Here is a 54,280-nt window from a genome sequence, read left to right as displayed (position 1 = left end):
GTCGCGCCAGGCCGTGTGCAGGGCGGCGAACCGGCCCCGCTCACCGATCAGCTCCTCGGGGGAGCCGTCCTCCACCACAATGCCACCATCCAGCACCAGTACGCGGTCCGCGATCAGGACCGTGGACAGGCGGTGGGCGATGATGAACGCCGTCCGGTCGGCCAGCACCGTCTCCAGTGCTGCCTGCACGGCGCGTTCGGTGGGTACGTCCAAGGACGATGTTGCCTCATCCAGGACGAGCACCGCCGGGTCGGCCAGGAAGGCCCGCGCGAACGCGACCATCTGGCGCTGGCCCGCGGACAGCCGGCCGCCCCGCTTGCGGACGTCCGTGTCGTAGCCGTCGGGCAGGGCCGCGATGAACTCGTGCGCGCCCACCTCGGCCGCCGCCGCCTCGACCTCCGCCCTCGTGGCCGACGGACGGCCCAGTGCGATGTTGTCGGCGACCGAGCCGGAGAACAGGAAGTTCTCCTGGGTCACCATCACCACCGCGCGGCGCAGGTCCGTGTCCGCCACCGTGCGCAGGTCGTGGCCGTCCAGCCGCACCGAGCCCGCCGACGGGTCGTAGAACCGCGCGACGAGCTTGGCCAGGGTGGTCTTGCCCGCGCCGGTCGCGCCGACGAGGGCCACGGTCTGACCCGCCGGCACGTCCAGCGAGAAGCGTGGAAGCACCTGCCGGGACGTGCCGGGGTAGCGGAACTCGACCTCGGCGAACCGGACCGCACCGCGTGCGTGCGGCAGGGCCACCGGGGACTTCGGCTCCGGCACCGACGGCTCCTCCTCCAGGACACCGGAGATCTTCTCCAGGGCGGCCGTGGCGGAGGAGTACGAGTTCGCGAACATCGCCAGCTCGTCGAACGGGTCGTAGAACCGGCGCAGGTACAGCGTGAACGCTGTCAGCACGCCCAGTTCCAGCGAGCCGCCCGCCACCCGGTACGCGCCCCACGCCAGCACGATCGCCAGCGACACGTTGCCGATCGTGCGGATCGTCGCGACGAACGTGGCCATCACGCCCAGCGCGTCCATGTTCGCGTCGCGGAACTGGCCGTTGAAGCCCTTCATGATCTGCTCGTTGCGGGGCTGGCGGCGGAACGCCTGCACCGCGCGGATGCCGTTCATGGACTCGACGAACTGCACGATGATCTTGGCGATGGCGCCGCGCGTGCCGCGGTACGCCTCCATCGAGCGGCGGCGGAACCAGCGCCAGATGAAGTACAGCGGCAGGAAGCCCACGACCACGACCATGGCCAGCGGCGCGTCGAGCCAGAGCAGGATCACCGCGATGCCCGCCACGGACAGCGCCGCGTTGAACAGGCTGTCCAGGCCCTCCTCCAGCAGGTCCTGCAACGCGTCGACGTCGCTGGTCAGCCGTGAGATGACCTTGCCGGACGTGTAGGACTCGTGGAAGCCGACGGACAACCGCTGCGAGTGCCGGAAGATCCGCCCGCGCAGGTCCAGGAGAAGGTCCTGGCCCACGCGGCCGGAGACCCGCAGGAACGCCCAGCGCAGGAACGTCGTCAGGCCCGCGCAGATCGCGTACCCGGCCACGCACCACACCAGGATCGACGCGCCGCCGTCGATCGCGGCCGGGATGCCCTTGTCGATCGCGGCGGCGATCAGCAGCGGCAGCGCGAGGTTCGCGAGGTTGCCACCGACCACCGCGGCTATCGCCAGCGACGTGCGGCCGAGGTGCGGGCGCAGCAACGAGCCCAGCAGCCTGCGCGAGCGGGCCTGCAGCCGCAGTCCCGTGTTGTACGAGATCTCGTCGATCTCCTCGGCGGCGACGCCGCGCCACTCTTCTTCTTTTTGTTGTACCACAACCTGATCGCTCACGACGCCACCTCCTCTTCCACCAGGTCCTCGTCCATGCTGGACAGCAGACGCCGGTACTCCTCGTTGTCCTCCAACAGCTTCCGGTGCGAACCGATCGCGGCGATCTTGCCGTCGACCAGCATCGCGACGCGGTCGGCGAGCTGCACCGTCGACGGCCGGTGTGCCACGACCAACGCCGTGACGTCGCGCAACACCCGGCGCAGCGCCGCTTCCACCTCGGCCTCGGTGTGGACGTCCAACGCCGACAACGGGTCGTCCAGCACCAGCACCGCCGGCTTGCCGACGACCGCGCGGGCCAGCGCCAGGCGTTGCCGCTGACCGCCGGACAGAGACAGGCCCTGCTCGCCGATGCGGGTCGCGAGACCCCACGGCAGCGCGTCCACGAACTCCTCGGCCCTGGCCACCCGCAACGCCTCGCGCACCGCGGCCTCGGAGACGTCCTGCACACCCAGCCCGACGTTCTCGGTGACCGACGCGGAGAACAGCACCGGTTCCTCGAACGCCGTGCCGACCGCGGTCCGCAGGTCCTCGAGCGACAGGTCCCGCACGTCGACGCCGTCGATCGTGATCCGGCCACCCGTCACGTCGGCCAGCCGCGGCACCAGCGCGGTCAGCGTCGTCTTGCCGGAGCCTGTCGCCCCGACCAGCGCCAGCGTCTCGCCGGGCCGCAGGTCGAGGTCGACGCCCGACAGCACCTCGCGGCCGTCGTCGAACTCGAACCGCACGCCCTCGAAACGAACGTGCCCGCGCAGCGGCGAAGGCAGCGGCGCGGGCGAGGCCGGGCTGGTGATCGTCACGGGGGAGTCGATGACCTCCCAGTACCGTTCCAGCGCCGAGGCGGCCTGGTTCGTCTCCGCGAGCAGCCAGCCGATCGAGTCGATCGGCCAGCGCAGGTACCCGCTCACCGCCACGGCCGCGATCAACGTGCCGACTGTCATCCAGCCGTTCACGATGCCGATCGCACCGACGCCGAGCATCCCGGCCATGGACAGCTCCGGCAGGATGATCAGCACCGACCACAGCGCGGACAGGATCGAGATCTTGTTCAGCTCGGTGGCCCTCAGGTCCCGCGCCTGCGCCAGGAACCGTTTCGAGAGCTCGGGCCCGCGCCCGAACGCCTTGAGCACCCGGATGCCGAGCACCGACTCCTCGACCGTCGTGGTCAGGTCGCCCGCCTGGTCCTGCGCCCTGCGCGCGACGACCTTGAACTTCGCCTCGAAGAAGTACGAGATGACGATCAACGGCAGTGCACCGCACAGCGACACGATCACCAACTGCGGCGAGAGCGCCGCGATGATGCCCAGCCCGATCAGCACGACCAGGGTGTTCACGATCAGGAAGATGACCGCGAACGCGACGAACCGCCGCACGGTCGTGAGGTCGTTCGTGGCGCGCGACAGCAGCTGACCGGACTGCCACCGGTCGTGGAACGCCACCGGCAGCCGCTGCAGGCGCTGGTACAGGTCGAACCGCATGCGCGCCTCGACCTCGGCCGCGGGCCTGGCGACGATCTTGCGCCGGATGTAGAACAGCCCCGCCTCGGCAAGCCCGAGCACCAGCACGCCCAGGATCAGCCACGGCAGCACCGCGGTCTGCTTGCTGGCGATCGGACCGTCGACGATGCGCTGCGTGAGCAGCGGGATGCCGAGACCGCACAGCATCGCGAGCATCGTCGCCGCCAGCACGACAGCCATCCGTGCGCGGTGCGGCCGCACGTACGGCCACAGCCTCCGCAAGGTCCGGATTGTCGAGTTACGTTGATCGCTCACGCGATGAGCCCCCTCCAGGTCGTCTCCAAAGTACGAAGGACGACCGACAGTCAGCATCCGGTTTTTCTCCCCACCGGAGCCTGCTGTCTCGACTTAGGTCGAGGTCAAGGGCACGATGACCACCATGACGCGGTTTCTGCGAACCGAGCAGACGATGGCGTTTCCACACGGACGGCTCATCGCCTCACTCGACGGAGTGAACTACGTCCTCGCCCCGGACGGCTGGGACCACCTGGCCGGCCCGCGCCCCCGGCACGCGATGTTCGTGTCCCGCGAGGAGGCCGAGGACTGGTGCGAACGCGAGGGCTGGGACCTGCACCTGCTCGACGAGGTGCCTACGACCTCTTGAAGGTGAAAAGGCCGACCAACCCGTAGGAGACGGCCGCGAGCAACGCCTCGGCGTGGTGCCGGTTCGCGAACCACCCGAGGACGGGTTCGTGCACCTTGAAGTAGAGCCCGAGCCCCAGCACGATCGGCCCGAGCAGGATGATCGGCCACACCGGCCGCACCCCGAAGATCCACAGCACCGGCCCCGCCAGCACCAGCGACGACACCAGCGCGAGCGGCAGCCCGATCAGCACGAGCAGCAGGAACGTCGACATCGACGTGGTGTCGAGCCACGACTTCAGGAACCCCGACTCGTACGCCCACGTCCAGCCGAGCACCAGCCCCGCTCCGACGGCCATCGACAGGACGACCCGGAACAGCAGCCGGCGTCCCGTCCTACCCGTCTTGCCCGCTGTGCTCTGTTCGGTCACGCCGACCACCGTAACCAGCGGTCACCACGGCAGCCAAGGTGTAGCCGCCCGCCGCCGCGAGCGCGACCACGAACACTCCGCTCTCCGCAGGCAGCTGGACCTGCACGAACCTCAGGCTGAACACGCAGATGAGGAGCACCACCACGGAAGCCACCGCCCCCGCCGCGGCCGTCGGCCAGGCGGGGGAGAACCGTGCGAGCCGCAGCAGTCCCCACGCCACGAGCGCCCAGACGACCACCAGCCCCGGCACGATCAGGAAGATCAGCGGGATGAGGCACTCCAGGTCGCTGTCCCTGCACGCGAGCTGCGCGGACGGTTCGAGCGAGACGAACCACCCGGCCCCGCACAACGCCCCCGCCACCGCCGCGATCGCCGCCCTCATGCCTCGATCATGTCGACTCGCGTGCCGCATCGCCATGAGGAGAACTGCGCGACCGCCCGGTGCCCGACGCGGCGACCGCGTAGGCGACACACGCCGTGACCAGGTAGGCGGTCACGAGGAAGTGGCGAACCTCGGCCTGGTACATGCCGTCCAGGACGAAGATCCTGCCGTAGATCACCGCCAGGATCAGCACGAACCACAACGCGCTGCCGATCCCGGCCGCCCACCACCCGCGCCCGGCCCTGACGACCCGGAAACCCGCGCAGACCACAGCGGCGGCGACGACCATCCAGAGCGCGAAGGCCAGCCCGAACGTCGTGAAGAACCCCGTCCCGCACCCGGTGCGGCCGGGCCCGCCGTTGCAGTACCTCGTGAACGTGCCGAGAGTCAGCACGAATCCGGCGCCGGCCACCGCTCCGGCGACGGCTCCGATCAGGGCGCGCACGATCACGCCGTCCTCCTCCGGCCGGTGCTCACCGCGGCGACCGCGTAGGCGACACACGACGTGACCACCGCGCCGTTCAGCGAGAAGAGGCGAACGTCCTTCGGGTACACGTCGAGAAGGAAGGGCCCGAAGCCGACGACGCCCACGGCCAGCAGGACCCACAGCGCGCTGCCGATCCCCGTCACCTGCCACCCGCGCGTCACGTGTGCCAACCGGAATCCGGCGTGGATCAGCGCCCCCGCGACCAGCATCCAGCACGCGAAGAACAGCAGGAGGACCAGGAGGAACGAGCGGCCACATCCGCTCGTGCTGGGATACAGCTCGCAGTACTCGTCGAACCCGCTGAGGGTGAGGGCGAATCCGACGCCGACGAGAAACCCGACGCTCGCCCCCACAAGACCGCGCAGCAACATGCGCCAAGAGCTACCTGATCTTCGAAGCGATCAGGCCGATCTGCACCAATCCTCCACAGCACCTTCACCGCGTGAGCACGGCGATCAACGCGTACAACCCCGCGAAGACCAGGAAGCCCAGGAACGGCACCGCGAGCAGGAACACCATCGCCACCACGGCCATGAGGGTCGCGGGCACGGCCACCAGCCATGCCCGCGACACCTTCAGAGAGCTCAGGGCGAACCCACCCAGGACTGCCGCCACCACCGCGAAGACCGGCACGGTCATCACGAAGGTGCCGAGGCAGCCCCAGTCCTCGAACGAGCAGACCGCTCCCGAGGCGATGAGCTCGAACACTCCCCACCAGGCCAGACCGAGGAGTGCACCCACTCCGGCAGCCAGCGCGACACGACGTCCCACGGCGTCAGCGGCTCACTCAGCGGTTCGACCGCACGCCCAGTAAAACGTCCTCCCACGAAGGGACGATGGGGTGGTTCTTCTTCCCCCGCTTCGGAGGAGGGTCCTTGCGCACCGGCTTCTCCGCCGCCGGCTCCTGCTCCTTCTTCACCGGTGGTGGAGGCGGGGCAGGCGCGGGCTCCGGCTCGGGCAGCTTCTCCTGAACCGGCTTCTCCGCCACGACCGGAGCAGGCGCCGGGGCGGGTGGGGGAGCCTGCGCCGGCACGGGCACCGGCTCCTCCGCGACGACGGGCGGCAGCACCGGAGTCGCCTCCAGGGCCTGCCGCGCCAGCTGCGTCACCGGCCGCACCGTGCGCAGCGTCCGGTTCGGGTTCGGGTCCATGAGGTCGACCGCGGCGTCGTCCAGCGCCGTGACCGTGCCGCCCTGCGCACCGGGGTGGAACGCCCAGTGCGCCCGGTTGTCCGAGCGCCCGGTCTTCCAGTGCAGCTGCACGATCCAGCGGCCGTCGTCACCGCGCCACGAGTCCCACGACGTGTCGGACAGGTCGTGTCCGCGCAGGCCGAACGAGTGCGCGACGACCTCGCCGAGCGTCTGCACGTCGGGACCGTCCTCGCGGACCGGGTGCGCGCGCTGGGCCAGGTCGGCCGTGCGCGACCGCTCCAGGAGCACGGGGTAGGCGAAGCGCTCGATGCGGTGCGTCGGCATGCCCGCGGCGGCCGCGACCTGCTCGATCGACTCACCGGCGCGGATGCGGGCCTGGATCTCCCGCGGCCGCATCTGGGCCTCGCCGGACTCGATCTGCATCTGGCCGAGACGGGCCAGGTCACCGCGCAGTGCCGCCCGGAGGCGCTCGTCAGCGGGGAGCGTGAAGCGCTCGCCGCGGTTTTCGGGGTCCTCGAGGATGACGGACTTGCCGTCCTCGTCGAGCCCGATGACTCGCAGCGCTCGCATCGTGGCCTCCCTGAATTCGCACCTCGCCAGCAGACAACGTTAGGACAACGAGCCCGCCAGGGGTGGGAGACTCGCCGATATCTCAACGTGATCTTGCCAGTTCACGAGGGCTGCCGCACGCCGGTTTCCGGAAGGTTCACCTGGACCACCAGGCCGCCTCCTCCGTTCGGGCGAGCCTTCGCTGAACCCTGGTGCGCCTTCGCGACGGACCTCACGATCGACAGACCGAGGCCGGATCCGGCCGTTCCGGTGCGGTCGCGGAGCCTGCGGAACGGCTCGAAGAGCCCCGGCACCGCCTCCGCCGGCACGGTCGGACCGGTGTTCGTGACGACGAGTTCCCGATCAAGGCGGACCGTCACCGTTCCGCCAGGTTTGTTGTAGAGCACGGCGTTGCGCAGCAGGTTCCCGACGAGCTGCGCGAGCAGGACCGGGTCGCCCTCGACCAGGTACGGCCGGACCGACACCTCGAACGAGACCTCCTTCGAGGCCGCCAGCGCCGCGCACGACTCGACCTCGTCATCGATCACCTCGTCCAGCCACACCAGCTCCCGCGCGGCCAGACCGCGGTCACTCCGTGCGAGCAGCAGCAACCCGTCGATGAGCTTCTCGCTGCGCTCGTTCGTGTCGAGCAGATGCGCTCCGAGACGGCGGATCTCGTCCGTCGCGTCCGGCGCGGTCAAAGCCACCTCGATCAACGTCCGTTGCACGGCCAACGGCGTGCGCAGCTCGTGCGAGGCGTTCGCGACGAACCGCTTCTGGCTGTCGAACGACGACGCGAGCCGGTCGAGCATCCCGTCGAACGTGTCCGCGAGCTCCTTGAGCTCGTCCGGCGGCCCCTCCAGCTCGATCCGCTGGTCCAGCCGTTCCGCCTCCAGCCGGTGCGCGGTCGTGGTGATCTCGTGCAACGGCGCCAGCACCCGCCCGGCCACGACCCAGCCGAGCCACACGGCGAGGATTCCCGCGACCACCAGTGCGATGCCCGACTGCCAGAGCAGCCTGCCCAGCACGTCCGACTCGATCTGCTCGCCGGAGACGACCATGGTGTCTTCCGGCAGCTGCGTCACCAGCAACGCGTCCATCGTCTCGACCGGCAGAGCGCGCGCCACGGCCACTCCGCTCGTGGCCGGCCGGAGCCACTCGGCGAGCAGGAAGTAGTTGAGCCCGATCAGCGCGATGCCCGCGATCAGGAACACCCCGGCGTACCAGGCCGTCAGCCTGGTCCGCAGCCTCACGAGCCGAACCGGTAGCCGGCACCGGGCACGGTCTCGATGACCTGCGGCGAGCCCAGCTTGCGGCGCAGCGTCATCACCGCCACCCGCACGGCGTTGGTGAACGGGTCGGCGTGCTCGTCCCACGCCTTCTCCAGCAGCTCCTCGGCGCTCACGACGTTGCCCTCCGCCCTCATCAAGACCTCCAGCACGGCGAACTCCTTCGGTGAGAGCGCCAGGAACCTGCCGTTGCGCGACGCCTGGTGCCGCGGCAGGTCCAGCGTCACGCCCGCGCGTTCGAGCACCGGCGGCAAGGCGGGGCGAGCCCGCCGGCCCAGCGCCTGCACGCGGGCCACGAGCTCGGCGAACGCGAACGGCTTGGTCAGGTAGTCGTCGGCACCGAGTCCCAGCCCGGCCACGCGGTCGTCGACCTCGGCCGCCGCGGTCAGCATCAGCACCCGCGCCTCGCCACCGGTCGCGTGCACCGCCTTGCACACCTCGTCGCCGTGCACGAGCGGCAGGTCGCGGTCGAGCACCACCACGTCGTACGCGTGCACCCCCACTCGTTCCAACGCCGCTTCGCCGTCGTAACAGACGTCGACCGCCATCGAGAACCTGCGCAGTCCCTCGGCGATCGTGTCCGCGAGCAGCCGTTCGTCCTCGACCACCAGCACGCGCATGACGCCTATTTTCCGCCCGTCACGGATAAGCGCCGGATAAAGGCTTTCGCTTAACGCCGCCGAATGACGGCCTCCGTAGACCTGTCGTCGTGAAATCCACCATCGCAGTGCTGCTGGCCCTGCTCATGGCGCTCACCGCGTGCGGGGCGAAAGAGCAGTCGAACGCCGGCAAGGAGAACAAGGAAGACCCGATCAAGTTCGCCCAGTGCATGCGGGAGAACGGGGTCAACATGCCGGACCCGAAGGAGGGTGAGGGCGGAGGTGTGGTCATCGAGGCCTCACCCGGTGACAGCGGTCCGATGGACGAGGACAAGTTCAAGAACGCGCACGAGGCCTGCAAGCAGTACCTGAAGGACGGCGGCGAGTTCAAGCCGCCGTCGCCGGAGGAGCAGGACAAGATGCGCCAGCAGGCGAAGTGCATGCGGGACAAGGGGTACAACTGGCCGGACCCGAAGTTCGAGGGTGGCGGCACGGCGGAGGCCATGGAACTGCCGAACCTGGACGACGACAAGGTCAAGCAGGACATGAAGGACTGCGGCCTGCCCGAGATGCAGATGGGCCGGGCCGTCGGATGAAGCGCAGGAAGATCCTCATCGCCACCCTCGTAGCCGCGGTGGTGCTCGGCACCGGTTCGGTCGTGGTGCTCACGAGAGTCGCGGCCAACCAGGCCAACGCCGAGCCGTTGCAGAACGACCCGTCGAAGACCGCGCCGGTCAAGAAGACGAACCTGGCCGACCAGCAGTCGGTGAACGGCCAGCTCGGCTTCGGCGCGGAACGCGGTGTGGCAGGCCGGAAAAGCGGCACCATCACCGGCCTGCCGAACCAGGGTTCCGTCATCGAGCAGGGCAAACCCGTGTACTGGGCGGACGCCAAACCCGTGCCGCTGTTCTACGGCACGATGCCGCTCTACCGCGACCTGGAGCAGGGCATGTCGAACGGCCCCGACGTCAAGGTGGTGGAGGAGAACCTCGCCGCCCTGGGGTTCAAGGACTTCGGCACCCCCGACGAGAAGTTCACCTACTACACCGCCACCGCGCTGAAGAAGTGGCAGAAGGCGAACGGCCTGGAGCAGAACGGAAAACTCGGTCAGGGCGATGTCGTCGTCCAGCCGGGTGCCGTCCGCGTCGCGTCGCTGACGGGCCAGCTCGGCGCACCGGCCGGGGGCGACCTGATGAAGGTCACCGGCACCGAACGAGCGGTGACCGTCGAGCTGGACCAGGCCAAGCAGCGCCTCGCCAAGCAGGGCGAGAAGGTGGAGCTGTCGATCGTCGGCGGCAAGCCCACCACCGGCACGATCACCGGCATCACCCGCACCGCCGGCGACCCGAACCAGGGCCAGAAGCCGAAGATCGTCCTCACGATCTCCGTCGACGACCCGAAGGCCGCGGAAGGGCTGGAGAGCGCGAACGTCACGGCGCTCTTCACGGTGGCCAAGAAGCAGAACGTGCTCGCCGTCCCGATCGGCGCGCTGCTCGCGTTGAACGAGGGCGGCTACGGCCTGGTCACCGAGGACGGCAAGACCATCCCGGTCACCGTGGGCATCTTCGCCAAGGGACAGGTCGAGGTGCAGGGCGAGGGCCTGCGCGAGGGCATGAAGGTGGTGACCACCGAGTGATCACCGTCGACCACGCGAGCCGCACGTATCCCGGTGGTGTGCAGGCGTTGCGCGACGTCTCCCTGACCGTCGGGGGCGGCGAGATGCTCGCGATCGTGGGCCCGTCCGGCTCGGGGAAGTCGACGCTGCTGCACCTGATGGGCACGCTCGACAAGCCGACCTCCGGCAAGGTCGAGATCGACGGCCACGACGTGTCCTCGTTGTCGGACAACGCCTTGTCGGCCCTGCGCGCCCGCACGATCGGGTTCGTGTTCCAGCAGTTCTTCCTCACGGACGGACTGTCGGCGATCGAGAACGTGGCGTCCGGACTCGTGTACGCCGGCGTGCCGCGGCCGAAGCGACGAGCGCTCGCGATGTCCGCTTTGGACAGAGTGGGATTGATCCACCGCGCGCTGCACCGGCCGCACGAGCTCTCCGGCGGTGAACGTCAGCGCGTCGCGATCGCGCGTGCCGTCGTGAACACGCCGGGGATTCTGCTGGCCGACGAGCCGACCGGGAACCTCGACACGCAGAACGGCGCGGGGGTGCTGGAGTTGCTGGAGAAGCTGAACTCCGACGGCACCACGGTCGTGCTGATCACGCACGACCGGGACATCGCGGCGTGGGCGCCGCGTCGCATCGAGGTGCGCGACGGGGTGATCGTGTGATCGACCTGCTGCGCCTCGGCTTCTTCGGCATGCGCACCCGCCCGATGCGCGCGATCCTCTCCGCGCTGGGCATCGCGATCGGCATCGCCGCGGTCGTCGCCGTCGTCGGCATTCCCTCCTCCAGCGCCGCAGCGTTGCGGGAGAAGATGTCCAAGCTGGGCACGAACCTGCTGACCGCCGCGCCGGGTCAGGACTTCTTCGGCCAGGACGCGAAGCTGCCCGAGACCGCGGTGCCGATGGCCAAGCGGATCGGCGCGGTGTCGGCGGCCAGCGCCACCGGCAAGATCTCCGCGAACGTCCGCAAGAACGACCTCGTGCCCACGAGCGACACGCTCGGGTTGCAGGTGCAGGCGGCGGAGCAGGACCTGGTGAAGGTGCTGAACGCCGAGGTCCGCGCGGGCCGGTGGTTGTCGCCGGGCGAGAAGTCGGTGGTGCTCGGGGGAACCGCGGCCTCGCGTCTGGGGGTCGACAAGCCCGGGGCGCAGCTGTGGATCGACGGTCAGTGGTTCACCGTGGTCGGCATCCTCGGGCCGTTGCCGCTCTCGCCGGAGATCGACAGGTCCGCGCTGATCGGCTGGGAGGCGGCGAAGGAGGCGTTCGGGTTCGAGGGCAACGCCAACACGGTCTACGTGCGCACCTCGGAGGACCAGGTCGAGAACGTCCGCAAGCTCCTCGGCCCGACGCTGAACCCGCAGAAGTCCAACGAGGTCAAGGTGTCCAGGCCGTCAGAGGCGCTGGAGGCCCAGCAGTTGGCGGAGAGCTCCTTCAACGCGCTGTTCCTGGGACTGGGCGGGGTCGCGTTGTTGGTGGGAGGCGTCGGCGTGGCGAACACGATGGTGATCTCGGTGCTGGAACGGCGCAGGGAGATCGGTCTGCGGCGGGCGCTCGGGGCGACCCGGCGGCAGATCAGGTGGCAGTTCCTCACCGAGTCGGTGTTGCTGTCCGGCCTCGGCGGGCTGGTCGGCGTGATCGTCGGAATCGCGGTCACGGCCGGGTATTCGATCAGCCAGAAGTGGCCGGCGGCACTGCCCTGGCCCGCCCTGCTCGGGGGAGTGGGCGCGGCCGTCGCCATCGGCGCCATCGCCGGCGTCTATCCAGCGGTGCGGGCGGCTCGGCAGTCGCCCACGGAAGCACTCGCCTGAAAGAGGAGGTGCGCCGATCCGCCACGGGCGCACCCCCGGTAAAAACGATGAACGGCGCTTTTGTGCACCTGAGGTGGACAAAAGCGCCGTTCATCACGTGATCAGAGCTGGCCGACTACCCAGTCGATGGCCTGGGTGAGGATGGTGACGTCGTTCGGCTCGATGGCCGGGAACATCGCGACCCGCAGCTGGTTCTTGCCGAGCTTGCGGTACGGCTCGACGTCCACGATCCCGTTGGCGCGCAACACCTTCGCCACGACTGCCGCGTCCACCTCGTCGGAGAAGTTGATCGTGCCGACGACCTGCGAACGGTCAGCGGCCTTCTCCACGTACGGCGTGGTGTACGCGGTCTTCTCGGCCCAGGTGTACAGCCGGTCGCTCGAGTCCTTGGTGCGCGCGACCGACCACTCGAGACCACCGTTGCCGTTGATCCAGTCGATCTGGTGCGCCAGCAGGAAGAGGGTGGCGACCGACGGCGTGTTGTACGTCTGGTCCTTGGTGGAGTTGTCGAGCGCCGTCGGCAGCGACAGGAACTCCGGCACCCAGCGGTCCTTGAGCTCCTCGACGCGAGCCAGCGCGGCGGGCGACATCAGCGCGAGCCACAGACCGCCGTCGCTCGCGAACGACTTCTGCGGTGCGAAGTAGTAGACGTCGAAGTCCTCGGCCTTGACCGGCAGGCCACCCGCGCCGGACGTGGCGTCGATCGCGATGAGCGCGTCCTTCGACCCCTCCGGCCGCAGGACCGGCATCGCCACACCGGTCGAGGTCTCGTTCTGCGCCCAGCCCACCAGGTCGGCGCCCTCGGCGTAGAAGAGCTCGGGCGCGGTGCCCGGCTCGGCCTTGGTGACCAGCGAGTCCTTCAGGAACGGCGCGGTCTGCGTGACCTTGGCGAACTTCGACGAGAACTCGCCGTTGGTGAAGTGCTGAGCGGTCTCCCGCACGAGCCCGAACGACGCCGCGTCCCAGAACGCCGTGGTGCCACCGTTGCCGAGCACGACCTCGTAGCCCTCGGGCAGCTGGAAGAGCTCGCGCAGCCCGGAACGAACCCGGCCGACGAGGTTCTTGACGGGCTTCTGCCGGTGAGACGTGCCGAGCAGGGCCGCACCCTCGGACGCGAGGGCCTGCACGGCCTCGGGGCGCACCTTGGACGGCCCGCAGCCGAAGCGGCCGTCGGACGGCTTGAGCTCGGCGGGAAGCACCAACGTGGTCGGATCGGCGGTCTGGGTCATGTGGTCACGCCTCCGGGGCGATCGACTGTGCTTGGGGGACCTGACCGGCGCCGTTGCCGGAGTTCACAGTGTTGCAGGCGGGTGGCCGGGAGGTGTCAGCCGGGTGTCGTGGGTCACTCGTACCCCTCGTGGCGGCCGGTCGTAGTTGATCAAGTACTCTCCGCCACCTCTGGTCACGTGAAGTCGCGAAAGGACTCTTCGGTGTCGTTCTGGATGTCTGCTTTCGGCGGTAAGACCGGTACGACGGACGAGGACGACGACTGACACATCAGCGTGCCGAAAGCGCGCCGCTCTCCTGTTTCAGCTGCATCCGCACGCCGGCGCAGTGGCGGGCGGGCAGGTCCGCAAGCTCCAGTGTGACCGTTCGCCTGCCGTCGACGTCCTGGCCCTTGCTCAACCGGTAACCGGCGGAGGGTTCGCCGATGGGTTCCGTGTAGGCGTCGGCTCCGGCCGGAAGCACGATCCGGTACACAGCGCGCGTCACCCGCTGGCGGCACATCAGGGAGAATTCGTCAGGCGATCCTTCCGCGAGAGGAAGGCATCGTTTCGGCCATTCGAGGTCGATGGAGAACGAGATCTCCGAATTCTCCGGCGGTGGTGTGTGGAAGTGGATGATCGCTGTCATCGTGCCGTCTTTCGGCCATGACACCGTCTTGTGCAGGGTGGTTCCCGGTGATCCGTCGACGAGCAGGCTGCGAACTGTGAGCTGGACTCCGCGTCGATACCGCGCGGGCTGCGGCCAGCCGCAGCCGAACTTCAGGCGAATGAACATCAGGTCGTTCTGCAGGGGACGAAGCTTGACCGTCACCTTGGCGTGCGTGTCGCCTCGCTCGCGGACTACGAGGGTCTCGTTCCACTCGCAGATCTCGTAGGCGGAACTCGTTCTGTCGATGTGGTTGCAGTAGCGCGACACCAGCATTTTCTGCACTTCGAGGTCGCGCCGCTCGGCTCCGCGGTTCGTCACCAGTGCGATCCCGCCGACGGTGACGAGGAGGATCGCCGCCACCAGTGCGCCCGACTTGACGGCGGTGCTGCCGAGCACGGCGCCGAGCAGCACTGCGAACGACATGAGACCGACCACCGCCTTGGCCACGGCAGGTGGGCCGTGGCCGCGGAGAAATTCCTCGAGAAAAAGAATCATCTCCCGCAGCAGCATCTGTCCCCCCGACTGGCGCTCCGAACAGAGCTGATGACTGCCCGTGAGAGTCGAATGAACAGATTGTTGCGTCGGTTTTCAGTTCGTCAGAGGACGACACTCGAACGGCCGTCTGGTCGGCAGGTCATTTCACTGGTGTGCAGTAGCCGGTCATTCCGGGGCGTTACTGCAGCATGCCGCGATCCATCGCCGTGGTGACCGCCGCCGTCCGATCGGACACCCCGAGCTTGTTGAACACCCTCAACAGGTGGGTCTTCACCGTCGCCTCCGAGATGAACAACGTCCGTCCGATCTCGACGTTCGACATCCCCTTCGCGACCAGCCGCAACACCTCGGCCTCCCGCGCGGACAGCGGCGGCGTCCGCACTTGGCCGACGACCTTCGCCACCATTGACGGCGCGAGCACCGTCTCCCCGCGCGCCGCCGCCCGGATCGCCGCGATCAGGTCCTCGGTCGTCGAGTCCTTCAGCAGGTACCCCGACGCGCCGGCCTCCACCGCGCGAAGGATGTCCGAGTCGGTCTCGTACGTGGTCAGAACGAGCACCCGCGGACCGGTTCCGACGATCCGAGCGGTGGCCGCCACGCCGTCCATCTCCGGCATCCGCAGGTCCATCAGCACGACGTCCGGCTTCAGAGCAGCGGCCAAAGAGATGGCCTCGGAACCTGAACCGGCGTCGCCGACCACGACGAGATCGTCGGCCACGAGCATTCCGCGCAGGCCCTGACGCACCACGGGGTGGTCGTCCACCAGCAGAATCCTGATCACAGCGGTACCTCCACCAGCACCGACGCCCCCTCGTCCGACGACAGGGAGAGCGTCCCGCCCACCTGTTCGAGCCGTGCGCGCATGCCGCGCAGGCCGAAGCCTTCCAGAGCGTCGCCGAACCCGCGGCCGTCGTCCCGCACCTCCAGCGAGACGCCGTCGGAGTCGAACCTCATCACCACGTCGACCCGTGAGGCGCCCGAGTGCCGCGTCACGTTGTTCAGGGCCTCCTGGACGGTTCGCAGCAGCACCACCTCGACCGCCGTCGGCAACGGCACGGGATCGCCGATCACCCGGAACGAGGAGGGCAGGGCCACCCCGGAAACCAAGCGCCGCAACGCGTCTTCCAGCGACGAACCGTCCAGTGGCGACGGTGCGTTCGAGGCCACCAGGGCCCTGGCCTCGCGGAGGTTCTCCCGCGCGGTCTGCAGCGCCAGCCCCACGTTGGGCTGTGCGCCCTGCAGCAGGGTGATGATCGACGTGAAGCCCTGCGCCAGCGTGTCGTGGATGTCCGCCGACCACCGGGCCCGTTCGGCCTCGATGGTCAGCGCCTCGATGCGTTCCAGCAGTTCGCCGCGTTGCTGGTTCTGCTGGGCGATTCTGCTGATCGCCCAGCCGAACGCCTGAGAGAAACCGATGATGAGCAGCGCCGCCGCCCACGGCAGGGCCGCGTCGGATCCGGCGAGCCAGGTCAGGACCTGTGGTGTGAACACGAAGACGGCCATCGGGTAGACCGCCCACGTGAGCGGTAGCACCATGTAGATCTGCGGTACCAGGCCGAACAACGCGAACGTGGCGTTGCCGGTCAGCCAGACCGCCGGGGCCCAGGTTGCCAGCGACCCCGCCACGTAGACGAAGCCGCGCCAGTCGTCTGCGCCGCGTTCGACGAGCTTCTTGCCGTACCCGAGGAACCACAGGGAGTTCAGGACGAGCAACCCCGCCGCAGCCAGTCGCTCGGCGAGGGGGTCGCGGTCCAGCACGATGATCACCAGAGTGGTGGCCTGGGTGATCGCGAAGAGCACGTACCAGGTGATCAGCTGGCGGTGTTGCTCCACTTGAAGGTCCTGCTGACGAGCACCAGGCCGGCGATCGTCCACGCTCCGAGCACCAGCGCGATCTTGCCGAGCTCCCATGATCCCGCCGCCTCCATGACCGCGTAGCCGTCGTCCAGTGCGAACACCGAGCGGAAACCCTGACACACCCACTTGAGCGGGAAGATCGAACCCGCGGTGCGCAGCGACTCGGGCAGCGCCGACTGCATGATGAACACGCCGCTGAGGAACTGCAGCACGATGTACGGCAGGTTCAGCACGCCCGCCGCGTTGCGGGTGGACTTGGCGATCGAGCTCAGCGCGACGCCGATCAGCGAGCACGAGATCACGCCGAGCACGAACACCCAGCCGAACGTGAACCACTTCCCGGCGGTGGAAGGCAGTTCCACGTCGAACCGCAGCATCGCGACGGCCATCAGCAGCACGGCCTCGAACAGGCTCGACACGAAGACCAGGACGATCTTGCCGATGAAGTAGGACGTGAACGGCATCGGCGTGCCGCGCAGGCGCTTCAGGGTGCCGTCCTCGCGGTCGGCCACCACGCTCATGCCCAGGCCCACGAACGACGTCGAGATGATGCCGGCGCCGATCATGCTGGCCGCGAACATCTGGCCGTGCGCCGGTTCCGTCACGTACACGGTGCCGAGCAGCAGCATCAGGATCGCGGGCAGCGACACCGTGAAGATGAGGTTTTCCTTCTGCCGGAAGAACTCCCGCAGCTCGGTCGCACCCCTCGAGAGACCGAGCGAGAAGGTTCCGGGCAGAGTTGCAACGGCGGTCACGCGATCAGCTCCAGGTAGACGTCTTCCAGCGACGGACGGGTGACGGTGAGTCCGGCGAGCTCACCGTGGCGCGACAGCTCGGCGATCACCTTGGTGGGCTCGGAGGTGCGGACCTCCTGGTAGCCGCGGTCGCTCAGCCAGCGCACGGTGGCGTCGGCGTGGGCGCGGCCGTTCAACGTCTGCGGCGTGCCCTCGGCGACGATCCGGCCGCCCGCGAGCACGGCCACGCGGTCGGCGAGCGCCTCGGCCTCGTCGAGGTAGTGCGTGGTCAGCAGGATCGTGGTGCCCTCGGCGGCCAGCGACTTGATCAGGCCCCAGAACTGCCTGCGCGCCTCCGGGTCGAAGCCCGTGGTCGGCTCGTCCAGGAACACCAGCTCGGGGCGGCCGATGATGCCGAGCGCCACGTCCAGCCGCCGGCGCTGACCACCGGACAACGTGCCGGCGCGGGACTTCGCCTTCTCGGCCAGCCCGACGAGCTCGATCACCTCGTCCGGGTCACGCGGGTCGGCGTAGTACTTCGCGTAGTGCCGCACGGCCTCGTTCACCGTGAGGTTCGCGGCGTCGCTCGCGCTCTGCAGGACGATCCCGAGCCGCGACCGCCACACCCGGCCGGCCTTGGCGGGGTCGTCCCCCAGCACGCTCACCTCACCGGCGTCCCGGCCGCGGTGCCCCTCCAGGATCTCCACGGTCGTCGTCTTCCCGGCGCCGTTCGGTCCGAGGACCGCGAACACCTCGCCCCGTGCGACGTCGAGGTCCACCCCTGCCACCGCCTGGTGGCCCTTGTAGGCCTTCTTCAGGCCCCGCACTCGAATCGCGTTCATGGGGAAAAATCCTGCTGTTCCGGACCCTCCCGGCGGGACGACCGCACCGCTGACTCCGGTTGTCAACCGGTCGGTGGACACGCGACCGTGTTTCGGCCATGTTTCCACTCCTCGATAGCGAGCTTTCGCGTGTTAGAACAATCGGGTGCATCTGACGCCGCATGAACGCGACAAGCTCCTCGTGCACGTCGCCGCCGACGTGGCCCGGCGCCGGCTCGAACGCGGGGTGCTGCTCAACTACCCCGAGGCCGTCGCGCTGATCACCGACCACGTGCTGGAGGGCGCGCGGGATGGTCGCACGGTCAGCGAGCTCATGGAGAGCGGGCGGACGGTGCTCGCGCCGGAGCAGGTGATGCGCGGGGTGCCGGAGATGATCGACTCGGTGCAGGTCGAGGGGACGTTCCCGGACGGCACGAAGCTCGTCACGGTGCACCACCCGATCGCGCCCTCCGCGGGCCCTGCGCCCGGTGAGGTCGTCGTGGGCACCGAACCCGTCGAGCTGAACCCCGGACGGCCGCGCGTCACGCTGACCGTGGTCAACGTCGCCGACCGGCCCGTCCAGGTCGGCTCGCACTTCCACTTCGCGTCGGTCAACACCGGGCTGGAGTTCGACCGCGACCAGGCGTTCGGCTACCGGCTGGACATCCCCGCGGGCACGGCCACCAGGTTCGAGCCGGGGGTCGAACGCGAGGTCACGCTGGTTCCGTTGGCAGGTTTGAGGATTGTCCGGGGGTTGCAGCGATGATCGACCGCGAGCGCTATGCGGAACTGCTCGGGCCGACCGTCGGCGACCGGATCCGGCTCGCCGACACGGACCTGTTCATCGAGGTCACCGAGGACCGCAGCCGCGGCGCCGGCTCGGGCGACGAGGTGATCTTCGGCGGCGGCAAGGTGATCCGCGAGTCGATGGGGCAGGGGATCGCGACCCGTGCGGAGGGCGCTCCCGACCTGGTCGTCACCGGTGCGGTGATCCTCGACCACTGGGGTGTCGTCAAGGCAGACGTCGGCGTGCGGGACGGGCGGATCGTCGCCATCGGCAAGGCGGGCAACCCGGACACGATGGACGGGGTGCACCCGGACCTGGTGATCGGGCCGTCGACGGAGATCCTGTCCGGCAACGGGAAGATCCTCACCGCGGGCGGCATCGACTGCCACGTGCACTTCATCTGCCCGCAGATCGTGGACGAGGCGCTGGCGTCGGGCCTCACGACGCTGGTCGGCGGCGGCACCGGTCCCGCGGAGGGCACGAAGGCCACCACGGTCACGCCCGGCGCCTGGTACCTCGACCGGATGCTGACGTCGATGGACCACATGCCGATCAACGTCCTGTTGCTGGGCAAGGGGAACACGGTCTCCGAGGAGGCGCTCCGAGAGCAGCTCGCCGGTGGTGCGGGCGGCTTCAAGCTGCACGAGGACTGGGGCACCACGCCGGCCGCGATCGACGCGTGCCTGCGGGTGGCCGACTCCTCCGGCGTGCAGGTCGCGATCCACACGGACACGTTGAACGAGGCCGGCTTCCTGGAGTCCACTGTGGACGCCATCGGCGGCAGGTCGATCAACGCCTACCACTCCGAGGGTGCGGGCGGCGGGCACGCGCCGGACATCATCAGGGTGGTGTCGCTGCCGAACGTGCTGCCGTCGTCGACGAACCCGACGCGCCCGCACACCGTCAACACGCTCGAAGAACACCTCGACATGCTGATGGTGTGCCACCACCTCAACCCGTCGGTGCCGGAGGACCTGGCGTTCGCGGAGTCGCGCATCCGGCCGACCACGATCGCGGCCGAGGACGTGCTGCACGACCTGGGCGCGATCTCGATGATCTCGTCCGACTCGCAGGCGATGGGCCGTGTCGGCGAGGTGATCATCCGGACCTGGCAGACCGCGCACGTCATGCAGTCGCGCCGGTCGATGGACGCCAACCTGCGCGCCCGGCGGTACGTCGCGAAGTACACGATCAACCCGGCCATCGCGCACGGCATCGCGGACGAGGTCGGCTCGGTCGAGGTGGGCAAGCTCGCGGACCTCGTGCTGTGGGAGCCCAAGTTCTTCGGCGTGCGGCCGTCGGTGGTGCTCAAGGGCGGGTTCATCGCGTGGGGTGCGATGGGTGACGCCAACGCCTCCATCCCGACGCCGCAACCGGTGTGGGCGCGGCCGATGTTCGGTGCCACGGCCGGCGCGGCGTCGAGCGTGTTCTTCGTTGCGCCCGAAGCGATCGACGCCGGGATCGCCGACCGGTACGCGCGGCGGGTGATGGCCGTGACCGACACCCGCTCTGTCACCAAGACCGACATGGTGCTCAACGACGCGATGCCGGACGTGCGGGTCGATCCGGACAGCTTCGCCGTGCACGTCGACGGTGATCTCGTGGAGCCGTCTCCGGTCGCGGAACTGCCGATGGCTCAACGCTATTTCCTGTTCTGATGCTGACCGCGCTGATCCTCGCCGACTCCCGGTTCCCCGGTGGCGGCCACGTGCACTCCGGAGGCCTGGAGGAGGCCGCCGCGCGCGGTCTGGTGCACGACGAGCCCACGCTGGAGTCGTTCCTGCGCGGTCGTTTGCTGACCGCGGGACTGCTCGCGGCGGGCTTCGCGGCCGCGGCGGCTCGCGGTGGCGACCTCGGCCGGCTCGACGCGGAACTGGACGCCCGCACGCCGTCGCCCGCCCAGCGCGAGGCCTCGCGGGCGCAGGGCCGCGGCATGCTGCGCGCTGCCCGGCGGGCGTGGCCGCACGCGCAGCTCGGCCTGCTGCCTCCGAACCCGCACCAGCCGCTGGTGATCGGCCTGCTGGTCGGCGAACCGTACGAGGCCGCGCTGACCTGCGCCTATCTCGCCGTGAGCGGACCGGCGTCGGCAGCGGTCAGGTTGCTCGGACTGGACCCGTTCGGGGTCAACGCGATCGTGGCGGCGCTGCCGGTGCAGGACGTCGCCTCGCGGGCGTGCAAGGAACTGCCCGCGCTCGGTTCACCTGCCTTGGATCTCCTGGCCGAGGCACATGTTCGACGTGAAGGGGTGCGTCTCTTTGGGAGCTAACCACGGGCCCGACCCGCATGATCACCACCACGGCAAGGCACCCCGCATCGGCATCGGCGGTCCCGTCGGCAGCGGCAAGACCGCGCTGACGGCCGCGTTGTGCCGCGCGTTGGGCGAGCAGCTCTCGCTGGCGGTCGTCACGAACGACATCTACACGACCGAGGACGCCGACTTCCTGCGTCGCGCGGGCGTGCTGGACCCGTCGCGCATCGAGGCCGTGCAGACGGGGTGCTGCCCGCACACCGCGATCCGCGACGACATCACCGCGAACCTCGACGCCGTCGAACGGCTGGAGCACCGGTTCCACGACCTCGACCTGGTGATCATCGAGAGCGGCGGCGACAACCTCACCGCGGTGTTCTCGCGGGGACTCGTCGACCGGCAGATCTTCGTCGTCGACGTGGCCGGCGGCGACAAGGTGCCGCGCAAGGGCGGTCCCGGTGTCACGACCGCCGACCTGCTGGTCATCAACAAGGTGGACCTGGCGCCGTTCGTCGGCGCGGACATGGACGTGATGATCTCCGACGCGCACCGGATGCGCGGCGAGCTGCCCGTCATCGCGCAGTCGCTGGTGGAGACCCCGGACGCCCCCGAGGTCGCCAAGTGGGTGCTGGCCCAGCTGTGAAGGCCTCGGCGCGCTTGGTGGTGGAGCTGGACTCGCACGGCAACAGCGTCGTGCGGGTCCTGCGCTCCCAGTCACCCCTGACCCTCGTGCCGCACCGGCGCGTGGGTCCCGTAGCGCTGGTGCACCTAGTGAGCTCGGTGACGGCACCGCTGGGCGGCGACACGTTGTCGCTCACGGTCGAAGTGGGCCCCGGTGCGTCGCTGGACCTCCGCGGCGTCGCGGCGACCCTGCTGCTGCCCGGATCGTCCGGCGCCCTTTCGTCCTCTGTGGTTCATTTCGTGGTCTCGGGCTCCGTCCGCTACCTCCCCGAGCCGACGGTCGTCACGAGCCGGGCGAACCACACCGCAGTGGTGGAGGCCGAATTGGACGGTCACGCAGAGTTGCGAACTCGGGAGGTCCTGGTGCTCGGCCGGTCCGGCGAGAAGTCCGGCTCGCTCTCGACGCTGGTGCGCGCAACCCGTTGCGGCAAGCCGTTGTTACACCAGCAGCTCCTCGTGGGCGACCCCGCGGTCGACGCGTCCTCCGCAGGATTGGCCGGAAGACGGGTCGTCGGCACCGAGCTGGTGCTCGACGCGGTGGACCGCGCCGAGGGTGGCGGTGAGTGGTGGAGCGTCGTTCCCTTGGCAGCGGGCGGAACCCTTGCCACCGCACTGGGTGATGACGTGGTCACCGTCACACGTGTGCTCGACGCCATCTGACTCGATCCCGGTTTCGATCCAGAACTGTTCTTTGTACGGACAGTCACCGTTCGGGTGGTGGTCATCACCGCGCAGGCGGTTTCGGGATCGGGTCGCCGTGCGTATGGTCGCGGGTCCAGGGACCACGAGTTCTGCCCGCCATTTGGAGGTTCGCCGATGACGGAGACCACGAACATCGCACTACCGGCGATGCGCGTGTCCTACGAGCAGGGCTCGCTGAGCGAGTCGGAGCTTGCCGCCACCTGGCACGAACAGCTCCAGCTGTGGCTGGACCAGGCGAGCGGTGCCGGGTTGCCGGAGCCCAACGCGATGGTGCTCGCGACGACTGACGTCAAGGGGCGGCCTTCGTCTCGGACGGTGCTCGCGAAGGGGCTTGATGCTCGGGGGTTGGTGTTCTTCACCAACTACACCTCCAACAAGTCTCACGATCTGATGGCTACTCGGTACGCCTCTGCGACCTTCCCCTGGTTTGCGATGCAGCGTCAGGCGCATGTGCGGGGCGTGGTGGAGAAGGTTGGGCCGGTGGAGACCGCTGAGTACTGGAACTCTCGGCCGCGGGGGTCTCAGATCGGGGCCTGGGCTTCGCCTCAGAGTCGCGTGGTGTCTGGGCGGTCCACATTGGATTCGGCACTGCACAAGATTGAGCGGCAGTTTGCTGAGACTGAGCGGATTCCTGTGCCGCCGCATTGGGGTGGGTGGCGGATTCGGCCTGAGGAGGTCGAGTTCTGGCAGGGGCGGCGGGATCGGATGCATGATCGGCTGCGGTTCCGGTTGGGGCGGGACGGGTGGTCGTTGGAGCGGGTTGCTCCGTAGCCCCGGTGGGGGTTGAGGCTTTTGCGGATGGGGCGCTTCCTGTGGGCGGGAGGCGCCCCTTTTGCATGTGCGCTTCGGGTCCGTAGGTGGTCTTGTTGCGTTGGCGGTGGGGCCGCTCGAGCAGGCGGGTTTGCTCGGCTTCGCCATCGGTCGGCTCGGGCCGTTGGCCCTCGATCAGGCGCTTCGCGCGTGGTGGCCAACCCGCCTGGGGGGTTGTGCGTCCTCAGGCTGCGCAGAGTGTCCGGATTTGGGGCGGGCATACTGGGTTTTCGGCAACGGCTAGCTACGAGGTGCGATTCACGTGTGCGGAGTGCTCGGACTCATCTGTTCTACCGAGGCCGCTGCGGTCTCTGCTCGAGGGTCTGTGGCTGCGGCGTTGCGTTGCCAGCGGCATCGGGGGCCCGACGAGCAGGACACGTGGGCCGATGCTGAGGTTGTCTACGGGTTCAACCGGCTCGGGTTCATCGACTTGGAGCACTCCCACCAGCCGTTGGTGTGGGGGCCGCCGGAGAACCCCACTCGGTACACGTTGAACTTCAACGGGGAGATCTACAACTACAAGGAGCTTCGGGCTGAGCTGGCCATGAAGTTCGGGGCCCAGTTCAAGACCGAGGGCGATGGTGAGTCGATCGTCGCCGGGTACCACTTCCTCGGGGGCGACTGGGTCAAGCGGTTGCGGGGGATGTTCGCGTTCATGATCTGGGACGCGCAGGAACGCGTGGTGTTCGGGGCGCGGGATCCGTTTGGGATCAAGCCGTTGTTCTACGCGTCTGGGCCCGGTGGGGTGGCGTTCTCCTCGGAGAAGAAGAGTTTGTTGCAGCTGACTGGTGTGCTCGGGATCAGTCAGGAGTTGGACGAGAAGGCGTTGCAGCACTACCTGGTGTTGCAGTACGTGCCGGAGCCCGAGTCGTTGCACAAGGCGATTCGGCGGGTGGAGTCCGGGACGTCGTTCAAGGTCACGCCTGGTGGGCCGGTGTTGTTCAACCGGTACTTCAAGCCCGTGTTCTCTCCTCGGCCGGTCAACGGGGAGCACGAGGCCGAGGCGTTGTACGAGCGGATTGCCGAGGTCATGCGGGACTCGGTGGCCAAGCACATGATCTCGGACCCGGACGTCACGGTCGGGGCGTTCTTGTCGGGCGGGATCGACTCCACGGCCACGGCGACCCTGGCCAAGTTGCACAACCCGAACCTCATCGCGTTCACCAGCGGGTTTGATCGGCAGGGGTACTCGGAGGTCGATGTTGCCGCTGAGACCGCGGCGGCCATCGGGGTGCGGCACGTGGTTCGGACCGTGTCGGCCGAGGAGATGATGGAAGAGCTGCCGCTCATCCTCTGGTACCTCGATGATCCGGTGGCGGATCCGGCGTTGGTGCCGTTGTACTTCGTCGCGAAAGAGGCGCGGAAGTACGTGAAGGCCGTGCTTTCCGGTGAGGGGGCGGACGAGCTCTTCGGTGGGTACGTGATCTACCACGAGCCGTTGTCGTTGGCGCCCTTCGAGAAGGTGCCGGGTGGTGTGCGCAAGCTGATGGGTGCGGTGTCGAAGTCCATTCCGGAGGGTGTGCGCGGCAAGGACTTGTTGCGGCGCGGGTCGCTCCGGCTGGAGGAGCGGTACTACGGGAACGCGCGCAACTTCAGTGACGCTCAGGTGCGGGCGGTGTTTCCCGGGTACCAGGAGGGCGTTGGGTTCCAGGACGTCACCGCGCCCTGGTACCGGGAGTCGGAGGACTGGGACCCGGTCGCTCGCATGCAGCACATCGATCTCTTCACGTGGCTGCGCGGGGACATCCTGGTCAAGGCCGACAAGGTGACGATGGCCAACTCGATCGAGCTGCGGGTGCCGTTCCTCGACCCCGAGGTCTTCAAGATCGCCGCTGAGGTGCCGCTCGAGCAGAAGCTGACGGAAGGTACGACCAAGTACGCGCTGCGCAGGGCGTTGGCGAAGATCATTCCGGCGCACGTGCTGAACCGGCCCAAGCTCGGGTTCCCGGTGCCGATCCGGCACTGGTTGCGGGCTGAGATGTACGACTGGGCGCGGGGGATCATCGCGGACTCGCAGACCGGGCACCTGCTGGACAAGAACGCCGTGTACGCGCTGTTGGAGGAGCACAGGTCGGAGCAGTTCGACCGGAGCCGGCAGCTGTGGTCGGTGCTCTGCTTCATGATCTGGCACGGGATCTTCGTCGAGGGGCGGATCAGCCCGAAGGTGCCCGAGCCGGTCTACCCGGTGCGCCTCTGACTCAGTGGTCTTGGCGACAGGTCCACGTAAAAGACTTGTTAGTTGTCATAGGCTAACGATGTGGCCACTGTGGGGAGAAGCGCGCGCTCGACGTTCGTGATCGACACTCGACCGTTGAGGATCGTCGCTTATCGCCGGTTGTGGCTCTCCACGATCGTCACGGCGGTGGGCTCCCAGCTCACCGCCGTTGCCGTGCCCAAGCAGGTCTACGACCTCACCGGGTCGTCGGCGTGGGTCGGCATCGCCGCTGGTGTCGCGCTGGTTCCGCTGCTGGTCTTCGGGCTGTGGGGCGGTGCGATCGCGGACACCGTCGACCGGCGCAAGCTGCTGCTCGTCACGAACACCGGTATCGCTGTGTCGTCGGTGCTGTTGTGGGTGCAGGCGGCGATGAACGTCGGCTCGGTGTGGCTGGTGATCGCGCTGCTCGGGTTGCAGCAGGTGTTCTTCGCGGCCAACGCGCCTGCGCGGTCCGCGTCGATCGCTCGGCTGGTGCCCGCCGAGCTGTTGCCGTCGGCCGGTGCGCTGGGGTCGACTGTCATGCAGTTCGGTGCGGTGCTCGGGCCGTTGCTCGCGGGTGCGCTGATGCCGATCATCGGGCTGTCGACGCTGTACCTGGTGGACGCGATCGCGCTGGTCGTGACGGTCTACGCGGTGTGGAAGCTGCCCGCGATGCCTCCGCTGGACGGCGTGGTGCGGCGTGCGGGGCTGCGGGACGTGCTCGACGGGTTCGTGTACCTGTGGGCGCAGAAGGTGCTGCTCGCGAGCATGCTGCTGGACATCATCGCGATGGTGTTCGGCATGCCGCGGGCACTGTTCCCGGAGATGGCCCAGCACACATTCGGTGACCCGGCGGGCGGTGGGTTCGCGCTGGGCGTGCTGTTCGCGGCGATTCCCGTCGGTGCGGTGCTCTGCGGGCTCACGTCCGGGTGGATCTCGAACGTGCAGCGGCACGGTGTCGCGGTGGCGCTGGCCGTGGTGGGCTGGGGTCTCGCGATCATGGGCTTCGGTCTGGCCGGGTCGTTGTGGGTGGCGGCGGCCTTCCTGGCGCTGGCGGGTGCGGCGGACATGGTGTCGATGGCGTTCCGCGGCGCGATCCTGCAGTCGGCCGCGACAGACGAGATGCGCGGACGGATGCAGGGCGTCTTCATCGTCGTCGTGGCGGGTGGGCCGCGCATCGCGGACCTGTTGCACGGCACGGGTGGTGCGGCGTTCGGTACGGCCGCGGCGGTGACCGCGGGTGGGGTGCTGGTGATCGTCGCGACCGTCGTCGCCGTGGTGCTGCTGCCGGCGATCTGGCGCTACCGGGTCGTCAGTTCCGCGAGCTGATCTCGTTCGCGGGCGGCTCGGCGATCTTCACGTCGGTGCCCCAGTCGGAGAAGCGGGCGTCGTCGACGATCAGCGCGTTCTGGAACTGCGTGGAGAACTTGATCCGGACCGGCAGGCCGCTGCCGTTCAGCTCCAGCTCGCCCGCCGAGCCCGAGACGCCCTGGTCGAGGGCCAGCTTGACCTCGTTGCGCAGGTTCTCGTCGGTGAGGTTGTCGTAGGCCAACTCGTAGTCGACGGCGATCGAGTAACGCGTCTTGTCGCCGGTCTGCGCGGTCAGCTTGAGCTCGCCACCCGCCTGGATCACCGGCAGGTGGTAGGTGGTGAACACGGCCTGCTGGTAGATCACGTCGTGGAAGCCGAGCATCGTGTTGGTGAAGTCGTCGGTGTCCTTGCGGTCCAGCTTCACCCACGGCTTGTCCGCGGGCAGCCCGAACACCGGCGGCACCTTCACGAACGCGGTGTCCTTTGTGGTCGAGATGAACCGGAGTTCCTCTTCCGCGCCACCGGTCTGGACAGGACGCTTGGTGGTGGCGTCGACGCTCGGCACGTCACCGAGACGGACCGCGCCGTTCGCCGGGGCCGTGACACCACCGGTGGTGGGCGGCGCGATGGTGAAGCGGTAGGTCTTCTTCTCGTTGACCGCCTTGGACACCGCGGCGACGAGGCTCTTCACGTCGGAGTGCGGAGCCGGCTGAGCGGGCGGCGGTTCGGACGTGCAGGCAGCCAGCGCGATCGCTGCGACGAGCAGAGTTGCCGTGCGTTTCATTGTTACACCATATGGGTGAGGAAATCGTCCGTTCACGTTGGTACCCAGGCAAAACGGGCACAATCTCAGGGCATGGCTGAAGCGACTCCACAAACGGAGCAACCGGAACTGAAACGGGCGATCGGCCCGAAGCTCCTGTTGTTCTTCGTCGTCGGCGACATCCTCGGCACCGGTATCTACGCGCTCACGGGCAACGTGGCGGGCAAGATCGGCGGCGCGCTCTGGCTGCCCTTCCTGCTCGCGTTCGTGGTGGCGTTCCTGACCGCGTTCAGCTACCTCGAACTGGTCGGGAAGTACCCCAAAGCGGCAGGCGCCGCGCTCTACACGAACAGAGCGTTCAAGATCCATTTCTTGACGTTCATGGTCGCCTTCGCGGTCATGTGCTCCGGCATCACCTCCGCGTCGTCGGCGGCACTCGCGTTCGGCCGCACCTACCTGCGGCAGCTGCTGGTGGAGTTCTTCGACGTCACCCTCCGGCCGGAGTCGCTGGTGATCACCGGCATCGCGATCGTCTTCATCGCGGCGCTGGCGATCATCAACTTCCGCGGCGTGTCCGAGTCGGTCAAGGCCAACGTGGTGCTGACCTGCATCGAGCTGTCCGGCCTGGTCATCATCATCGCGATCGGCGCGTACGCGATCGCGGTCGGCGACGGCGAGCCCTCGCGGTTGACCGAGATCCACGTGCCCTCGGGCTCCAGCGTCCTGCTCGCGGTCACCTCGGCGACGGCGCTCGCGTTCTTCGCGATGGTCGGGTTCGAGGACTCGGTCAACATGGCGGAGGAGTGCCGCGACCCGGTCCGGATCTTCCCGCGCGCGATGCTGGTCGGCATGGCCATCGCGGCGGCGATCTACGTGATGGTCGGTATCACGTCGTCGCTGCTCATCCCGTCCGACGAGCTCGCGAAGGCGGGCAGCAGCGCGTTGCTGAAGGTCGTCACCGTCGGCGCGCCGGGCTTCCCGCTGTGGATCTTCGCCCTGATCGGTCTGCTGGCCGTCATCAACTCGGCATTGATCAACATGCTGATGGCCAGCCGGCTGCTCTACGGCATGGCGAACGAGCGGATCATCCCGAGGTTCTTCGGCACGGTGCACCCGTTCCGTCGCACGCCGTGGATCTCGATCGTCTTCACGACCGGCGTCGCGGTGATCCTCGTGTCCACCGCGGACATCGGCAAGCTCGGCGGCACGACGTCGTTGCTCCTGCTGATCGTCTTCACCATCGTCAACGTCGCGTGCCTCGTGCTGCGCAGGGAAAAGGCGGAGCACAAGCACTTCCGCGCCCCGACGTGGGCACCGGTGCTCGGCGCGATCACCTGCGCGTACCTCGCGATGCCGGTGCTGTCCGGCCGTCCGTGGGACGACTACAAGATCGCAGGCTGGCTGCTGCTCGCCGGTCTGGTGCTCTGGGTGATCAACCGCGTGGCACACGGCAAGGTGGAGAGCCACCCGGAGCGGCTCGGCAAGTAGCTCAGTCCAGCAGGTGCCTCAGGAACCGGTCGGGCTCACTCAGGAAGTTCCGGGTGAGCGTGACCGGTTCCGCTGCATCGTAAGGAACTTCGTCGATCGCGCCGTCGGTGATCTCCAGGATCTGCGCGCCCGGCGCGGCGAGCAGGATCGGCGAGTGCGTGGCGATGATGAACTGCGAGCCTTCTGCCACCAGTTCGTGCATGCGCCGCAGGACGGTGAGACATCCCTTGACGGACAGCGCGGCCTCCGGCTCGTCCAGCACGTAGAGGCCGCGGCCGCCGAACCGGTGCGTCATCAGGTCCATGAAGCTCTCGCCGTGCGACCGCTCGTGCAACGACTTCCCGCCGTACGACGCGTGGATCCCGTCGCCGATCCGGTCGATCTCGGTGGCGACGTTGTAGAACGACTCGGCTCTGAGGAAGTAGCCGGTGCGAGGCTTCCTCGTGCCCCAGCTCAGCGTGAGGTACTCGCCCAGCGACGACTCGGTCGCCTTGGTGGCGAAGCGGAACGACTGCGAGCCGCCCTCCGCGTTGAACCCGGCCGCGACCGCGATCGCTTCTACGAGCGTCGACTTGCCGGCGCCGTTGTCGCCGACGAGGAACGTGATCGGCTTGCGCAGCTCGATCGGGTTCTTGATCAGGTTCTGGACGACCGGCAGCGTGAACGGGTAGCGGTGCGTGTCGTGGTGTTCGTCGAGCCGGATCCGGTGGATGAACGTCACGCCAGCCTGGCCAGCTCGACCGGGTCGTGGGCGCAGAACACCTCGACCTCGCCCCGGGCCTTGAGCTCCTTCAGCCGTTCCACGTTGGACAGACGCTGCTCGCGGATCGTCTCGGTCTGCTTGGCGGTGAGCTTGAGCGCGAAGATGTTGCTGGGCGGCGTCTCGATCTCGCCGCGGTAGAAGTACGCGTCGCCGGCGTGCAGCAGCCAGCCGTCGTCTCCCTTGACCGCGATGCCCGTGTGGCCGCGGGTGTGCCCGATGAGCGGCACCAGGAGGATGTCCTCGCCGAGCCCGGCGATGTTGCTGACCGCCTCGAACCCGAACCAGTCCTCGCCCGCGGCCTCGTGCGTCTGGAACGTGACCCCGTCCCGCTGCGCTTTCGGGTACCGCGCCCGCTCCTTGACGTTGCGCGGGTTGGTCGCGCTCTCCAGCTCGGTGTCCAGCACGTGCACGGTGGCGTTCGGGAAGTCCCGCAGCCCGCCCGCGTGGTCGAGGTCGAGGTGGGTGAGCAGGATGTGCCGGACGTCCTCGGCAGTGTGTCCGCGCCTCTCGACCTGGGAGATCGCGGTCTCGTTGATGTCGAGCAGCGGCTTGAGCAGCGCGCGGCTGAGCCCGTCGATCGTGCCCTTCGGGTTGGTCACCTCGTTCGTGCCGAAGCCGGTGTCGACCAGGACCAGGCCCTGGTCGGTCTCGATCAGCAGGCAGTGGGCCACGATCCCGCCCGCCACCAGCGGCGGCCGCATCGTGGCGCAGTTGAGGTGATGAACCTTCATGGAGTCGTCCTTCCGTTGGCCCCGTAGGCTTCAGCCTCATGTTGGGGATCTCGTACGAGGGTGCCACCGCTGTGATCACGACTGTAGGTGCGGGCCTGCGGTCTTTCGAGGTGGACGGCGTTCCGTATGTGGAGACGTTCGGGGCCGATGAGAAGCCGCCGATGAGCGCTGGGGCTGTGTTGGTGCCTTGGCCCAATCGGACTGCTGGGGCGTCCTGGGTGCTTGACGGGGTGGTTCAGGAGCTGGAGGTCACTGAGCCGGCTCGGGGGAATGCCATTCACGGGCTGGTTCGGCGGCGTCCGTGGTCGGTTCTGGAGCACACCGGGTCGTTGGTTTCGTTGCAGACTTTGATTGAGCCTCAGGCTGGGTGGCCTGCGGCTTTGCGGGTCACTGTTTCCTATGCGTTGGATGATCGTGGGTTGACCGTGACGCATGGGGTCAAGAATGTTGGGGACGTTGCTACGCCGTTTGGGGTGGGGACACATCCTTATCCTCGGGCTGGTCATGCTCCGACTGATTCTTGTCGGTTGACGTTGGCGGCTTCTACTGTGTTGCCGTTGGATGTTGAGCGGATGGTGCCGTCTGGAGTGGCTGTTCCTGTGGACGGGACTGAGTTCGACTTCCGGAAGGGGCGGTCGCTCGAGGGTGTCCGGTTGGACACGCCGTTCGGGGGGTGTGAGCCTGCTGGGGATGGGTTGATCCATCACTCGCTGGTGGCTGACGACTTCGGGGTTGAGGTTTGGGCTGACCCGGCGTTTTCTTGGGTTCAGGTTTATACGCCGGATTCCTATCCTGGGCGGGGGCGGGCTGTGGCTGTTGAGCCTATGACCTGTCCTCCGGATGCTTTGAATTCTGGGGTGGATTTGATTTGGGTTTCGCCTGGGGAGTCTTGGGGGGCTCGGTGGGGGATTCGGCCGGTTTCTGGCGCTTCGGGGTTGTAGGTCGTCTGTTGCGTTGGCGGCTGCGCGTTGCGTAGGGCGTGCGGTTCGGGTGGCTTGGCTTCGCCATCGCGTGCCTCGCCTGCGGCATCGGCTGAGCGTGGCGGATCGCGCCTCTGGCCGTTAGCGTTGCTAACCATGAACATCGCGATTACCGGGGGCTATGTCGTGCCCGTCGTTGGCGAACCTGTCGAGGGCGGCACCGTCCTGATTCAGGACGGGAAGATCGTCGCGGTTGGGGCTGACGTCGACATCCCCGACGGGGTTGAGGTTGTTGATGCTGACGGGGCGTGGGTCCTGCCCGGCTTTGTCGAGGCTCATGGGCACATCGGTGTGCATGAGGAGGCCGAAGGGTGGGCCGGCCAGGACACCAACGAGATGACTGATCCCGTTGGGGCGCGGATGCGGGCGCTTGACGCGATCAATCCGGCTGATCTCGGGTTTGCCGACGCGCTCAGTGGTGGGGTCACCACTGCGGTGATCAAGCCCGGGTCTGGTAACCCCATTGGTGGGCAGACCGTGGCCGTGAAGTGTTGGGGGCGCACGGTTGACGAGATGTTGCTCAAGGAGCCGGTCAGCGTCAAGAGTGCCCTTGGTGAGAACCCGAAGCGGGTGTACGGGGACAAGGGGAAGTTGCCGTCCACTCGGCAAGGGGTTGCTGCGGTCATCCGGGACGAGCTGACCAAGGCACAGGATTATCTGGCCAAGAAGGCCGAGGCTGAGGCTGACGGGAAGGCCTTTGATCGCAACAACACGTTGGAGATCTTGGGCAAGGTCGTCAGTGGGGAGTTGCCCTGGTGTCAGCACGCTCATCGGGCCGATGACATCGCTACGGCCATTCGGTTGTCTGAGGAGTTCGGGTACAAGCTGATCCTCAACCACGGGACCGAGGGGCATCTGATTGCGGATGTCATTGCGGAGAAGGGGATTCCGGTCATCATCGGGCCGCTGTTCACTTCTCGGTCCAAAGTGGAGCTTCGGAACCGGGGGTTGCGGAACCCCGGGATTCTGGCGCGTGCGGGGGTGGAGTTGGCGATCACCACTGACCACCCGGTGGTGCCGATTCACTTCCTTGTGCACCAGGCGACGCTGGCGGTCAAGGAGGGGTTGGACAGCGATGTTGCGTTGAAGTCGATCACGGTCAACCCGGCTCGGATCATGGGGCTGGATGATCGGGTTGGGGCGTTGAAGCCCGGGTTGGACGGAGATGTTGTGATCTGGTCCGGGGATCCGTTGGACGTGATGAGCCGGGCCCTGCACGTTTATGTGCAGGGGCGGGAGGTTTACACGTTCGACGAGCGCACTGGGGAAGGGGTCGTGGTCGACCCCTTCTACCGCGAGAGCGTTTAGGTCTTGTGCGAAGTCGGTTGAAGCCACTTGGATCCCGATGACGTGGACGGTGACTTCAACCGGCTTTTGTGCGGGTTCTAGCTGGTTGTGGAGACCTGCTGCTCAATGGCTTCGAAGATGTCGCAGTCGGTTTGTTGTTGCCACTCGGGCAGCTTGTCCCAGTCGGCGACGTAGCCGGGCTTGGGATCGGCGATGTGCCGGTAGATCTGCACGATCCAGCAGACCGCGACGAACTGACCCTTCTGTGCGCGGGTCAGCTTGGTTGCGTCGTCACCGGCCTTGATGAACGCCACAACCTGGTCGTAGACGGCGGTCGCGCTGGACTTCTCCCAATCCGGCGTCGTGTCCCACGGCGTGATGTAGCTGTCCTTCGGTGTGCCGGGGAAGTACTTGTTGACGCCTGCGATCCAGGCTTCGCGGAACACGCGGCCGCGGTCGTCCTGCACGTGGTTCTCCTGTCCTATCGAGCGGCGGGAAGCGCCGTCAGTGCGGTGATCTCCCTGTTGAGCAACTGCACCCTCTTGTCGCCGAGCAGTGGTCCGAGATGGCGCTGAAGGCCGGTGAGCTTGCGCCGGACGACCTCGGAACCGGTCGCGTGTGCCTCGGCGAGAACGGTGCTGGCGTGGGCGACCACGCGGTCTGGATCGTGGCGCTGGGCACCGATGCTGGCGAGATCTGTGAGCACGCCTGCCCGGCGTCGTGTGGTGAGTTTCTGTTTCAGCGCGTCGCTGAGCGCCGCCTCGGCGAGGTCATGTCTTCCAAGGGCGGCGTAACAGGTGCCGCGCTCCTCTGCGAGTCTTGTGCCGTCGAAGCGGAGCCACCCGCCGTTGTGGACGGTGCCGGTCAGAGTCCGAACGGCTTCGGCGGCATCGAGTGCGCGCTGGCAGGCGTTGATGTGGCCAAGGCCCGCGAATGCTTCGGCTTGGACAACTGAGACCCAGTGCCGGGTCGACAAGCCGGGGTTGCCCCGGCGGGCGAGTTCGGCGGCCAGGTCGAGCATCGGTGCTGCGTGGTCGAAACGGCGTTCGTAGACCGAGAGGTAGGCATGCCTCGTCATGGCGCATGCCCACAGGTCGAAGTTCTCGGCGGTTTCGCTGGCAAGGGCTGCGAGGCTGTAACTGTCCGCGGCTCGTGTGTAGTCGTTGCCGTCGAAGTGGATTTCGCCTTTGAGTTGGTACAGGTCGCCGGCGGCGGCACAGATCTGCTGCTTGACTGCCAAGCTGTGAGTGCCCTGAAGTTCGGTGGTCAGCACGCCTAGCTGGGTGTGCACCAGAGGCAGCACCTCGGCTTTTGACGAGGCCAGTGCGTAAACCCGCCAGAGGTGGCTGTTGAGCTGGGCGTAGTCCGTGTCGTCGCCGTCGGCGGCAATGTCGTCGGGAGATCGCAGCGCCAGCATGGTGCCGACCGTGCTGAACACGCGAAGCGCTTCACGACGGTGCATGTCGTCAATCTCCGGAAGGTCAGGGTCGTGGCCAGCGCTGAATGCCGCCTTCCAGTCTGCCCTGCAGCCGCGGGAACGTGTACCGCCAGCGGTCTCCTCCAGGAGATCATCAAGTCTCGCTCTGGTGAGCTGCAACGCCTTGGCCAGTCGGTTCCGCCTCCACGGCTGTGGAACGCGTTCACCGGCTTCCCACCGTTGCACCGTCCGACAGTCGACGCCCGCTTCTTCAGCCAGACCTTCCTGCGTGTAGCCGAGGTCGAGACGGCGTCGTGCAAGGGGATGCTGCTCTTCCGCTGCCATTGAGCCTCCCGTGCCGCCGATCCGAATTACCCCGGTCGTGTTTCCGCTGGTCAGGCCGTCTGATGTCGTCCTGTGCCGCCATCCTGTCGTGCAGCGGTCGTGGTCAGCGAATCCTGTTACCGGTTGTGTGCACTCAGTGACGTGATGCGCGTCTCAAGATAGCTCAGGGGTGGCGATGACCAGCACGTGTGAATCGATCGCCGTACTGCCCGTTCGTCACGCCTGGTGAGCCGCACGCATGCGGCGGTTTCGAGAAATCGCACTGCACAAGGAGAAGTAGCCATGACCACTGCACTGACCCTGCGCGATCCGCGGACCTGTGTGTCGGCAGCGGTGTGGGACCGCGAGGTCCGGCTGATCATGCGCGACCACGACCTGGACCGCGACCTGGCCGAGCGCACCTTCGGTCAGACTGTCGCCTACCTGGTGGTCGCGGGTGAGAACCCGGACGTTCCGATGGGGCCCACGCCTGCCGTCGACAAGGGCGTCCACAGCTTCACGCTCGACACGCCCAACTACTTCGCCTTCTGCGAAGAGAACGCCGGCCGCTACATCCACCACATCCCGCACCTGCCGGAAGATGGCGAGGAAGGCGTGCTCGTACTCAACAGCACGATTCATGCCATCCGCGCGGCCGGGTTCCCGCTGGACGCCGAACTCTGGAACGCCAAGGCCGCAGACTGCAACCAATGCTACGCAGGCTGCCACGACAGCCCCGGCGGAAAGTAGCGCCGTTGCCCCGACGATCGCTGATACGGTCCCTCGTCCCATGCCCTGCCGGGTGCTGGGCCGAGGGACTCTCCGAGGAAGGACTACTGGTGAGCAGCCCCCGAGCAGACATCTGGGAGCGGTACGCCGCCAAGTACCAGCCGCGTCGAGCGTTCAACGCTGCAGGAGCGTCGACCTGGCTGAACTGGACTCAGTATCCCGACCACGGACCGGACGAGGCCGTGCTCGGAGATGTCAGGGGCAAGCGCGTGGTGGAACTCGGTTCCGGCGCCGGGGCCAATCTCGCGCACCTGGCGACCAGGGGTGCCATCTGCACGGGCATCGACATAGCTCCGAGCCGCGCCAAGACCGCGCGCCAAGCCTGGGGGCACCTGGGCGACATCGAGTTCGTCACCGCTGACGCCGTCGACTACCTCACCACCACGAGTACGACTTTCGACGTCGTGTACTCGATCTTCGGCGCGGTCTGGTTCACCGATCCGGAGATTCTCTTTCCCTTGGTGCGAAAGAGAATGGCTGATGGTGGAGTCTTCGCGTTCTCCCACCCGCCGGCTGCCCCGCAGGAAGACCGGCCTGACCAGGTCGTCCGGCAGTGGCATCTTCCCGTGAGTCGGTGGGCCGACCTTCTCTCCGCCGCGGGCTTCGGCTCGGTTGCGGCCGAGATCATCGACGCACCCGTGTTCGGCAAGCCGTCCACCGTCCTGGTGCGGGCGTCCTCGACCTGACCAGAAGACCGTCGCTAGCGGAGGCCTCGGCCGATCACCAGGCGCTGGATCTGGTTGGTGCCTTCGAAGATCTGGAGGACCTTGGCCTCGCGCATGTAGCGCTCCACCGGGAAGTCACGCGTGTAGCCCGCGCCGCCGAGAACCTGCACGGCGTCGGTCGTCACCTTCATCGCCGCGTCGGTGGCGACGAGCTTGGCGATCGACGCCTGCTGGCGGAACGGGAGGCCCCTGTCGCGACGGCGGGCGGCTGAAATGTACGTCGCGCGGGCCGATTCGACGGCGGCCGCCATGTCGGCCAGGAGGAATTCCAGGCCCTGGAACTCGATGATCGGGCGGCCGAACTGGGTTCGGGTCTTGGCGTAGGCCACTGCCTCGTCGAGGGCCGCTTGGGCCAGGCCCACTGCGCAGGCGGCGATGCCCAGGCGGCCCGAGTCCAAAGCGGACAGTGCGATTTTGAGGCCGTCGCCCTCGTTGCCGATCAGGCGGTCGGTGCCGAAGCGGACGTCGTCGAACTGGAGTTGCGCGGTGATGGAGCCGGTGAGGCCCATCTTGCGTTCCGGGGTGGCGGCGGTCAGGCCGTCGGCTTCGCCGGGGGACAGGAAGCAGGAGATGCCTCGGCCCGCGTCTGGGGACGTGCGGGCCATGAGGGTGTAGAAGTCGGCGGCGCCGGCGTGGGTGATCCACGCCTTGGTGCCGTTCACGACGTACTCGTCGCCCTGGCGGACGGCTCGGGTCGACATGGCGGCCGGGTCGGAGCCCGCCTGGACCTCGGACAGGGCGTAGCCGCCGAGGAGCTCGCCTTCGAGCATCTCGGGGAGCCAGCGGTCCTGCTGTTCGCGGGTGCCGAAGGTGGCGAGGCCGTAGCAGGACATCACGTGGACGGAGAGGCCCACGGCCACCGTCATCCACGCCGAGGCGACCTCTTCGAGCGCCTGCAGGTACACCTCGTAGGGCTGCTCGCCGCCGCCGAACTCCTCGGGGTACGGGAGGCCGAGCAGGCCCGACCTGCCCAGCAGGCGGAACGCGTCGCGGGGGAACTTCTCGTTCTCCTCGGCGTCCGCGGCGTGAGGCTTCAGTTCGTCCCGCGCGATCTCCTTGACCAGCGCGATCAGGTCCTCGGCCTCTTGGGTGGGGAGCAGCCGCTCGGCGGGCATCGTCGACCTCCGGTGAGTACTGTTAGCAGTACTGTAGGACGTACGCCAGTACAGTTGCCAGTCAATGTGGCAGGGTCGTCACCTATGACGCGGGCTCTCACGCAGCGGCAGGCCGAGCTGCTCACCCGGTTGGAAGCTCTCTTCCTCACCGAGGGCTTCGGTCATCTCACGCTGGATGACATCGCGGGCAGGCTGCACTGCTCGAAGTCGACGCTGTACGCGCTCGCCGGCAGCAAGGAGCAGCTCGCCGTGCGGGTGGTCGGGCGGTACTTCAAGGGTGCCGCCGAACGCATCGAGAAGCGCATCGCGGGCCTCAACGACGTGCGCAAACGCATCGGCAGCTACCTCGCGGGGGCTGCGGAGGAGCTCAACAAGGCGTCGGCCGCGTTCATCGCGGACGTGTCGGATTTCCCGCCCACGCGCGCCACCTACGAGCGCAACGCCCGTGCCGCCGCCGAGCGCATCAAGGCGTTCATCCAGGACGGGGTCGAGCTGCACGTCTTCCGCGAGGTGCACGCGACGTTGTTCGCGGAGATGGCCGGACTGCTCATCGAGAGCATCCAGACCGGGGTCCTCACGAAACGGGCAGGTGTTTCGGACGCCGAGGCGTTCACCGCACTGGGGGAACTGTTGTTGGATGGTCTGCAGAGGACCGGAGCCCACCAGAGGGAGTAGAACGCAGTGATCGTGGTTGCTGGTGAGGCACTGGTCGACATGGTGCCGGTCGGTGAGGACGAGCTCGCGCCGCTCGCGCCGAAGCTGGGTGGCGGGCCGTACAACGTCGCGGTCGCGCTCGGGCGGCTGGACGTGCCGACGAGCTTCCTGTCGCGGGTGTCGACCGACCACTTCGGTGAGCAGCTCATCAAGAGGCTGCACGCGTCGAAGGTGAGCACGGAGCTGGTCCAGCGCGGACGTGAGAACACGACGCTGGCCGTCGTCGGGCTCGCGGAGGACGGGTCCGCGCGCTACGCGTTCTACGTCGACGGCACCGCCGACCGGCTCGTCGAGGACCCCGGCCCGTTGCCGGAGGACGCTCGGGCCGTGTCGTTCGGCACGCTGTCGTTGGTGCTGGAGCCCGGCGCCTCGGTCTACGAGACGGTGCTGCGGCGCGAGAGCAAGCGCTTGCTCACCGCGCTCGACCCCAACATCCGGGCAGGGCTCATCGACGATCCGGGCGCCTACCGCGCGCGGTTCCGGTCGTGGCTGCCGGACGTCGGCCTGCTGAAGGTCTCGGTCGAGGACGCGCAGTGGCTCGCCGAGGACGGTGACCCTTCCTGGGACGTGATCGAGATCGCAAGGACGTGGATTTCACAGGGACCGGCCGCCGTCGTGCTGACGAAAGGTGGCGACGGTCTCTCGGTGATCACCGCCACGGGACAGGTCGACGTGCCACCCGTGAAGGTGGACGTGGTCGACACGATCGGGGCCGGGGACACCGTGCAAGGTGCCCTGCTCGCGTGGCTGCACGACCACGACGCGCTGAGCGTGGAGAAGGTGCGCGCGCTCTCACCCGAGGAATGGACCGCGGCATTGACCTTCGCCGGTGCTGCGGCCGCGATCACATGTTCGCGCGCAGGCGCCGAACCCCCTTTTGCGAGCGAACTCACCGCCGCGTTGGGTGGATAAAACGGAGGATCGGACTACCGTGGGGGAGCCGCGCTAGAAACCTGGCATTACGGATGTGATGCCGGTCCCATCTCACAGAATCGGTTCACACCGCTGCTGCGAGGCGGGCCTTCCGCCGACTAGCGTGAGTGAACTTGAAGACTCAGATCCCAACGGGGTGGTCCGAGACGTCGGCAGGCCGTGCGACCTGCCGCCACCCCGTCCGAGCGTTGAGAGGGACTTGAATGCCCGACGCGACGACTGCGCCGAACGACCCACAGACCGTCGCGCTGCGCCACGGGGGCGGAGAGCTCGAGATGAAGGTGGTGCCGGCGACCGAAGGCGCGTCCGGCATCGAACTCGGCAAACTGCTGTCGACGACCGGTCTGGTAACCCTGGACACCGGTTTCGTCAACACGGCCTCCTGCTCCTCCGAGATCACCTACATCGACGGTGACGCGGGCATTCTGCGTTACCGCGGGTACCCGATCGAGCAGTTGGCCCAGCGTTCGAACTTCATCGAGGTCAGCTACCTGCTCATCTACGGCGAGCTGCCCACCCAGGCCCAGCTTGACGACTTCTCGCAGAAGATCAGCAGGCACACCCTGCTGCACGAGGACCTCAAGCGCTTCTTCGACGGCTTCCCGCGTGACGCGCACCCGATGCCGGTGCTGTCCTCCGCGGTGTCGGCCCTGTCGACCTTCTACCAGGACTCGCTGTCGCCGTTCGACGCGAACCAGGTCGAGATCTCCACGATCCGCCTGCTCGCGAAGCTGCCGACGATCGCGGCCTACGCGTACAAGAAGTCGATCGGCCAGCCGTTCCTCTACCCGGACAACTCGCTTGGCCTGGTGGAGAACTTCCTGCGCATGACCTTCGGCTTCCCGGCCGAGGCCTACGACCTCGACCCGGACCTGGTCCGCGCGCTCGACCTGCTGTTCATCCTGCACGCCGACCACGAGCAGAACTGCTCCACGTCGACCGTGCGCCTGGTCGGCTCGTCCGAGGCGAACCTCTTCGCGTCCATCTCCGCGGGCATCAACGCCCTGTTCGGCCCGCTGCACGGCGGCGCGAACAGCGCGGTGCTGGAGATGCTCGAGAAGATCAAGGCTGACGGCGGCGACGTGAAGTCGTTCGTCAACAAGGTCAAGAACAAGGAGGACGGCGTCCGCCTGATGGGCTTCGGCCACCGGGTCTACAAGAACTACGACCCGCGTGCCGCGATCATCAAGAAGACGGCCGACGAGATCCTCGGCAAGCTCGGCGCCGACGACCAGCTGCTCGACATCGCGAAGCAGCTGGAAGAGGCCGCGCTGAGCGACGAGTACTTCATCTCCCGCAAGCTCTACCCGAACGTGGACTTCTACACGGGTCTGATCTACCGGGCGATGGGCTTCCCGACCAAGTTCTTCACCGTGCTGTTCGCGCTCGGCCGGCTCCCCGGCTGGATCGCGCACTGGCGCGAGATGATCAACGACCCGGCCACCAAGATCGGCCGCCCGCGGCAGATCTACACCGGCCCGACCGAGCGCGACTTCATCGCGATGGAGAACCGCTGATCACGGGCTAGTTCTTCTGGCAAGCTGAAGGCGCGTCGCCACGGGCGGCGCGCCTTTCGCGTGTTCTGGGGGTGGTGCGTGACGGACGTGCGGGCCGAGGTCGCTCGGCTGTACGAGCAGCACAGGAAGCTGCGGTACCCGAACGGCCAGCGCGGCGTGGAGGTCGCGGGCGTGGAACTGATCCTCGTCGACGCGTATGCCGCCGGTTGTGCTTCCAGCTGGCTGGAGAACGACCACGAACTCGACGAGCACGTCCTGTGGCTGGCGCCGTTCTGCCTCGACGAGCTGCGCAAAGTGGTACCGGTGTTCGCCGATCCGCGGTCGGAGCACTACCGGCCCTACGCGGCGCACTACTACGGCCGGCTCCTGCGAATGGTCCGGCTGATCACTCTCGAACTCGTGGCCGAGGTCGCCTGAGCGCTCGTTGTGCAGACTCGTCTCGGTCGTTTTAGCGTCGAACGGTGAGTTCCCCGTCGCTCGTCTGGTTCCGCCGCGATTTGCGGACGTCCGATCATCCTGCGATTCTTGCTGCCGCGGAAAGGTCACCTCGCGCACTCGCGTTGTTCGTTCTCGACGACAGGTTGCTGAAACCGTCGGGACAGCCCCGAATCGATTTCCTGCACCGGTGTTTGCACGCGTTGAACGAGGAACTCGGCGGACGGCTGATGATCGTGCAAGGCGACCCGGTGAAGACCGTTCCGCGCATCGCGAAGGAAATCGGAGCGGGCAGCGTCCACATCACCGCCGACTGCGCGCCGTACGGGCGCCGCAGGGACGAAGCCGTCGAGGAAGCGCTGGGGGACGTCGAACTCGTCCGCTCCGGCTCGCCCTACGCCGTCACGCCCGGCAGAGTGCGCAAGCAGGACGGAACGCCGTTCAAGGTCTTCACCCCGTTCCGCAACGCCTGGCTGGACCACGGCTGGCGCAAGCCAGCCGACACCGACGCGTCCACTGTGGACTGGATCAAACCGAAGTACAGCACCAAAATTCCGGCCGTCCAAGAACCACTCCCGGATGCCCGAGCGTTGTGGGAGAAGTTCCGCGACGAACGGCTGGCCGACTACGACAAGACCCGCGACCGGCCCGACCTCGACGCCACCAGCAGGCTGTCGGCGTTCCTGCGGTTCGGCGTGCTGCACCCCCGCACGCTCCTGCAGGACTGTGACGGAACGTTCCGCAGCGAGCTCGCCTGGCGCGAGTTCTACGCCGACGTGCTGTGGCACCGGCCGGAGACGGCGCGCGAGAACTACGACCGCAAGTTCGACAGGATGCAGCACGACACCGACGAGGAGTTGTTCGAGGCCTGGAAGCAGGGCCGCACCGGCTACCCGATCGTCGACGCCGGCATGCGGCAGCTGCTGCGGGAAGGCTTCATGCACAACCGGGTCCGCATGATCGTGGCGAGCTTCCTCGTGAAGGACCTGCACCTGCCGTGGTGGTGGGGTGCGCGGCACTTCATGGAGCACCTGATCGACGGCGACCTCGCGTCGAACCAGCACAACTGGCAGTGGGTCGCGGGTTGCGGCACGGACGCCGCGCCCTTCTTCCGCGTGTTCAACCCGGTGACGCAGGCCAAGAAGTTCGATCCGGACGGCGCGTACGTGCGGAAGTACGCGCCGGACTCCGCGGAGCTGGAACCGGTCGTGGACCACGCGGTCGAACGCCAGGTCGCGCTCGACCGCTACCAGGCCATCAAGTGAGGGTCACGCGGGCGTGCTGGACGTAGGTCGCCGCCGCCCGGTACTCCATCGCGTTGTTGTTCGCGTCGACCCATTCCTGGAACTCGGCGTGGGTGTTGAACAGTTGCTGGAGCGAGTCGAGCCCGTCGACCACCGCGTCGACGGCGGCCTGGTCGCTGGCCGCGACCAGGAGCGACTGCGGGCGCGGGCCGGGCCGGGAGCCGAAGAAGGCGTGGTCGAAGGCGACCTTGCGGCAGGCGGCGACGAACGCGTCGAGTGCCGCGTCCACCGCCGGCCGGGTCTCGGTCTCGACCGACTCGCGCAGCGCCGTCAGCTGGTCGAGCATCCGCATCGCCTTGTCGCACAACTCGTCCGAGTACGCGTCGACACGCCGCCGCAGCAGCTCCCTGGCCTGGTCCGCGTCCACGCCTAGACCCGGAGGGCTTCGCGCAGCTTCACGCGAGCGCCCGTTCGCAGCACGGCGTTCGCGTAGACCTTGCCGCCCAGCCACGTGATCGCGGCGATGGCGGCGAGGGCGAACACGACCGCGAGCACGACCTGCCAGGAGGTGGCGACACCCATCGCCATCCGGCCGGGCATCAGGATCGGGGCGAACGGCGGCAGCAACGACAGCACCATCACCGTGGTGCCGGAGGGGCTGCCGATCATCAGGTTGATGCCCGCCACGAACGCCACGATGATCGTCATGCTGATCGGTGTCAGCACCGACTGGAGTTCCTCCTGTCTGGACACCAGCGACGCGGCGGCCGCGAACACGGTGGCGTACAGGAAGAAACCGAGCAGGTACCAGAGCACGCCGGTCAGCAGGGCCGCGCCGCCCAGCTCGCTCACGTCGACCACGTTGAACGCCGACGAGAGCCCGAGCCCGACCGTGGAGATCACCAGCAGCTGCAGCAGGCCGACCGCGCCGAGCCCGATCACCTTGCCCAGCAACAACTGCCACGGCCGCACGGTCGCGAGCAGGATCTCCACGACCCGGCTGGACTTCTCCTCGACCACGCCCTGCGCGACCATCGTTCCGTAGACCAGCAACGAGTAGTACAGCAGCGCGGCCACGATCAACCCGACCGCGAGGCGCTGACCTCGTTGCGGGTCAACGGGTTCCAGCGCGGTCACGGCGACGCTGACGTTCGCGAGGTTCTGCGCGACCTGCTGCGGAGTGATGCCCGCCTCGGCGAGCTGCGCGACCAGGACCTGCTGGCGCAGCACGTCGTTCAGCACCGTCGTCAGCACCTCGTCGCCGGAACCCTTGACGATCATCTTCAACGCCGGTGGCGCGCCGGTCACCAGTGCGTCGAGCGAGCCGTCCCGCACCAGCTGCTCGGGGTTGCCCGACGTCGTGACGTCCCGCGTCTCGACCTCGATGCCGAACGACTTCGCCTTCTCCCGCAACGGATCCGCGAGCTGCGTCGCCTGACCGCTCAGGCCGACGACACTGCGTTGCTGGTCGTCGAACAACACCGACTGCAGCACCACGTACCCGGCCAGCACGGCGATGATCACCGCTGTGCCGACGAGGAACGACCTGGTGCGCACCTTCGTGACGAACTCGCGCTTCGCCACCAGTGAGACCGCTCGGGCCGACGTCATGTGCTCCTGCCCTCGGTGGTCACCACGTTGCGGAAGAGCTCGGTCAGCGAGGGGCGCTGGCGGGAGAACTCGTGCACGGGTCCCGCGGCGAGCGCGGCGTGCAGCACCTCCTGGTCGTCCACGCCGTCGGCGAGCTCGAGCACGCAGCGCGTCCCGTTCTTCTCGATCACCCGCACGCCACCCAGCGTGGCAGCCCAGTCGGTGGTTGGCGACTCAACGACCAGGCGCGGCACGCCGCCCGACCTGAGCTCGTCCACCGTGCCGCTCGCGACCATGAACCCCTCGCTGACGATGCCTACCCGGTCGCACAGCCGTTCCACCAGGTCGAGCTGGTGGCTGGAGAACACCACGGGCACGCCGGAGGACGCCTTCTCGCGCAACACTTGGCTCATCACGTCCACCGCGACCGGGTCCAGGCCGGAGAACGGCTCGTCGAGCACGAGCACGTCCGGTTCGTGCACCAGCGCGGCGGCCAGCTGGACGCGCTGCTGGTTGCCGAGGCTCAGGCGCTGCACCTCGTCCGAGCGGCGGTCGCGCAGCCCGAGACGCGCGATCCAGTTCTCCGCGCTCGTGTGGGCCTCGTTGGTGCCCATGCCGTGCAGCTCGGCCAGGTAGACCAACTGGTCGAGCACCTTCATCCGCGGGTAGAGACCGCGCTCCTCCGGCATGTAGCCGATGCGGCGCCGGGTGTCGAGGTCGACGGTTCTGCCGTTCCACCGCACCTCGCCGGAGTCGGCCGCGAGCACTCCCAGCGCGATGCGCATGGTCGTGGTCTTCCCGGCGCCGTTGCTGCCGACGAAACCGAAGAGCTCGCCCGCACGAACGTCGAAAGACATGTTCTGCAGGGCGACGACCTCCCCGTAGCGCTTGGAGATCCGGTCGATCTCCAGCACTCCCTCAGGCACGGTGTACCCCTTCGTTAGCCCGGATGGTGGTAATCGGACTCAAAGTATCGGTGAGCAGGGAACGAGTGAAACGATACGGGCGTCTACGGCGAATCGAACGAACGACCAATTCACTCAACGGGGGTGACCATGGAGACCATCGACCCCGATCAGTGGCTCAAGACTTACGGGGCCAAGATCGAGCAGGCGAAGCAGCAGGCCGAGCAGGCTGTCGGCCAGCTCGGCGGTGTGGGTGGGAGCGCAAGCTCGCCGGACGGCCTGATCACGGTGACGGTCAACGCGACAGGGGTGCTGACCGACCTGCAGATCAAGCCGGAGGCCCGTGGGATGGACCCCAGCGAGATCGCATCCGCCGTGCTCGCCGCTTCCACCAAGGCCCAGCGCGAGGCCTCCGGCCGCGTCGTGCAGATCATGGGTGACTTCGTCGGCGAAAGTCCGGCGCTCGACTTCGTGAAGGCACAGATGCCGAACGGATACGCGGGCGACGGAACCGACGAGGAAGAACCGAAGTCGGAGTTGGAGCGCAAGGACACGCGGCCCGACGACGAGTACTTCACGAACCCGCCCGACGTCATGGCCTGAGTGCAGGAGGGGGTTAGAGCATGCAGCAGCACTTCAACATCGATCTCGACGAGCTGAGAGCCCACGCCGCAAACGTGGACCGGCTCACCGAGCGGTTGCGCAAGGCCACCGAGACGTGCGATCCGGGTTCGCTCACCACCGAGGCCTTCGGCGTCTTCTGCGGTTTCCTCGCCCAGCTCATCCTCGAGAAGGCAGGCGTCGGGCAGGACATGCTCGGCAAGGCCACCAACTCGCTGATGGACATGGCGACCGGGCTCAAGGAGACGGTCGAGCAGTACGAGCAGGTCGACCTCGACAACATGTTCGGCTTCCAGGGAGGCCGGGGATGAGCACCCCCGCGTCACAGGCCAAGAGCAGCGCCGACACACAGCAGCTGATCAGCAACATCTCGAACACCTACTCGTCCATCGAGCGCGGCGACTGGGTCAACGCCGGCCTGGGCATGGCCAACACGGCCATGGGCATCGTCGGCATGTCCGCGAACCCGTTGAGCGGCTTCCTCGCCGCCGGGTTCAGCTGGGCGATCCAGCACGTCGACTTCCTGCGCGAGCCGTTCGACGTGCTGCTCGGCAGCCCGGAGTCCATCTCCAGGATGGCCCAGACCTACCGGTCCGCCGGTCAGCAGGTGCAGGGCATCGCGACCGAGTACGAACGCATCTGCGTCCAGCAGACCCGTGAGTGGCAGGGCAGGGCGGCCGACGCCTACCGGGCGGCGGCCAAGAAGCACGCCGACGGCATGGAGTCGCTCTCGAAGGCGACCCACGGCATCGCGGCCGCGGTCGAGGGCGCCGGCAAGCTCGTCGCCGAGGTCCGCAAGCAGATCATGGACATGATCAGCCAGGCCGTCGCCGACATGGTCATGAAGATCATCCAGTGGCTGGCGGCGTCCGTCCTCACCTTCGGCGCGGCCATCGCGGGTGCGATCGCGGACATCGTGTCCACCGCGGTCAGGTACGCGAAGAAGCTGGCGGACTTCCTGCAGAAGCTGCTCGGCTCGGTCAAGAAGCTGATCGACCTGGTGAAGCAGGTCTCGCAGATCGCCAAGGTCGCCGAGCAGATCATCGACGCGATCTCGTCGATGGCGCACAAGGGCGCCGGTGGCGGCGGTGGCGGCGTCTACCGGCCCACCTCCGGCGGCTTCGGCGGCCTCGGGTCCGCCGAGCAGAACCAGGCCCACAGCGGTGCGGGTGGCACGTTCACCAGCGGTGTCACCGGCGGCCCCGGCGGGGGTCACGGCAGCGGTCCCGGTGGCGGCCACGTCGCGCCCGTCTACACGCCTCCCGGTGCCGGCACGCCCGGCGGGTACCCGGTCGGCGGCGGTGCGGGTGGTGGCGCCGGCGGTCACGTGGCGCCGATCTACACCCCGCCCGGTACGCCGGGCGGCAACCCCGGTGTCCGTCCGCCCGGTGGTGGGTCCGGCGGGCACGTCAGCCCCATCTACACGCCGCCCGGCTCGGGCTCGGGCTCCGGTCCGGGTACCGGCACGGGCACCGGTCAGGGTCGCTGGGTTCCCGGTCACTGGGAGCCCGCCGACACGACCGCGGCGGCCGGTGGTGGTGCCGGCGGTGGCGGTGGCGTGACCAAGCCCCCGTCGTTCGGCCCCACGCCGACCACGGGGAACGCCGACTGGTACCGCCCGACGACCACTGACCACAGCGCGACCACGGCCTCGGCCGGTGGTGGCGGCGGTGGCGGTGGAGGCGGCGGCATCCCCAAGGGCATGGGCGGCGGAGGCGGAGGCGGCATGCCGCCAGGCCTCGGCGGTGGTCCTGCCGGTGGCGGTGGCGCCGGTGGTACCGCGCCGACCCAGTTCGGTGGCGCGGCCGGTGTCATGGCGGCCGGTGGTGCCGGTGGTGGTGCGGCTGCCGCCGCTGGTGGCGCGCCGCACGGACCCGGTGGCGGCGGTGCCGGTGGTGGCGCCGCCGGCATGATGGGCGGCGGCGCTCCGATGGGCGCTGCCGGCCAGCAGGGTGGCGGCAACGGCGAGCACAAGCGGAAGGTGCGGATCGAGGGCGAGGCCCTGGTCGACCCGCCCAAGGCCGCGAAGCCCGTCATCGGCGAGTGATCTCGAGTTCTTGCGCTGAGGGCGTCTGCAAGTACCACCAACTTCGGGTTGGAGGTACTTGCAGACGCCCTTTTCACACCGCGGCCAGGATCTTCGCGATCTCCGGTGCGGCCTTCTCGCGGTCCTTCGGAACCAGGCCGATCCGCGTGCGCCGGTCGAGGACGTCGTCGGCGTCCAGCGCGCCCTCGTGCTCGATCGCGTGGACGACGTCGGCCTCGGTGACGCCGGGCGCGATCGGAGTGGTCGGCTGCGGCCTGTCGTCGACCAGACGGATGTCCTTGGTGCGGCACGGGATCCGGGTCAGTTCCGTCGCGTTCACCGCGTCCGCCGCCATCTTGCGGTAGGTGGTGAGCTTGCCGCCGACGATCGTGATCACGCCGTTGGGCGCCTTCAGCACGGCGTGGTGGCGGGACAGGTCTGCAGTCGTGCCTTCGGCTTCGAGCAGCGGACGCAGGCCCGCGTAGCTACCGATGACGTCGTCCCTGGTGAGTTCTCGTTGCAGGACAGCGGAAGCTGTCGCGAGCAGGAAGTCCACATCGGACTCGGGAACCTCCGGCACGTCCGGGATCTCGTCGACGGGCTCGTCGGTGAGACCGAGGTACGCGCGGCCGTTCGCCTGAGGCAGCAGGAGTGCGTAGCGGTTGCGCTCGCCGGGAACGGGGATCGTCAGCGCGGTTGTGCTGAGGCCGACGGCCTTCGCGTCGACGACCAGGTGCGAGCCGCGGGACGGACGCAGGTGCACCGGCGCCAGCGTGCCGGCCCAGACACCGGTCGCGTTGATCACCGCTTTCGCCCGGACGGTGAACGTGGTGCCGGTGAGCGTGTCCACGGCCTCGGCGCCATCGCCTTGCAGCGTCAGGACTTTGGCGCGCGTGATGATCCGCGCGCCGTATCCGGCGGCGGTGCGGGCGAGTGCGACGACGAGCTTGGCGTCGTCGACGAGTTGTCCGTCGTAGTTGAGGAGTCCGCCGGTGAGCTTGTCGGCGTTCAGGCCGGGGACCAGCGCCAGCGCCTCGTGCCTGGTCACCCGCCGCGGCCTGGGCAGGACGCTGGACGGTGTGCCCGCGGCGATGCGCAGGGCGTTGCCCGCCTTGAGCCCGGCCATCACGAAGTGGTTCGCGTTGGCGTGCAAGGGGAACAGCATCGGCAGCGTGCGGGTGAGGTGCGGCGCGGTCCTGGTCATCAGGATGCCGCGCTCGACGGCGCTCTCGTGGGCGAGCTTCACGTCGCCCTTGGCGAGGTAGCGCAGCCCGCCGTGGACGAGCTTGCTGGACCACCGCGACGTCCCGAACGCCAGGTCGTGCGCCTCCAGCAACACGGTCCTGAGGCCTCGCGAGGCCGCGTCGAGCGCAACGCCCGTGCCGGTGACCCCGCCACCGATCACGACCACGTCCGCGACCTCCTGCTGGGCCGCTTCGAGGTCGTTGCGGCGCCTTGTGGCGTTCAGGGAGGTGTTCACGGCTTCAGAGCTCCGTCCAGCTGCTTGGCGAGCTCGTCCAGCAGGGAGCCGAAGTCGAGCCCGGACGTGGCGGGCCTGGTGGAGAGCACCATCGACTGCGTGGTCAGCAGCACCACGCGCGCCTGCGTCTTGGCGTCCCCGAACCGGATCGACCCGTCGAGGTGCCCGGCCTCGATCTGCCCGACGAGGAACTGCTCGACCAGCCGCTGCGTGCTCCCGAGCCGGTCGGTGAGGTACGGCAGCATCAGGTCGGCGTCGAGCTGGAGGACCCGCTGCATGAGCGGGTTCGCCGACAACAGCCGGATGGCGTCCACGGACCGCTTGACGAGCTGCACACGCGCGTTGCCCTGCCCGCTGGCCCGCTCGACCTGCTCCAGCAGCGCGGCGAACTCGCGGGTCATCAACGCCCGCACGAGGTGGTCGACGTCCGGATAACGCCGGTACAGCGTCATGCGGCTGACGCCGGCGCGTTTCGCCACGTCGGTGAGGGTCGTCCGGCGCACCCCCACCTCGAGAACACACTCACGGGTGGCGTCGAGCAGCGCGTCGTGAGTGTGACGTTGAGACGTCATGTGTAACACTGTAGCAGTGACCAGGGCGAGATGGACCACCGAAACCACACCGCTGCCGCCGCACGCGCTGGAGTGGCTGAGCCAACGCGTAGGCCTGGGCGAGCCGCTGCCCGAGGTGCCCGTGACGGCACCTCCGTCGGCGCTGTCCGCGGACGCCTTCGAGGCGCTGGAGGCGGTGAGCGCCGTGTCGGTCGAGGACGCGGACCGGCTGGGGCGTTCCGGCGGGCTGTCGTACCTGGACCTGTTGCGTCATCGCGGGCACGGAGCGCTGGCGGTGCCGGACGCGGTCGTGCAGCCTGCGTCGCCTGCCGAGGTTCTCGAGGTTCTGCAGGTGTGCGTGGAGCACGACATCGCCGTGGTGCCGTTTGGTGGGGGCACCTCGGTGGTGGGTGGTGTGGAGGCGCTGCGCGGGCCCAAGTCCGCGGTCGTGGCGCTGGATCTTGCTGGGCTCGGGTCGCTGGTGTCCGTTGATCCGGTGTCCCGGGTTGCGGTGTTGCAGGCTGGGGTCACTGGACCTGAAGCCGAGAAGTTGTTGGGGGAGCACGGGTTCACGCTCGGGCATGTGCCGCAGTCGTTCGAGCGGGCGACGATCGGCGGGTTTGCCGCTACTCGGTCTGCTGGTCAGGCTTCCGCTGGGTACGGGCGGTTCGAGGACATGGTGGAGTCCGTGCGGGTGGCTACTCCCGTTGGGGAGTGGGTGGTTGGAGGGGCGCCGGCTTCTGCTGCTGGGCCGGATTTGAAGCAGCTCGTGCTGGGGAGTGAGGGGGCTTTCGGGGTTATCACCGAGGTTTCTGTTCGGGTTCGGCCTCGGCCGTACGGGCCTCGGTATGAGGGGTTTGTGGTTGACGGGTGGGAGGCCGGGGTCGCGCTCGTCCGGACTCTGGCCCAGGACGGGGTTCTCGCGGACATCACCCGTCTGTCCGATGTGGAGGAGACCGAGGTCGCCCTGGAGCTGGCCGGGCCTCGTGCTGCCACGTTGAAGAAGTACCTGCGGTTCAGGCGGGTCGCGCAGCCGTGTCTGGTGATTCTGGGGTGGGAGTGCAGGTCCCGGGAGGCGACCATGAGCTCGTTGAGCGGGCACAAGGTCGTTCGTCTTGGGCGGGCCATGGGAGCTTCCTGGCTGCACGGGCGGTTCAACGGGCCTCGGCAGCGGGATGCCTTGCTGGACGCCGGGGTTTGTGTCGAGACCCTGGAGACCGCCACGCACTGGTCTCGGGTGTCGGAGATGTGGGCCGCGGTTCGGGACGCGCTGGTGGCCGAACTCGGCGATGCGGTTGTCATGTGCCACATCTCGCACGCGTATGAGACTGGGGCTTCGCTCTACTTCACCGTGTTGGTGCCTCGGGATCTTTCGGATCCGGTGGGGCAGTGGGAGCGGGCGAAGGTTGCTGCTTCCGAGGTGGTTTCTCGGTTGGGGACGATCACTCATCACCACGCGGTGGGGCGGGATCACTTGCCCTGGCTGGAGAGGGAGATCGGGTCGATCGGGGTTGGGGTGCTTCGGGCGGTCAAGGATCGGGTGGATCCGACCGGGATTTTGAATCCCGGGAAGCTTGTTCAGGGTCGCTTGGGGTCCGCAGGTGGTCGTCTTGGCGCTTCGCCAGGCACCCCGGGACACATCCGCGAGTACTGATCTTTGCCGGTATCGAAGTCCGCACCGAGCCCCTGCTGTTTGGCGCGAAAAGCACGTTCGGGCCGATAGATGGCCCGAACGTGCTTTTCGCGCCAAAAAATATGTCCGGTAGGCCTGAGGCGCTCTACTTCGATACAGGCGCTGGAGCGCTCAGAACTTGACGAGCATCTTGCCCGTGTTGTCGCCGCGCAGCATGCCGAGAAAGGCCTCCGGGGCCTTGCTGGCGCCGCCCTCGATGACGGTCTCCGAGTACTTGAGTTCACCTGAGGCGATCCACTTGCCGACCTCGGCGATGAACTGCGGCTGGAGGGCCTTGTGGTCGCCCACCAGGAGGCCTCGCAGGGTCAGGCGCTTGGCGATGACCTGGGCCAGGTTGCGCGGGGCTGCGGGAGGGGTGGTGTCGTTGTACTGGGCGATTGCGCCGCAGATGGCGACTCGGCCGTGGACGTTCAAGGAAGAGATGGCGGCTTCGAGGTGTTCGCCGCCCACGTTGTCGAAGTACACGTCGATGCCGTTGGGGGCGGCGGCGGCCAGCTGTTCGGCCACCGGGCCTTCCTTGTAGTTGAAGGCGGCGTCGAAGCCCAGTTCCTCGACGAGGTACTTGACCTTTTCCGGGGAACCCGCGGAGCCGATCACGCGGGAGGCGCCCTTCAGGCGGGCGATCTGGCCCACCAGCTGGCCGACGGCGCCTGCTGCGCCGGAGACGAAGACCACGTCGCCTTCCTTGAACTCTGCGGTGGCGAGCAGGCCCGCGTAGGCCGTCAGGCCCGGCATGCCCAGGACGCCCAGGTAGGCCGAGAGGGGAGCCACGGACGGGTCGATCTTCACCGTGTGGGCTGCGGGGACGACGGCGTACTCGCGCCAGCCGAGGCCGTGCAGGACGTTGTCGCCTGCTGCGATGTTGTCGACGCCGGAGCCGACTGCCACCACCTCACCGACCGCGCCGCCCTCCATCGGGGCGCCCACCTGGAACGGGGGGACGTAGGACTTCACGTCGTTCATGCGGCCGCGCATGTACGGGTCGACGCTCATGAAGACGTTGCGGACGAGGATCTGGCCTTCGCCCGGGGTTGGGATGTCGACCTCGGCGATCTCGAAGTTCTCGTCGGTCGGCCAGCCCTTCGGGCGGGACGCGAGCCGGACCTCGAGTGCGGTGCTGGTCATGGTCGAACCATCTCCATCCAGAGTCAGTTGCGGATCAGTTATCCGTTTCAACCGCCGGTCTCTGGAGACTGTTCCGGACTGTGAGCTATACCGCAGGGAGAAGAGTGGTGACGTCTCGGTGGGCGAAGCCGAGTTTGCGGTACAGGGCGATGGCCGGGGCGTTGTAGTTCTCGACGAACAGCGCGCACGTGCCGTACAGGCTGAGCAGGGACGATGCCACGAACTGGCAGACGCGGTGGCCCAGGCCCCTGCCCTTGTGCGAGGGGTGCACGGCCACGCCCATCATGAAGCCGACGTCTGCTGACGACCACGCTTCCGCTGCTGTGGCCACCAGCTGGTCGCCCTCGTGGACGCCTGCCCAGCGGCGGACGCCCTTTTCGCCCGGCCAGGCCCAGGAGTCCGGGTTGGCCTCGCGCAGGAGTGGTTCCACGCCGTTCGTCGTGGACAGCCAGCAGGCTTCTTCCGGCAGGTCCAGCGTGCCCGAGCGGTCCATCCAGCCGAACGGCTTGTCCTCGACCCACGGGGTGGGCATGAGGTCCGCGACTTCGAGGGCAAGTTCACGCGACAGCAGCGGGCGCAGCTCCACGCCCCGGCCGTGGGCGGCGAGGAGTGAGGCGACGCCCTCTGCCGGGCCGGACAGGACCAGGCGTCTGCGGCGTGTCAGGCACGGGGCGTGGACGGCCACCGCGCCACGGTGTTCCCAGGCCGCACCACCGGACGACAAGGCCTGGGCCGCCCAGCGGACGAGGGTGTCGTCGCTGGCGTCCTGGACGTCGGCGATGGTGCGTAACCGGCGCACTCAGTCCTTCTGCTTGCGGCGCAACAGGGTTCGCTTGGCCAGCGAGTCCTCCAGCGCCTGGTACGCGAGGTCCATCGCACGGTTGTACTCGCCCTGAGGCCGCGGCGGGACGGACTCGTCCGGGTGCGGGAAGGTCACCATCTGCAGCCAGCGCTCGTTCCACAGCTGCTCGACGGCCGCCTCCCAGTGCAGCGCGGCGCCCATGCGCACGACCCGTTCGCGGTCGCGCACCTCGGCGATCTGCTGCTGGGTGGACGCGAGCCGCTCGGCGAGCTCGGCGCACCGCACCTCGTCCAGCTTGCGCTGGCGAGCAGCCGCGTCGGTGGCGATCGCGATGATCTCCTTGTAGCGCTCAACGGCGGACAACGCCGGCACCTCGATCACCTCCTCGCTCTGACGCTGCGACGGGACCGACTCGAACATCGTCGTCATCATCGGGTTCATGGAGCTTCTCCAGTGTCGAACGGGATGATCACTTGCGGCCGCGAGTGCTCGAACCGGTCGAAGAACAGGCCGCGCCGTGGTCGGGGCGACCACGCCATCACCTGTTCGGGCCCGAGCGACAGCAGTTCCTTGCCCTGGACGTCGAACGCCACCCAGGCGCCGATGTCGTCGTAGACGCCCGGCGGGAGGCTCGCCTTCAGCCTCTGCACGCCGCGCCACCAGCCCAGCACGTGCGTGCGGTTCTCCGGGCCGTGCTTGAGCACCGTGCGCAGACTGTCCACACCGGACATCCGCGTCGTCGGATCCTTCTGCTCCAGCAACGTCTGTGCGGCGTCCACGCCGTACAGCACCAGGTAGTGCGGTGACGGCGGCGTGTCGGACGTGCCGGTGTTCAGCGACTGCAACCGGGCTGCCGTGCGGTCCAGCAGCTCGCGGATGCCGTCGATGCCGACCACCGACGCGTCGTGCCCGTCCGAGCTCAGGCGTTTCGCCAGGTGCAACGCGGACGGCATCGCCTCGTCCACCAGGCAGGCCAGCGTGAACGCCGCCTCGTGCGGCTCGTGCTGCCTGCCCAGCGACGCGGCCGCTCCGCCGAGCACCGCGGCCGCGTCCTGGACCACCGACCCGATCACGGCGATGTTGCGGCCCGGCGTGCGGGCGAACCGCACCCGCGCCGCGCTGCCCGCGACGTCGATCACCTGTCCCAGCAACACGGTAGGTGAAGCGTCGCCCGGCCGCAGTTCGAGGAAGTCCGGCAGCGCGTCGAGGAAGGGGATCTTGCTTCCGTCGAAGAGGCCCGGTGCCTCGCCCGGCTCGCGGCGCCACAGCTCGTTCTGCAGGAAGTCCATGGTGCCCTTGGACGTCGAGTCCGGGATGCGGCAGATCTCGTTGCCCGGCTTCACACCCGACTCGTGGTTGATCACCGCGTGCCAGCGCGGCAGCTCCACCGCGGCGTCGTTCTGCGGCTCCGCCAGCACCCTGCGCGCCTTGGGCAGCGCGATGCGGACGGTGAACTGCTCGAAGATCGCCGACTTGCCCCAGAAGCCCTCGATGCCGGAGACGTCCTGC

Annotated in this window: 58 protein-coding genes (1 of these 58 cut by a window edge); 27 read left to right on the top strand and 31 right to left on the bottom strand. The window is 68.0% G+C overall.

The features are described 5' to 3' along the window. A partial coding sequence (locus ACFOWZ_RS45055) for an ABC transporter ATP-binding protein (RefSeq protein WP_382380391.1) occupies positions 1-1,830 on the bottom strand: 1,830 nt, incomplete at its 3' end. Then, positions 1,827-3,566, bottom strand: coding sequence for an ABC transporter ATP-binding protein (locus ACFOWZ_RS45050; RefSeq protein WP_382380389.1), 1,740 nt, complete (start codon positions 3,564-3,566; stop codon positions 1,827-1,829). The genes ACFOWZ_RS45055 and ACFOWZ_RS45050, both read right to left, overlap by 4 nt. A 157-nt stretch (positions 3,567-3,723) precedes the next feature. Between ACFOWZ_RS45050 and ACFOWZ_RS45045 the strand changes: the two genes are divergently transcribed. Next, on the top strand, positions 3,724-3,948 hold the full coding sequence (locus ACFOWZ_RS45045) for a hypothetical protein (RefSeq protein ID WP_030467765.1): 225 nt from the start codon (positions 3,724-3,726) through the stop codon (positions 3,946-3,948). Here ACFOWZ_RS45045 and ACFOWZ_RS45040 read toward each other — a convergent pair. The 8 genes from ACFOWZ_RS45040 to ACFOWZ_RS45005 form a co-directional block, all read right to left on the bottom strand. Beyond that, the gene (locus ACFOWZ_RS45040; RefSeq protein ID WP_382380387.1) at positions 3,935-4,357 is read right to left on the bottom strand and encodes a hypothetical protein; all 423 of its coding nucleotides are present in this window, start codon (positions 4,355-4,357) and stop codon (positions 3,935-3,937) included. The genes ACFOWZ_RS45045 and ACFOWZ_RS45040 overlap by 14 nt on opposite strands. Then, positions 4,323-4,739, bottom strand: a complete 417-nt coding sequence (locus ACFOWZ_RS45035; protein ID WP_382380385.1) for a hypothetical protein — start codon at positions 4,737-4,739, stop codon at positions 4,323-4,325. The genes ACFOWZ_RS45040 and ACFOWZ_RS45035 overlap by 35 nt, the downstream gene beginning before the upstream one ends. Positions 4,740-4,746: 7 nt before the next feature. Then, positions 4,747-5,190 carry a hypothetical protein gene (locus ACFOWZ_RS45030; protein WP_382380383.1) on the bottom strand — a complete coding sequence of 148 codons (444 nt, stop codon included), beginning with the start codon at positions 5,188-5,190 and terminating at the stop codon, positions 4,747-4,749. Then, positions 5,187-5,597 carry a hypothetical protein gene (locus tag ACFOWZ_RS45025; protein ID WP_382380381.1) on the bottom strand — a complete coding sequence of 137 codons (411 nt, stop codon included), beginning with the start codon at positions 5,595-5,597 and terminating at the stop codon, positions 5,187-5,189. The genes ACFOWZ_RS45030 and ACFOWZ_RS45025 overlap by 4 nt, the downstream gene beginning before the upstream one ends. A 64-nt stretch (positions 5,598-5,661) precedes the next feature. Next, positions 5,662-5,997, bottom strand: a complete 336-nt coding sequence (locus ACFOWZ_RS45020) for a hypothetical protein (RefSeq protein ID WP_382380379.1) — start codon at positions 5,995-5,997, stop codon at positions 5,662-5,664. Positions 5,998-6,013: 16 nt separating this feature from the next. Beyond that, positions 6,014-6,946: a septation protein SepH gene (gene sepH / locus ACFOWZ_RS45015; RefSeq protein WP_030467759.1), complete on the bottom strand. Its 933-nt coding sequence runs from the start codon at positions 6,944-6,946 to the stop codon at positions 6,014-6,016. 101 nt (positions 6,947-7,047) lie between these two features. Next, positions 7,048-8,178 (bottom strand): sensor histidine kinase, encoded by a 1,131-nt coding sequence (locus ACFOWZ_RS45010; protein ID WP_382380377.1) that lies wholly within the window; start codon positions 8,176-8,178, stop codon positions 7,048-7,050. Further along, complete coding sequence (locus ACFOWZ_RS45005; RefSeq protein ID WP_382380375.1) at positions 8,175-8,834, bottom strand: response regulator transcription factor; 660 nt, start codon at positions 8,832-8,834, stop codon at positions 8,175-8,177. The genes ACFOWZ_RS45010 and ACFOWZ_RS45005 overlap by 4 nt, the downstream gene beginning before the upstream one ends. 89 nt (positions 8,835-8,923) lie before the next feature. Between ACFOWZ_RS45005 and ACFOWZ_RS45000 the strand changes: the two genes are divergently transcribed. Genes ACFOWZ_RS45000 through ACFOWZ_RS44985 form a run of 4 tightly spaced genes read left to right on the top strand, consistent with a single transcriptional unit; the run spans position 8,924 to position 12,238 of the window. Then, positions 8,924-9,409 (top strand): hypothetical protein, encoded by a 486-nt coding sequence (locus ACFOWZ_RS45000; protein ID WP_382380373.1) that lies wholly within the window; start codon positions 8,924-8,926, stop codon positions 9,407-9,409. Next, entirely contained in the window at positions 9,406-10,449 is a 1,044-nt protein-coding gene (locus ACFOWZ_RS44995) for a peptidoglycan-binding protein (RefSeq protein ID WP_382380371.1), read from the top strand. Before ACFOWZ_RS45000 ends, ACFOWZ_RS44995 begins: the two co-directional genes overlap by 4 nt. Next, positions 10,446-11,096, top strand: a complete 651-nt coding sequence (locus ACFOWZ_RS44990; protein WP_382380369.1) for an ABC transporter ATP-binding protein — start codon at positions 10,446-10,448, stop codon at positions 11,094-11,096. Before ACFOWZ_RS44995 ends, ACFOWZ_RS44990 begins: the two co-directional genes overlap by 4 nt. A gap of 29 nt (positions 11,097-11,125) precedes the next feature. Beyond that, positions 11,126-12,238 carry an ABC transporter permease gene (locus tag ACFOWZ_RS44985; protein ID WP_382381297.1) on the top strand — a complete coding sequence of 371 codons (1,113 nt, stop codon included), beginning with the start codon at positions 11,126-11,128 and terminating at the stop codon, positions 12,236-12,238. A 101-nt stretch (positions 12,239-12,339) separates the two neighbouring features. Here ACFOWZ_RS44985 and serC read toward each other — a convergent pair whose 3' ends face one another. The 6 genes from serC to ACFOWZ_RS44955 form a co-directional block, all read right to left on the bottom strand. Beyond that, positions 12,340-13,467 carry a phosphoserine transaminase gene (serC, locus tag ACFOWZ_RS44980; protein ID WP_382380367.1) on the bottom strand — a complete coding sequence of 376 codons (1,128 nt, stop codon included), beginning with the start codon at positions 13,465-13,467 and terminating at the stop codon, positions 12,340-12,342. Positions 13,468-13,735: 268 nt separating this feature from the next. Further along, complete coding sequence (locus tag ACFOWZ_RS44975; RefSeq protein WP_382380365.1) at positions 13,736-14,623, bottom strand: hypothetical protein; 888 nt, start codon at positions 14,621-14,623, stop codon at positions 13,736-13,738. 163 nt (positions 14,624-14,786) lie between these two features. Further along, the gene (locus tag ACFOWZ_RS44970) at positions 14,787-15,389 is read right to left on the bottom strand and encodes a response regulator (protein ID WP_382380363.1); all 603 of its coding nucleotides are present in this window, start codon (positions 15,387-15,389) and stop codon (positions 14,787-14,789) included. After that, on the bottom strand, positions 15,386-16,441 hold the full coding sequence (locus ACFOWZ_RS44965; RefSeq protein ID WP_382380361.1) for a sensor histidine kinase: 1,056 nt from the start codon (positions 16,439-16,441) through the stop codon (positions 15,386-15,388). Before ACFOWZ_RS44965 ends, ACFOWZ_RS44970 begins: the two co-directional genes overlap by 4 nt. Beyond that, positions 16,420-17,220 (bottom strand): ABC transporter permease, encoded by an 801-nt coding sequence (locus ACFOWZ_RS44960; protein WP_382380359.1) that lies wholly within the window; start codon positions 17,218-17,220, stop codon positions 16,420-16,422. The genes ACFOWZ_RS44965 and ACFOWZ_RS44960 overlap by 22 nt, the downstream gene beginning before the upstream one ends. Then, positions 17,217-18,041, bottom strand: coding sequence for an ABC transporter ATP-binding protein (locus ACFOWZ_RS44955; RefSeq protein ID WP_382380357.1), 825 nt, complete (start codon positions 18,039-18,041; stop codon positions 17,217-17,219). Before ACFOWZ_RS44955 ends, ACFOWZ_RS44960 begins: the two co-directional genes overlap by 4 nt. A gap of 145 nt (positions 18,042-18,186) precedes the next feature. Here ACFOWZ_RS44955 and ACFOWZ_RS44950 point away from each other — a divergent pair, with 145 nt between their 5' ends. From ACFOWZ_RS44950 to ACFOWZ_RS44915, 8 genes are all read left to right on the top strand, one after another. Continuing rightward, positions 18,187-18,786, top strand: coding sequence for an urease subunit gamma (locus ACFOWZ_RS44950; protein WP_382380355.1), 600 nt, complete (start codon positions 18,187-18,189; stop codon positions 18,784-18,786). Beyond that, positions 18,783-20,465 (top strand): urease subunit alpha, encoded by a 1,683-nt coding sequence (locus ACFOWZ_RS44945; protein WP_382380353.1) that lies wholly within the window; start codon positions 18,783-18,785, stop codon positions 20,463-20,465. Before ACFOWZ_RS44950 ends, ACFOWZ_RS44945 begins: the two co-directional genes overlap by 4 nt. Beyond that, positions 20,462-21,073: an urease accessory protein UreF gene (locus ACFOWZ_RS44940; protein WP_382381295.1), complete on the top strand. Its 612-nt coding sequence runs from the start codon at positions 20,462-20,464 to the stop codon at positions 21,071-21,073. The genes ACFOWZ_RS44945 and ACFOWZ_RS44940 overlap by 4 nt, the downstream gene beginning before the upstream one ends. Then, positions 21,063-21,698: an urease accessory protein UreG gene (gene ureG, locus ACFOWZ_RS44935; RefSeq protein ID WP_030467743.1), complete on the top strand. Its 636-nt coding sequence runs from the start codon at positions 21,063-21,065 to the stop codon at positions 21,696-21,698. Before ACFOWZ_RS44940 ends, ureG begins: the two co-directional genes overlap by 11 nt. Beyond that, the gene (locus ACFOWZ_RS44930) at positions 21,695-22,396 is read left to right on the top strand and encodes an urease accessory protein UreD (RefSeq protein ID WP_382380350.1); all 702 of its coding nucleotides are present in this window, start codon (positions 21,695-21,697) and stop codon (positions 22,394-22,396) included. The genes ureG and ACFOWZ_RS44930 overlap by 4 nt, the downstream gene beginning before the upstream one ends. Before the next feature lie 156 nt (positions 22,397-22,552). Next, positions 22,553-23,209 (top strand): pyridoxamine 5'-phosphate oxidase, encoded by a 657-nt coding sequence (pdxH, locus tag ACFOWZ_RS44925; RefSeq protein ID WP_030467741.1) that lies wholly within the window; start codon positions 22,553-22,555, stop codon positions 23,207-23,209. Positions 23,210-23,510: 301 nt separating this feature from the next. Next, on the top strand, positions 23,511-25,445 hold the full coding sequence (gene asnB / locus ACFOWZ_RS44920) for an asparagine synthase (glutamine-hydrolyzing) (protein WP_382380348.1): 1,935 nt from the start codon (positions 23,511-23,513) through the stop codon (positions 25,443-25,445). Between the two features lie 114 nt (positions 25,446-25,559). Continuing rightward, positions 25,560-26,771, top strand: a complete 1,212-nt coding sequence (locus ACFOWZ_RS44915) for an MFS transporter (protein WP_382380346.1) — start codon at positions 25,560-25,562, stop codon at positions 26,769-26,771. Here ACFOWZ_RS44915 and ACFOWZ_RS44910 read toward each other — a convergent pair. Continuing rightward, positions 26,755-27,537, bottom strand: a complete 783-nt coding sequence (locus ACFOWZ_RS44910) for a hypothetical protein (protein ID WP_382380344.1) — start codon at positions 27,535-27,537, stop codon at positions 26,755-26,757. The genes ACFOWZ_RS44915 and ACFOWZ_RS44910 overlap by 17 nt on opposite strands. A gap of 72 nt (positions 27,538-27,609) precedes the next feature. Between ACFOWZ_RS44910 and ACFOWZ_RS44905 the strand changes: the two genes are divergently transcribed. Then, complete coding sequence (locus ACFOWZ_RS44905) at positions 27,610-29,004, top strand: APC family permease (RefSeq protein WP_382380342.1); 1,395 nt, start codon at positions 27,610-27,612, stop codon at positions 29,002-29,004. A gap of 1 nt (position 29,005) precedes the next feature. Here the strand turns inward: ACFOWZ_RS44905 and ACFOWZ_RS44900 are convergent, their stop codons facing one another. Next, a complete protein-coding gene (locus ACFOWZ_RS44900; protein ID WP_382380340.1) occupies positions 29,006-29,725 on the bottom strand; it encodes an AAA family ATPase in 720 nt (239 codons plus the stop codon). Next, a complete protein-coding gene (locus ACFOWZ_RS44895) occupies positions 29,722-30,498 on the bottom strand; it encodes an MBL fold metallo-hydrolase (protein ID WP_382380338.1) in 777 nt (258 codons plus the stop codon). Before ACFOWZ_RS44895 ends, ACFOWZ_RS44900 begins: the two co-directional genes overlap by 4 nt. 38 nt (positions 30,499-30,536) lie before the next feature. Here ACFOWZ_RS44895 and ACFOWZ_RS44890 point away from each other — a divergent pair, with 38 nt between their 5' ends. Next, a complete protein-coding gene (locus ACFOWZ_RS44890; protein ID WP_382380336.1) occupies positions 30,537-31,439 on the top strand; it encodes an aldose 1-epimerase family protein in 903 nt (300 codons plus the stop codon). 135 nt (positions 31,440-31,574) lie between these two features. Continuing rightward, a complete protein-coding gene (locus ACFOWZ_RS44885) occupies positions 31,575-32,786 on the top strand; it encodes an amidohydrolase (RefSeq protein WP_382380334.1) in 1,212 nt (403 codons plus the stop codon). A 77-nt stretch (positions 32,787-32,863) separates the two neighbouring features. Here the strand turns inward: ACFOWZ_RS44885 and ACFOWZ_RS44880 are convergent, their stop codons facing one another. Together ACFOWZ_RS44880 and ACFOWZ_RS44875 are read right to left on the bottom strand one after the other, a co-directional pair. Next, complete coding sequence (locus tag ACFOWZ_RS44880) at positions 32,864-33,232, bottom strand: hypothetical protein (RefSeq protein ID WP_382380333.1); 369 nt, start codon at positions 33,230-33,232, stop codon at positions 32,864-32,866. A 14-nt stretch (positions 33,233-33,246) separates the two neighbouring features. Then, the gene (locus ACFOWZ_RS44875; protein ID WP_382380331.1) at positions 33,247-34,527 is read right to left on the bottom strand and encodes a helix-turn-helix transcriptional regulator; all 1,281 of its coding nucleotides are present in this window, start codon (positions 34,525-34,527) and stop codon (positions 33,247-33,249) included. Positions 34,528-34,809: 282 nt separating this feature from the next. On the opposite strand from ACFOWZ_RS44875, the gene ACFOWZ_RS44870 reads away from it, so the two are divergent. Both ACFOWZ_RS44870 and ACFOWZ_RS44865 read left to right on the top strand, forming a co-directional pair. Next, positions 34,810-35,256 carry a glycine-rich domain-containing protein gene (locus tag ACFOWZ_RS44870; protein WP_382380329.1) on the top strand — a complete coding sequence of 149 codons (447 nt, stop codon included), beginning with the start codon at positions 34,810-34,812 and terminating at the stop codon, positions 35,254-35,256. A gap of 89 nt (positions 35,257-35,345) precedes the next feature. After that, on the top strand, positions 35,346-35,981 hold the full coding sequence (locus ACFOWZ_RS44865) for a class I SAM-dependent methyltransferase (protein ID WP_382380327.1): 636 nt from the start codon (positions 35,346-35,348) through the stop codon (positions 35,979-35,981). Between the two features lie 14 nt (positions 35,982-35,995). Here the strand turns inward: ACFOWZ_RS44865 and ACFOWZ_RS44860 are convergent, their stop codons facing one another. Further along, positions 35,996-37,135 (bottom strand): acyl-CoA dehydrogenase family protein, encoded by a 1,140-nt coding sequence (locus tag ACFOWZ_RS44860; protein WP_382380325.1) that lies wholly within the window; start codon positions 37,133-37,135, stop codon positions 35,996-35,998. An 84-nt stretch (positions 37,136-37,219) separates the two neighbouring features. On the opposite strand from ACFOWZ_RS44860, the gene ACFOWZ_RS44855 reads away from it, so the two are divergent. The 5 genes from ACFOWZ_RS44855 to ACFOWZ_RS44835 all read left to right on the top strand — a co-directional run bounded on the left by ACFOWZ_RS44855 (position 37,220) and on the right by ACFOWZ_RS44835 (position 41,999). Further along, positions 37,220-37,810, top strand: coding sequence for a TetR/AcrR family transcriptional regulator (locus ACFOWZ_RS44855; protein WP_030467732.1), 591 nt, complete (start codon positions 37,220-37,222; stop codon positions 37,808-37,810). A gap of 6 nt (positions 37,811-37,816) precedes the next feature. Further along, the gene (locus ACFOWZ_RS44850; RefSeq protein ID WP_382380323.1) at positions 37,817-38,761 is read left to right on the top strand and encodes a carbohydrate kinase family protein; all 945 of its coding nucleotides are present in this window, start codon (positions 37,817-37,819) and stop codon (positions 38,759-38,761) included. A 224-nt stretch (positions 38,762-38,985) separates the two neighbouring features. Continuing rightward, complete coding sequence (locus ACFOWZ_RS44845) at positions 38,986-40,299, top strand: citrate synthase (protein WP_051783382.1); 1,314 nt, start codon at positions 38,986-38,988, stop codon at positions 40,297-40,299. Between the two features lie 78 nt (positions 40,300-40,377). After that, on the top strand, positions 40,378-40,716 hold the full coding sequence (locus ACFOWZ_RS44840; RefSeq protein ID WP_382380321.1) for a hypothetical protein: 339 nt from the start codon (positions 40,378-40,380) through the stop codon (positions 40,714-40,716). 44 nt (positions 40,717-40,760) lie between these two features. Then, positions 40,761-41,999: a cryptochrome/photolyase family protein gene (locus tag ACFOWZ_RS44835; protein ID WP_382380319.1), complete on the top strand. Its 1,239-nt coding sequence runs from the start codon at positions 40,761-40,763 to the stop codon at positions 41,997-41,999. Here the strand turns inward: ACFOWZ_RS44835 and ACFOWZ_RS44830 are convergent. From ACFOWZ_RS44830 to ACFOWZ_RS44820, 3 genes are read right to left on the bottom strand one after another with little or no spacing between them, the layout of a single operon-like run. Next, positions 41,992-42,405, bottom strand: coding sequence for a hypothetical protein (locus ACFOWZ_RS44830; RefSeq protein WP_382380317.1), 414 nt, complete (start codon positions 42,403-42,405; stop codon positions 41,992-41,994). The two genes, ACFOWZ_RS44835 and ACFOWZ_RS44830, sit on opposite strands and share 8 nt — an antisense overlap. Before the next feature lie 2 nt (positions 42,406-42,407). Then, positions 42,408-43,589: an ABC transporter permease gene (locus tag ACFOWZ_RS44825; protein WP_382380315.1), complete on the bottom strand. Its 1,182-nt coding sequence runs from the start codon at positions 43,587-43,589 to the stop codon at positions 42,408-42,410. Then, positions 43,586-44,494: an ABC transporter ATP-binding protein gene (locus ACFOWZ_RS44820; RefSeq protein WP_382380313.1), complete on the bottom strand. Its 909-nt coding sequence runs from the start codon at positions 44,492-44,494 to the stop codon at positions 43,586-43,588. The genes ACFOWZ_RS44825 and ACFOWZ_RS44820 overlap by 4 nt, the downstream gene beginning before the upstream one ends. A 129-nt stretch (positions 44,495-44,623) precedes the next feature. Between ACFOWZ_RS44820 and ACFOWZ_RS44815 the strand changes: the two genes are divergently transcribed. Genes ACFOWZ_RS44815 through ACFOWZ_RS44805 form a run of 3 tightly spaced genes read left to right on the top strand, consistent with a single transcriptional unit; the run spans position 44,624 to position 47,141 of the window. After that, positions 44,624-45,076: a YbaB/EbfC family nucleoid-associated protein gene (locus ACFOWZ_RS44815; protein WP_030467724.1), complete on the top strand. Its 453-nt coding sequence runs from the start codon at positions 44,624-44,626 to the stop codon at positions 45,074-45,076. Positions 45,077-45,096: 20 nt separating this feature from the next. Next, positions 45,097-45,405, top strand: a complete 309-nt coding sequence (locus tag ACFOWZ_RS44810) for a type VII secretion target (RefSeq protein WP_382380311.1) — start codon at positions 45,097-45,099, stop codon at positions 45,403-45,405. Further along, positions 45,402-47,141: a WXG100 family type VII secretion target gene (locus ACFOWZ_RS44805; protein ID WP_382380309.1), complete on the top strand. Its 1,740-nt coding sequence runs from the start codon at positions 45,402-45,404 to the stop codon at positions 47,139-47,141. Before ACFOWZ_RS44810 ends, ACFOWZ_RS44805 begins: the two co-directional genes overlap by 4 nt. A gap of 73 nt (positions 47,142-47,214) precedes the next feature. Here ACFOWZ_RS44805 and ACFOWZ_RS44800 read toward each other — a convergent pair whose 3' ends face one another. Both ACFOWZ_RS44800 and ACFOWZ_RS44795 read right to left on the bottom strand, forming a co-directional pair. Next, positions 47,215-48,600 (bottom strand): glycerol-3-phosphate dehydrogenase/oxidase, encoded by a 1,386-nt coding sequence (locus ACFOWZ_RS44800; protein WP_382380307.1) that lies wholly within the window; start codon positions 48,598-48,600, stop codon positions 47,215-47,217. Beyond that, on the bottom strand, positions 48,597-49,172 hold the full coding sequence (locus tag ACFOWZ_RS44795; protein ID WP_382380305.1) for a TetR/AcrR family transcriptional regulator: 576 nt from the start codon (positions 49,170-49,172) through the stop codon (positions 48,597-48,599). The genes ACFOWZ_RS44800 and ACFOWZ_RS44795 overlap by 4 nt, the downstream gene beginning before the upstream one ends. Here ACFOWZ_RS44795 and ACFOWZ_RS44790 point away from each other — a divergent pair. Next, on the top strand, positions 49,171-50,805 hold the full coding sequence (locus ACFOWZ_RS44790) for an FAD-binding oxidoreductase (RefSeq protein WP_382380303.1): 1,635 nt from the start codon (positions 49,171-49,173) through the stop codon (positions 50,803-50,805). The two genes, ACFOWZ_RS44795 and ACFOWZ_RS44790, sit on opposite strands and share 2 nt — an antisense overlap. 150 nt (positions 50,806-50,955) lie before the next feature. On the opposite strand, the gene ACFOWZ_RS44785 is transcribed toward ACFOWZ_RS44790, so the two are convergent. The 4 genes from ACFOWZ_RS44785 to ACFOWZ_RS44770 all read right to left on the bottom strand — a co-directional run. Beyond that, complete coding sequence (locus ACFOWZ_RS44785) at positions 50,956-51,969, bottom strand: NADP-dependent oxidoreductase (protein WP_382380301.1); 1,014 nt, start codon at positions 51,967-51,969, stop codon at positions 50,956-50,958. An 85-nt stretch (positions 51,970-52,054) separates the two neighbouring features. Further along, positions 52,055-52,768: a GNAT family N-acetyltransferase gene (locus tag ACFOWZ_RS44780; protein ID WP_382380299.1), complete on the bottom strand. Its 714-nt coding sequence runs from the start codon at positions 52,766-52,768 to the stop codon at positions 52,055-52,057. After that, positions 52,769-53,212 (bottom strand): hypothetical protein, encoded by a 444-nt coding sequence (locus tag ACFOWZ_RS44775; protein WP_382380297.1) that lies wholly within the window; start codon positions 53,210-53,212, stop codon positions 52,769-52,771. Continuing rightward, positions 53,209-54,280 carry the end of an FtsK/SpoIIIE domain-containing protein gene (locus tag ACFOWZ_RS44770; protein WP_382380295.1) on the bottom strand. 1,748 nt of this gene lie beyond the right edge of the window, so the window shows 1,072 of its 2,820 coding nt (coding positions 1,749-2,820); its start codon lies beyond the right edge, outside the window; its stop codon occupies positions 53,209-53,211. The genes ACFOWZ_RS44775 and ACFOWZ_RS44770 overlap by 4 nt, the downstream gene beginning before the upstream one ends.

This window comes from Lentzea rhizosphaerae (assembly GCF_042649515.1).
Taxonomy (GTDB): Bacteria; Actinomycetota; Actinomycetes; order Mycobacteriales; family Pseudonocardiaceae; genus Lentzea; species Lentzea aerocolonigenes.
The sequence above is the reverse complement of the archived record's forward strand: the minus strand, read 5'-3'. Positions and strand labels throughout refer to the sequence as shown.

Bases quoted from the DNA above. Each gene is read 5' to 3' on its own strand.
- ACFOWZ_RS45045 (WP_030467765.1), top strand. From the start codon at position 3,724: ATGACGCGGTTTCTGCGAACCGAGCAGACGATGGCGTTTCCACACGGA.
- ACFOWZ_RS45035 (WP_382380385.1), bottom strand. From the start codon at position 4,739: ATGAGGGCGGCGATCGCGGCGGTGGCGGGGGCGTTGTGCGGGGCCGGG.
- ACFOWZ_RS45025 (WP_382380381.1), bottom strand. From the start codon at position 5,597: ATGTTGCTGCGCGGTCTTGTGGGGGCGAGCGTCGGGTTTCTCGTCGGC.
- sepH (WP_030467759.1), bottom strand. From the start codon at position 6,946: ATGCGAGCGCTGCGAGTCATCGGGCTCGACGAGGACGGCAAGTCCGTC.
- ACFOWZ_RS45005 (WP_382380375.1), bottom strand. From the start codon at position 8,834: ATGCGCGTGCTGGTGGTCGAGGACGAACGGCTGCTCGCGGACACGATC.
- ACFOWZ_RS44995 (WP_382380371.1), top strand. From the start codon at position 9,406: ATGAAGCGCAGGAAGATCCTCATCGCCACCCTCGTAGCCGCGGTGGTG.
- ACFOWZ_RS44985 (WP_382381297.1), top strand. From the start codon at position 11,126: ATGCGCACCCGCCCGATGCGCGCGATCCTCTCCGCGCTGGGCATCGCG.
- serC (WP_382380367.1), bottom strand. From the start codon at position 13,467: ATGACCCAGACCGCCGATCCGACCACGTTGGTGCTTCCCGCCGAGCTC.
- ACFOWZ_RS44975 (WP_382380365.1), bottom strand. From the start codon at position 14,623: ATGCTGCTGCGGGAGATGATTCTTTTTCTCGAGGAATTTCTCCGCGGC.
- ACFOWZ_RS44955 (WP_382380357.1), bottom strand. From the start codon at position 18,041: ATGAACGCGATTCGAGTGCGGGGCCTGAAGAAGGCCTACAAGGGCCAC.
- ACFOWZ_RS44945 (WP_382380353.1), top strand. From the start codon at position 18,783: ATGATCGACCGCGAGCGCTATGCGGAACTGCTCGGGCCGACCGTCGGC.
- pdxH (WP_030467741.1), top strand. From the start codon at position 22,553: ATGACGGAGACCACGAACATCGCACTACCGGCGATGCGCGTGTCCTAC.
- ACFOWZ_RS44910 (WP_382380344.1), bottom strand. From the start codon at position 27,537: ATGAAACGCACGGCAACTCTGCTCGTCGCAGCGATCGCGCTGGCTGCC.
- ACFOWZ_RS44905 (WP_382380342.1), top strand. From the start codon at position 27,610: ATGGCTGAAGCGACTCCACAAACGGAGCAACCGGAACTGAAACGGGCG.
- ACFOWZ_RS44895 (WP_382380338.1), bottom strand. From the start codon at position 30,498: ATGAAGGTTCATCACCTCAACTGCGCCACGATGCGGCCGCCGCTGGTG.
- ACFOWZ_RS44890 (WP_382380336.1), top strand. From the start codon at position 30,537: ATGTTGGGGATCTCGTACGAGGGTGCCACCGCTGTGATCACGACTGTA.
- ACFOWZ_RS44885 (WP_382380334.1), top strand. From the start codon at position 31,575: ATGAACATCGCGATTACCGGGGGCTATGTCGTGCCCGTCGTTGGCGAA.
- ACFOWZ_RS44875 (WP_382380331.1), bottom strand. From the start codon at position 34,527: ATGGCAGCGGAAGAGCAGCATCCCCTTGCACGACGCCGTCTCGACCTC.
- ACFOWZ_RS44870 (WP_382380329.1), top strand. From the start codon at position 34,810: ATGACCACTGCACTGACCCTGCGCGATCCGCGGACCTGTGTGTCGGCA.
- ACFOWZ_RS44860 (WP_382380325.1), bottom strand. From the start codon at position 37,135: ATGCCCGCCGAGCGGCTGCTCCCCACCCAAGAGGCCGAGGACCTGATC.
- ACFOWZ_RS44855 (WP_030467732.1), top strand. From the start codon at position 37,220: ATGACGCGGGCTCTCACGCAGCGGCAGGCCGAGCTGCTCACCCGGTTG.
- ACFOWZ_RS44845 (WP_051783382.1), top strand. From the start codon at position 38,986: ATGCCCGACGCGACGACTGCGCCGAACGACCCACAGACCGTCGCGCTG.
- ACFOWZ_RS44825 (WP_382380315.1), bottom strand. From the start codon at position 43,589: ATGACGTCGGCCCGAGCGGTCTCACTGGTGGCGAAGCGCGAGTTCGTC.
- ACFOWZ_RS44815 (WP_030467724.1), top strand. From the start codon at position 44,624: ATGGAGACCATCGACCCCGATCAGTGGCTCAAGACTTACGGGGCCAAG.
- ACFOWZ_RS44810 (WP_382380311.1), top strand. From the start codon at position 45,097: ATGCAGCAGCACTTCAACATCGATCTCGACGAGCTGAGAGCCCACGCC.
- ACFOWZ_RS44805 (WP_382380309.1), top strand. From the start codon at position 45,402: ATGAGCACCCCCGCGTCACAGGCCAAGAGCAGCGCCGACACACAGCAG.
- ACFOWZ_RS44790 (WP_382380303.1), top strand. From the start codon at position 49,171: ATGTGTAACACTGTAGCAGTGACCAGGGCGAGATGGACCACCGAAACC.
- ACFOWZ_RS44795 (WP_382380305.1), bottom strand. From the start codon at position 49,172: ATGACGTCTCAACGTCACACTCACGACGCGCTGCTCGACGCCACCCGT.
- ACFOWZ_RS44785 (WP_382380301.1), bottom strand. From the start codon at position 51,969: ATGACCAGCACCGCACTCGAGGTCCGGCTCGCGTCCCGCCCGAAGGGC.
- ACFOWZ_RS44775 (WP_382380297.1), bottom strand. From the start codon at position 53,212: ATGAACCCGATGATGACGACGATGTTCGAGTCGGTCCCGTCGCAGCGT.